Here is a 57671-nt window from a genome sequence, read left to right on the forward strand (position 1 = left end):
CAGTTTTGAGAGCTCAAACTCTCAGGACTGTCGCTTCCAAAACTTGCTTGTAGTTAAGTGAGTATGGATGTGATAAGATGATCTTCCGGCTGATAAAGCTGGCAGGTTGACAGAAATTTTGAACAGCACCTCAAGGTGATTGTCCCCAAATTTCGTCCTTGATCCTTGAAAACTGGATAACGAAACGAAATTGCGTTTTAGAAACATCTCTTTAGCTGAAACTTGTGATCGAAGAGAACAAGTGAAGTGATAGCTACAGAGCGAGGTATTTTGGAGACGATCGATCCTTTGTGAGTGGGTTTCAACCTTGATTCATTTCAATCGAGAAACCAAGGAACAACAGAGCGTGTCAGCCCAAAATCCGAGCGATTAGGTTAAGCTATTAAGAGCACACGGAGGATGCCTAGGCGCTAGGAGCCGAAGAAGGACGTGGCGAACAACGATACGGCCTCGGGGAGCTGTAAGCAAGCTTTGATCCGGGGATGTCCGAATGGGGAAACCCGGCTGGTGTAATAGCCAGTCACTCATACCTGAATACATAGGGTGTGAAGAGGCAGACCAGGGGAACTGAAACATCTAAGTACCCTGAGGAAGAGAAAACAAGAGTGATTCCGTCAGTAGCGGCGAGCGAACGCGGAACAGCCTAAACCAGAGAGCTTGCTCTCTGGGGTTGTGGGACGTCTCACATGGAGTTACAAAGGAACAGGTTAGTTGAAGAGGTCTGGAAAGGCCCGCCAGAGAAGGTAAAAGCCCTGTAGGTGAAAATGTGTTCCCTCCGAGACGGATCCCGAGTAGTGCGGGGCACGTGAAACCCCGTATGAATCCGCCAGGACCATCTGGTAAGGCTAAATACTCCCTAGCGACCGATAGCGAAGCAGTACCGTGAGGGAAAGGTGAAAAGCACCCCGGAAGGGGAGTGAAACAGAACCTGAAACCGTGTGCTTACAAGAAGTCAGAGTCCTCTATATGGATGATGGCGTGCCTTTTGTAGAATGAACCGGCGAGTTACGTTCCCGTGCAAGGTTAAGGTGAAGAGCCGAAGCCGCAGCGAAAGCGAGTCTGAATAGGGCGAGTTGAGTACGTGGGCGTAGACCCGAAACCGTGTGATCTACCCCTGTCCAGGGTGAAGGTGCGGTAACACGCACTGGAGGCCCGAACCCACGAACGTTGAAAAGTTCGGGGATGAGGTGGGGGTAGCGGAGAAATTCCAATCGAACTCGGAGATAGCTGGTTCTCCCCGAAATAGCTTTAGGGCTAGCCTCGGAAGAAAAGAGTCGTGGAGGTAGAGCACTGATTGGGTGCGGGGCCCGCCAAGGGTTACCAAGCTCAGTCAAACTCCGAATGCCATGGACTCATATCCGGGAGTCAGACAGTGAGTGCTAAGATCCATTGTCAAAAGGGAAACAGCCCAGACCATCAGCTAAGGTCCCCAAGTGTGTGTTAAGTGGGAAAGGATGTGGAGTTGCACAGACAACCAGGATGTTGGCTTAGAAGCAGCCACCATTTAAAGAGTGCGTAATAGCTCACTGGTCGAGTGACTCTGCGCCGAAAATGTAACGGGGCTAAACACACCACCGAAGCTATGGCTTGATATGAATGTATCAGGGGTAGGGGAGCGTTGTATGTAGGTTGAAGGTGTACCGTAAGGAGCGCTGGACAGCATACAAGTGAGAATGCCGGTATGAGTAACGAAAAGATCAGTGAGAATCTGATCCGCCGAAAGCCTAAGGGTTCCTGAGGAAGGTTCGTCCGCTCAGGGTAAGTCGGGACCTAAGGCGAGGCCGAAAGGCGTAGTCGAAGGACAACAGGTGGAAATTCCTGTACCACCGTAAACCGTTATGAGCGATGGGGTGACGCAGCAGGGTAGTGACGCGGACTGATGGATGTCCGTCCAAGCAGTGAGGCTGGTGTGTAGGCAAATCCGCACACTTTAAGGCTGGGCTGTGATGGGGAGTGAAAATTACAGTAGCGAAGGTCATGATCTCACACTGCCAAGAAAAGCCTCTAGCCAGGTGAAGGTGCCCGTACCGTAAACCGACACAGGTAGGCGAGAAGAGAATTCTAAGGCGCGCGGAAGAACTCTCGTTAAGGAACTCGGCAAAATGACCCCGTAACTTCGGGAGAAGGGGTGCCTCGGTAGGGTGAATAGCCCGAGGGGGCCGCAGTGAAAAGGCCCAAGCGACTGTTTAGCAAAAACACAGGTCTGTGCGAAGCCGCAAGGCGAAGTATACGGGCTGACGCCTGCCCGGTGCTGGAAGGTTAAGGAGAGCGGTTAGGAGTAATCCGAAGCTGTGAACCGAAGCCCCAGTAAACGGCGGCCGTAACTATAACGGTCCTAAGGTAGCGAAATTCCTTGTCAGGTAAATTCTGACCCGCACGAATGGCGTAACGACTTGGGCGCTGTCTCAACGAGAGATCCGGTGAAATTTTAATACCTGTGAAGATGCAGGTTACCCGCGACAAGACGGAAAGACCCCATGGAGCTTTACTGCAGCTTGATATTGGACTTTGATACGATTTGTACAGGATAGGTGGGAGCCTAGGAAGCCGGAGCGCCAGCTTCGGTAGAGGCGCCGTTGGGATACCACCCTGATCGTATCGGAGTTCTAACCTGGTACCGTAATCCGGTGCGGGGACAGTGTCAGGTGGGCAGTTTGACTGGGGCGGTCGCCTCCTAAAGAGTAACGGAGGCGCCCCAAGGTTCCCTCAGAATGGTTGGAAATCATTCGAAGAGTGCAAAGGCAAAAGGGAGCTTGACTGCGAGACTGACAAGTCGAGCAGGGACGAAAGTCGGGCTTAGTGATCCGGTGGTACCGCATGGAAGGGCCATCGCTCAACGGATAAAAGCTACCCTGGGGATAACAGGCTTATCTCCCCCAAGAGTCCACATCGACGGGGAGGTTTGGCACCTCGATGTCGGCTCATCGCATCCTGGGGCTGAAGTAGGTCCCAAGGGTTGGGCTGTTCGCCCATTAAAGCGGTACGCGAGCTGGGTTCAGAACGTCGTGAGACAGTTCGGTCCCTATCTGTCGTGGGCGTAGGAAATTTGAGAGGAGCTGTCCTTAGTACGAGAGGACCGGGATGGACGCACCGCTGGTGCACCAGTTGTTCCGCCAGGAGCACAGCTGGGTAGCTAAGTGCGGAAGGGATAAGCGCTGAAAGCATCTAAGCGTGAAGCCCCCCTCAAGATGAGATTTCCCGAGTTAGTAAGACCCCTTGAAGACGACGAGGTAGATAGGCTGGGGGTGGAAGTGCAGCAATGCATGGAGCTGACCAGTACTAATCGGTCGAGGGCTTATCCTAAAATGACCCCACAAAGTGAAGAAGAGGCTTCGAGGCTGATTCCGAATACTTTGCGGGGACCCTGAGAAGATCTAAATCACAATTTCGTTTCGTATCCAGTTTTCAGGTGATCAAACATCTGAACAATTGTGGGTTGATATCATGATTTGATATTTACTCGCAGGCTGTTTTTGAAGGTGGGTTATTTTCCTTGATGAATTTCAGGGAGTGATAGCGACCGGAAAAAACCTGTTTGGTGGCGATAGCGGAGGGGTTCCACACGTACCCATCCCGAACACGACCGTTAAGCCCTCCAGCGCCGATGGTACTTGGACCGCAGGGTCCTGGGAGAGTAGGACGCCGCCAAGCAAATATAAAGAGTACTGCTGATATAAATTTTCAGTAGTACTCTTTTTTTGTATTGTAATCCCCCTTTGCTCACTTGGACTTTTTGAATGAGCATCGAAACCAATGAACCTAAGGCTTGATTTTTAACCTTGTTTTGAAAATAATAATATCGGAGATTAAGAATCAGAGCAGAGAAAGGGGTAGATATACTGTGAGCATGAATAGCCGTGCCGTAAAGACATGTGACGTGCTCCTAAAAGAGTTTCATGTGAAGAAGGTTGAGATCCTGCGGCGGGAGAAGCTTCTGTTCTCTGGAGTCGGTGATAAGGATGTATATAATATTACTGCGCCTTTTCAAGTTGAAGGACACTGGGTGCTGGCCGGAAGGGTGGAGTCCAGGGACAGTGAACAATCCGAGATTATATTTTTCTCGAAGGAGCAAGGATCTTGGACGCCGATCCCTGAGCTGCCGACTTTTCAGCTGCAGGATCCCTTTATGACCCAGATTGGCGACCAGATCCTGATCGGTGGGGTTCAGACCTTTAAAGCCCCTGGCAGCTTCGAAGGATTGCAATGGCGGACTGTTTTCTACAAAGGAGTAAGCCTAAGAGATTTGAAACCATTTTTTGAAGGACCCGATGGAATGAAGGATATTCGGCTTGTCAAACTGAGCGACGGGGAGATCGGCATCTTTACCCGGCCACAAGGCGCCAAAGGAGGGCTAGGCAAAATCGGATTCTTCCGCGTCTCTTCTTTGGACAAACTAACCCTTGAGCAGATTGCAGAAGCCCCATTACTGGAAGGACAATTTGCGGCGGAAGAATGGGGAGGAGTCAACGAAGCACATCTTCTCTCTAACGGCTGGATAGGAGTGTTAGGTCATATTGCCCATTTTGATTCGAGAGGGCATAGACATTACTACCCTATGGTCTTTGCGCTTGATCCGGTTACTGGCCATTATTCTGATATTGAGCTGATTGCGGTTCGATCAGACTTTGAACCTGGCCCTGCTAAGCGGGCCGACCTGGAGGATGTTGTGTTTAGCGGAGGCATTATCCGGAAACCGGATGGTACGGCAGAGCTTTATGCGGGAGTTAGCGATGCGGAAGCTCAGCTAATTGTTATCCCTGACCCATTTATCAGATATGAGCAAGAAAAATTGAGAAAATAAGAGAAAAATTATGAATAAGCGCTATTCTAGCGCTTATTTTGTTTTTTTAATAATTTCCTTGTTCTTGATCGAAGAAAAAAAAGCTATTAATATTAATAGCAGCCTACTGAAGTGAGTGCTAATAACAGAGCCGGTGAAAGGGGGTTGGTACCATGCATCGTAGATGCATTACTTGCAAATGGCTGACTCATCTGTCCTGTCAGCCGCAGTCTCTGTTTAGGAAACGTTAGTAAAGCTGTTTTCATAGGAAATCTTATCCTAAAGTCGTAGACATCTGAATTTTTGACGCTCATGGTGACATGACCCGAAGAAAGTTCACCATGTGACGGCTTTTTTTGATTAACTAATACGGAGGGGAAGATCTATGAAAGCACTTTTGCTAGCTGGAGGACTTGGAACTCGATTACGGCCATTAACCGAACAACTACCCAAACCGATGGCGCTGGTAGGGAATGTACCTTGGTTGGAGCACTTGATTTTACAGCTTCGAGACCAAGGCATTCGTGAATTCGTTCTGGCGCTGAAGCATTACCCGGAGCTGATTCGCAGGCATTTGGGAAATGGGAGTAAATATGGAGTTTCTATAGAGTATGTAGTAGAGCAGGATGCGCTGGGAACTGCTGGGGCAATCAAAAATGCTGAGGCGCATCTCGGGGAAACTTTTCTGGTGTTTAACGCAGATATTATTCAGACCATGGAAATCCACCCCATGCTTGATTATCACTATTCGCGAGGTGCCCAGGTGACTATAGGGCTGACTGAGGTTGATGATCCAAGCGCCTTTGGAGTGGTGGACTGCACCGACAGCGGCCAGGTTCGTCGCTTCATCGAGAAGCCTAAGCGCGGTGAAGCTGTCTCTAATCGGATTAATGCGGGAATTTATATTATGAACAAAGCAGCGCTCCGCTACATACCGGAAGGACGTGAGGTGTCCATCGAGCGTGAGACTTTTCCTTTACTGATTCATCAAGGTATTGGAGTCTACGGATATACAATGAAGGGCTATTGGATGGATATGGGGACCCGTGAGCGTTATCGTCAAGTGCATAGAGACCTGTTAGACCGGAAGCTGGATCTTAGATTGCCGGGCACAGAGACCGAACCGGGAATTCGGATGGGGAAAGGCTGCCACATCGGGCAGGCTGTTCGGTTGATAGCCCCCGTCCTGATCGGGGATCATGTGCGGATCGAAGACCATGCCGTAATTGGTCCCTATACCATTCTTGGAGAACACTGTCATATCGCTCGAGGGGCTCAGCTTGCCGAGACCATCCTCTGGAATCGTTCTAGCGTAAAAGACAATGCAAAGCTTAACCAGTGTGTCTGTGGTTATGATTCGCTGATTGAGTCACGTCATATTCTATATGAAGCTTTTGCTCAGCGAATGAAAGAGGAGGCTGTTGTAGGATGAACATTGCATATATTGGCACCTATATTCCGCAGAAATGCGGTATAGCTACCTACACTCATCACCTTCGCCAAAGTATATGTGCAGCAAAGAGCTGGAAGGGCCATGACACGGTTTATGCGATCAAGCCATCAAGCAGCGTGCAGCAGGATCCGGCATCCTTGATTCATGAATTGGACAAAGAGGATCAAAGTGCATACAAGAAGCTGGCGCAACGATTAAATCGAAGTGAAGTGTCTGTTGTTTCCCTGCAGCATGAGTTTGGCATTTTTGGCGGAGAAGCAGGGGAATATATTATCGATTTTGTGGAACATCTCAATAAGCCGCTGGCGGTTACTTTTCACACTGTATTCGAGAATCCTGAAGAGCCTTACCGCCGGATCCAGCAGCGGATTGCAGAACAGAGCGACATGATCCTGGTGATGAATCGCCTTGCTGCAGGTTATCTGCATCGGTCACTTCATGTTCCCCAAGAGAAGATTTACATTGTTCCTCACGGAACTCCAGAGCCTTCGAAGGGCAAAAGGGAACTTACCCGCAGCAAGATGGGCTGGGAAGAGCGGAAGGTGGTCATGTCCTTTGGCTTGTTAAGCCGCGGTAAAGGGTTGGAGACGGTGCTTCAGGCGCTGCCGCGAGTTGTGGAGCAGGTTCCAGAGGTCTTATATGCTATTGTCGGTCAAACCCATCCCGAGGTTCGTAAGCGGGAGGGTGAAGCGTATCGTGAAGAGCTGATGAGGATGATTCACGAGCTCAAGTTGGACAATCATGTAACTATGATTGATCGTTATGTGGAAGAGGATGAGCTAGTCGGATTGCTCTCGGCGTGCGATCTGTATGTAACTCCCTATCCGGGCATGCAGCAGATTACAAGTGGGACGCTGGCCTATGCCGTAGGCTTGGGACGGCCGGTCCTGAGCACGCCGTACGCCTATGCCAAGGATCTGCTTGAGACTCTTCCGGAATTGCTGATTCCATATGAGGATAAGATGTTGTGGTCTCGGCAAATGGCGGATATCCTTGCTAACAGCAACAAGCTTGAGCAGCTTGAACGTAAAATGATGCAAATCGGCTCCCCGATGCATTGGTCTAAGGTAGGAGAACTTCATCTTAAGCTGTTTAGTGACTTGACCAACACTCACCGTGAAGTTCTAAGGGCGAACTAAAGGAGGGTGAAGCTGTGTACTCCTATCATATCAGCCCAAGACATCTAATGAGGCTAACCGATGATACGGGACTTCTGGAACATGCACTCGGATCGATTCCGAGGAGAAATGAAGGCTATACTACAGACGACAATGCCAGGGGATTATGGGCCTGCTCCGTTATTCATAAGATCGCTGGCAAGGACGGGGGACAGTGGCTAAGGCTGGCAGAGAATTACCTAGCTTTTTTGTTATGGGTTCAGAGGGAGGACGGATCTTTTCATAACAATATCGCCTATGACCGCTCACCGGAAACTGAGATCGCTTCTGACGATTGCTTCGGCCGGACTTGCTGGGCTGCAGCAAATGCACTAGTCTTGCTGCCGAGTGAAGGAAGCAGGTTAGCTGCTGAACAGATTCTCTTAAAGGCCGCAAATCAGACAGATCAGCTCAGATTTCCAAGAGGGATTGCCTATGCGTTGTCGGCTTATGCATTTCTTCTTACCCATGAAGAGTTCTCTTCGGTCTGGTTGGATCGGAATTCTCTTCTGTCGAAGCTTAAAGCAATAGAATGGGTGAGCCGATTTGAGCAGCAGCTGCTCAATTGGTACGGCCAAGCGTCTTCTCCTGACTGGTGCTGGTTCGAGGAGAAGTTAACCTATGGCAACGGCTTACTGCCGTGGGCCCTGTTCAATGCTTATCAAGTCACTGGAAATGCAGAAGCCTTTCGAGTTGCCCGGGAGTCTATGGATTTTCTGGCTTCAAAGATGACGGCACCTGAAGGCTGGATTCGGCCTATCGGTAACGAGAGGTGGGCAACAGCTGAGCATATGAGCCAGTGGGACCAGCAACCGTTAGAGGTCTTCAAGCTTGCGCTCGCTGCCCGCGAAGCCTATCGGCTTGAGAAGCGTGAAGAAGATGCCCAGCTCATTGGTAGGTGTCGAGATTGGTTCTACGGTGAGAACGACTGTCGTAGGGCGTTGGCAGATGCTGAAGATGGCAGCTGCTGTGACGGACTGACGCTAACAGGACCTAATCTCAATCGGGGAGCAGAGTCTACACTCTCCTATCTTTTGACTGAGTACTTATATATCGATTTAGAGCTTGGTCCCAGAGCTCAAGATTCGTAGGGTGAATAATGACGCAGCAAAATCACATAATACGACTAAACAACGTAGGATGTGAGAACAGTTGAGCTGGCAGGATGTTTGGAATGAGGTGTGGAAATCCCTGGTCGTGATAATTGCAGGTATGCTGCTTCTTAGGCTCGCCGGCAGAAAATCCATTTCACAAATGACCATTCCCACAACGGTAATCATGGTGTCTATTGGAACCGTGATCGTGCAACCCATCGCGGACCGAAGCATCTGGATGGCTTTAATCGCCGCCAGCACCTTTGTTGTCCTTCTCCTCATTATTGAAGCTGTGCAGCTTAAGTGGAATGGGTTCGAGCAGTTCATGCGCAGCAGGGCACTTGTTGTTATTCAGAACGGGCAGCTGCAGACCCAGACCCTTAAGCGGCTTAGGCTGACGGTAGATCAGCTGGAGATGAAGCTGAGGCAAGCAGGCATCCAGAAAATTGAAGATGTAAAGACCGCAACTATTGAATCCAATGGGCAGCTGGGCTATGAATTAACTGAGGAAGCCAAGCCTGTCACCTTAAAACAGCTGAGAAACATGCTGGAGCTTTATTTGAATCCTTCAAGTATGGAGAGTTCGGCCAGCAGCAGCATAGGCGGGAAGAATGAAGACCAATCGAAGACCCTATTTAATGAATTAACAAATAGAGAAAAACAGGATACCGAAGAGAAATGGCTTCAGTAAATAGTAAAGGCAGTTCGCAATCAGTGCTAAATGATGCGAACTGCCTTTTTGCTGTTCTACTACCTGTGCAATTTACGTCTTAAAGGCTTTGTTTTTTTCGTCTCTTGACCAAAAAAGAGTTTCATCATCGGCGGTGTAACAATCGTTGTGATCAAGACTACAATGACGATGACCGCGAACATCTCCTCCTGAAGCAGGTTCGCCTCTTGACCAATCGCCGCGATAATCAGCGCGACTTCTCCGCGAGAGACCTGGCAGCGCCGATGCCGAGTGCGCTCCGCCATCCGAATCCGGCAGCCTTGGCTCCGAGTGCTGATCCGAGTAGTTTGGTAGCAATCGCTAAGATACTAAGGCCAAGGATAAGCCAAACTTGGGTTGATATGCCGGCAAAATCGACCTTGACACCGATGGTGGTGAAAAAGACGGGAACGAACACCGCATAACCAATCGTTTCAACCTTCTCGGTGACCTCGTGTCTATAATGGGTGAGGCTTATGGCAACCCCAGCTATATAAGCTCCAATTATAGCGGCCACCCCTGTATATTCTGCTAAATAGGCAAAGAAGAAGCAGATGATTAAGGCTGCTGAAATGACAGTCTCCGAAACACGGAGTGGGGCAAACTTTCGGAGTACCCAAGGCACAACTTTCCATGCCAGCAGAATCGCGATCACGAAGAAGGCAACTTTTTTGATCAGCACCATTCCCAGATGTACATCGCCGCCAGTCAGGCTCATGACGAAGGCTAGAATGATGATCACCAGCACATCGTCGATCACAGCTGCCCCGAGGATTGTGGTTCCTTCGCGGGTTTTGAGTTTACCCATTTCCTTAAGCGCCTGTACCGAGATACTTACACTGGTTGCAGACAGCAGCAGACCTAGAAAGATGGATTCAAACATAGGCATATTTAAAATGATTCCTGCAAGATAGCCTAACCCAAAGGGAGCAAGGATTCCTGCGATTCCCACATAAGACGAAGCTTTCCCCGTTCTTTTGAACTCATCCATATCGGTTTCCAGACCGGCAATAAACATCAGCATAATTACACCGATTTGGCTGATTTCTTCAAGAATGTCCGTACCGGTAATAAAGCCCATAACGGCTGGGCCTAAGACGATTCCGATTAACAGTTTTCCCAGAACAGCGGGCTGCTTCAATCGTACACTTAGATCTCCTGCCAGCTTGGATGCAAGTAAAATAATGGCTAATTCAAGAATTAACACCAAAGATCGCCCTCCAATTTTATGAATAGTGTGCTGAGGATTTGCAAAAGGATGCAAAAAAGCCTGCCACCAAGGCAGCACTGTGCAATTGCGCACAGCACTCCCTTGGTGACAGGCTCCTCCGAGTCATGCAAGATATTAAAAATTTTAAATGGATAATAAACGCCATTATATAATAATTATATAGATAAGTAAACCCTAATCTTTAAATACATAGGTTTAAAGATCGTTACAGGCCATATCAAAACTTGTAATTTGAGGCTAAAATCAAAATTTGGATTTTCGATGGTAGGTAGGTTTAAGCTTTCCGGCTGGCTGGAAGGGCTCTCTTTTCTGATTCTGGTCAGATCATCCAGATGCTGTTAAGATTGTCGGGATGATTCATGGCATACTGTTCCCGTTGTATCTGCTGTGTCTTATATATATCGCCTATGCTAACAGATGGTCAACATTCCGCTGGATTGTGGGTTTTTTGGTTGGTTTTCTGCCTTTTGGCACTTTTATATTTACTGCTTATTTGAATAAAAAAGGATGGAGATAGCCATGCTTGTCCGAACCCGCCTCCTTCTAAAGGAGAGCGGGTTCTTCTGTATAGCGGGAGCCACCGCGCCATAAAAGGGCATAATTAAGTGCTGTTAGTGAATCTTAGGGCTGAAGTTTAGTAAACAGCAAAAAACATCAAGTTCAAGGATCTAACTAGATTTATAATATTTGTGAAAGGAACGGTGGCATAAATGGAAGAAAGCAGGGTTTATTTTAAAAATTTAGTAGGGACAAGTTATGAAGTAGGGACGCAATTAGGAAAATGGATTTTATCCAAGCCTGATTTATTACAGAAAGTATTACTTCCCCCCAATGCCTATCCACATGACAAATTTATTGAAATTTCCTCTTTATTGGATTGTTATTGTCAAGGTATCAATGAGGAAATCGAAGGTTTTTCAGATACGATTGGTGTTTCCAAAGAACAGATGCTTTTTTATGCAATGACCTATTTGGAACGAGGGTGTAGCTTAATGGCGGCATTACCGAAAAAAACCGAAAGCGGGCATACTTTAATGGCAAGAAATTATGACTTCAATGATAAAATGGAAGAAATGTGCTTTGCTTTTACTGAGATTAAGGGGAAATATCGCTATATTGGCTCTACCTTAAATTTATTCGGTAGATGTGATGGAATGAATGAACACGGTCTTGCGGTGTGTAAGGCGTCTAATGGTTTACCTGTCGGCAATTTTGAGGGTGGCCAAAGAGCAGGAGTCACAGGATTCAGTTTTTGGATAGTTGTTCGCAGCATACTTGAAAACTGCAAAAATGTAGATGAAGCAATTAAATGGACCATGGATGCACCCATTGGTTATAACATTAATTTGATGTTGGCTGATAGGCATAATAAAATAGCATTACTTCAATGTGTTGATGGTCATAAGGCTTACAAAATTTTGGACGAAAACCATGATGAAGCATACCTTAGTTCCACAAATCATGTGCTATTGGATGATATAAAGCCTTATGAAAAAGTGCTCATTGAAAACTCTGTAATCCGCAATGACAGGATTGTTAGTCTGTTTGAGAGAAATAAACAAATTTCAAAAAAAAATATAAAGGAACTGCTTTCAACATCGTATCCAAATGGGCTTTGTTGTCATTATTATAGAGAATTTTTTGGTACGCTACGCTCTATGATATTTGATACAACTGATAGGACTATAGAAATGACGTTTGGTTCTCCACAAGCCAATGAATGGCATACGTTTTCTGTTGGAGCATTTGACATGGAAGAGATGAAAGTGTTGCTGCCGCAAGAAAAAGCTAGACCGGATTTTTACAAAATCAACTAATTCCTATTCTTACTCATTAGGATTTAGCGCATAGTGATTCATGGCATACTGTTCCCGCTGTATCTGCTGTGTCTTATACATATCGTCTATGCTTACAGATGGTCAGTATCCTGCAGGATATCGCTTATGTGAATAAATAAGAATGGAGATAGTTCGGGCTCCTCCCTTGTCTTGGAGTATTTTTCAACCCGCCAGCCTCTAAGGGTGGTGGGTTTTTAGGTATATCGGGAGCCATCTCGCCATAAAAAGGGTATAATTAAGTGTTATTAGCAAATCTTAAGAGCTAAGATTGGAACGAAGTCAGGGCCCTAGGCAATTCAGTTGATAGATGGATCAGTGTAGTAAGAAGGGAGACTCGGCATACCGGATGAAATGGAATTTCAATAATACTTATGTTCACTTGCCTGAATCATTTTATTCCATCGTTGAACCCAAACCTGTCCGTTCACCAAAGCTGGTCAGATTAAATGAGAATTTGGCTGAAGCACTGGGATTAGATAAATCAGAGCTGAAAGGACAAGCTGCGGTGGAAGTTTTCGCGGGCAACCAAATTCCCAAAGGAGGCGTACCGCTGGCTCAAGCATACGCCGGACATCAATTCGGCTATTTCACGATGCTCGGTGACGGCCGGGCGATGCTGCTTGGTGAGCACATCACTCCAGACGGAGAACGTCTAGACATTCAGCTTAAGGGCTCAGGAAGAACCCCTTATTCCCGAGGGGGAGATGGGAGGGCGGCACTCGGCCCCATGCTGCGCGAGTATATCATCAGCGAAGCTATGCACGCCTTGGGCATTCCTACGACCCGCAGCCTTGCCGTAGTAACCACAGGAGAATCTATTGTCCGGGAGACGATGCTTCCAGGAGCGATCTTAACACGTGTGGCTGCAAGCCACTTGCGGGTGGGCACCTTCCAATATGCTGCAAGCAGAGGAAATATAGAAGAGCTTCGGAGTCTTGCGGATTATGCAATAGCAAGACACTATCCTGAATTTAAGGAGAATGCGGAGCGATATGTACAGCTGCTGCAAGCAGTTATTCAGCGCCAGGCAAGCTTGATTGCCAAGTGGCAGCTTGTGGGCTTTATCCATGGCGTGATGAATACGGATAATATGACCATTAGCGGAGAGACCATTGATTACGGTCCCTGTGCATTTATGGATACTTATGATCCGAATACCGTTTTCAGCTCCATTGATACGCAAGGGAGATACGCCTTCGGAAATCAGCCAAATATCGCTGCCTGGAATCTGGCCAGATTCGCAGAAAGCCTACTGCCCCTGCTGCATGAGGACCCGGAAGAAGCTGTTCGACTTGCGGAACAGCAGTTAGAAGGTTATGGGGAAATTTATCATCACCAGTATATGGCTGGAATGAGGTCCAAATTAGGAATATTTAACACAGAGGACGAAGACGAAAGCTTGATGGGAAAGCTTCTGGGGATGATGAAAAAGTACAAAGCGGATTATACGAACACATTCCGTTTATTAACCTTAAACCAATTGAGCGATTCTGATCTGTTCGATTCTTCTGAATTTGCTGCATGGGACAAGCGATGGAAGGATCGGCTCGGCAGACAGGCTGAATCGGAAGAGGATTCCCGCGCGCTAATGCAGCGCAGCAATCCTGCAGTCATTGCGCGTAACCACAGGGTCGAAGAAGCACTTGAGGGGGCGACGATTCAAGGGGATTTCAGCAAGCTGGATAAGCTCCTTACCGTTCTTTCGAATCCGTTTGCCTACAGCGAAGAGCAGGAGGAATTCTGCTCGCTGCCAGTACCAGGCAATCGGCCTTACCGCACCTATTGTGGAACATGATCTTATGGAATACATGAAGCAGTCTCAGGTGAGGCTGCTTCATGTATTCACTCCATAAGGTGGATTAACATCTATAATTGTCCAATGCTATGATTATCCTATTCATTATTGAAATCGCTATCAAAAAAGGGGCGTAAACAAGGAGAAGGGGGGCGGTTCGCGTTCAACTCTTATTTTACACCATCTCATTCAAGCGGTTTAAATTTCCCACAAAGCTCATAGTTTGGGAGGACTTCTATGAGATTTACGAGCAGCAGCAAGCAGAGTATAAGAAGGTGAAGTAAGTAGTGACGAATGGAGCCTGCAGTCATGCAGGCTCTCTTCGTATTTGCGGACATATGTCCTTCTCATAAGGCTGCGGGTCCCTTTTAATAAGACTAACTAGAAAATGTAGGGGGAGAACTTCATGAAAGGTTTGATATTTGCATTTATGGCGGGATTCTTTGTGACACTGCAAAGCGTGGCGAACTCCCGCATCAGCCAGAGCATTGGCACTTGGCAGGCAGCAACCATTACCCAATTTACGGGCTTTATAACTGCACTTCTCATTCTGCTGTTTGTACGCAAAGTCAAGTGGCAGGGGTTCAAGCAGGTAAAGCCTCTATATTTGGGGAGCGGCGCTCTGGCGGCAATCATCATTTCAAGCAACGTGACGGCCGTCCACCAAATTGGAGTGACCCTGACGGTGTCCGCTGCGCTGATCGCGCAGCTAAGTATTACATTTCTAATCGACAGCAAAGGATGGTTTGGCGTCATCAAGCAAAAGATGCAGCTGCCCCAGTTCATTGGGATTGGGCTTATGATTATAGGAATTGTAATTTTGAAGTTTTAGCAAAGGAGATAGGAAAACATGATATTCGGTATACTATTTGCATTACTTGCCGGTTCTTTGGTCGGCTTGCAAAATATATTCAATAGCAGGGTAAATGAACGCGTAGGCTCTTGGCCTACAACGACATTAGTGCTGCTGCTGGGCTTTCTGGCTTCGTTTGTTCTGGGTCTAATATTTGAGGGGAAAAGCCTCTTCCACTTGGAACATATGCAGCCATGGTTCTGGTTCAGCGGCATTGTCGGTGTTGGCGTCGTTGTTTGTATGGTGAACGGTATGAAACGGCTTGGTCCAACCTATACCATCTCGATCGTGATGAGCTCCCAGCTCTTTTTTGCCCTGCTGTGGGATTCTCTTGGCTGGATGGGTCTGGAGAAGGTTCCCTTTAGCTTTAAGCAGCTCGCCGGCGTTCTGGTTCTGATTAGCGGGATATTGGTTTTTAAATTTGGTGGTATGCTGAAGCCGCGCCTGAGCTCTCCCCAGGGTGAAAAAGTACCCGAGCGTATCATGGCGGAAGAGTGATCTTCGTGATGGAGCTAGCGTTGCTGTCACCGAGTGCAAACGCACGGGTTATACATGTAAATTTGTTGATAATCTCGTTATACTCGCTTTGTGCTTCGGTGATTGCGAGCTTTGAATATACCTCCAAGGACTTGCAGCTGTCTGGTTTATGTTACCGATACGCTACTGTTGGGGACTCCTACAATAGGATCAGTCCTTTTTTTTGAAAGTTTTTTTAATTGAAGAATATATTTTCACTATAATTTTATCAAAAAAATCACTTAGATATTTTTTGACAAGAAAACCTACCCAAGCAAAGAATAGTGAAATAACTATTATTAACATAAATAGTTTTAGTCCGATTCCTATAGACTCCATCTAAATACAGCGCCTCCATTTCATTTGTGATTATATACATAACATTCACTTTAATCCAGTATCAGGAAGATACCTGACTGCAGTCAGACCTGGAACAACGAAATAAGCAATTTGCTATTATAATTATTTTTTATCTGTGCTCTATCTCTTCGATCGTGTAGACTGGGAATGAATGGGTGTTTCAGATGTCTAAAAATATAAATCATCGGATAGGGTGGGGGTGGGCATTTTGCCCAAACAAGAAAAAAAGTCTATGGGCTGGCTGCTTCAGTATCTCAGGCCTGTTAAGGGCCGGCTGCTGCTGCTTCTAGCTCTACTGTTGTCTTCAACAGGCCTTCAGCTGCTGAGTCCGCAGCTGATTCAACGATTTATTGATACGGCAGCCAGCGGCGGTGTTGTGATGAGTCTGATTCAGATAGCCGGCACATATTTGGTTGTTGCTGTGGTGAATCAATTGCTTACCGTTGCAGTGAGTTATTTGGGTAACGATGTTTCCTGGCGGGCGACCAACCGACTTCGGGCTGACCTGCTGAAGCATTGTTTGCGCCTCGATATGCGTTTTCATAATAGAAAAAACCCAGGAGAGATGATTGAGCGTGTGGATGGCGATGTGACGGGGATATCGAACTTTTTTGCGATGTTTATTGTTCAGGTCATCGGCAGCTTTGTGCTGTTAGCTGGGATCCTCGGATATATGTTCACCGTGAACTTTCCGATCGCCATGGTGATGACTGCCTTTACAATTCTGTCCATCTTATTTATGGTGCTGATTCGTAATCTTGGCGTAACTTCCTCTAAGAAAGAACGGGAAGCTAGAGCGTCCCTGTTTGGGCTCATCGAAGAGCGCATTGCTGGCATAGAAGATGTTCAGGCCAATGGGCATGTCTCGTATGTGATGAACCGATTCTATCGTGTGATGCGCCAAGTGTTCCTTAAAGGCAGAAGAGCATGGATGCTTAGAGTGATTCCCTGGAATACAACGGTGGTTCTGTTTGCCATTGCTGTTACGGCTGTTCTGCTGCTTGGTGTTCGCTATTATTTGGCGGGTACTATCAGCCTGGGCACCTTGTATCTTATCTATCAGTACACGCAGATGCTGAACGACCCGATTGAGATGCTGGGTGATCAGGTTCAGGAATTTCAAAAGGCAAAATCCGGTATGCTTCGCTCCAGAGAACTGTTGTCTTTAAGCAGTGAAATTGTTAATGGTGAACAGGAACAGCTGCCCGCAGGGGCGCTTGGTCTCGAATTTGATCATGTTCATTTCAGCTATACTCCGGACAAACCGGTGCTACAGGATATCAGCTTTGCCATTAAGCCTGGCGAACGTCTAGGCATCATCGGGCGGACTGGCAGCGGTAAATCCAGCCTTAGCCGTGCACTCTTAAGATTGTACAATATTCAAAGCGGGGAGATCCGCGTTGGCGGGGTAGACATCACTCAGCTCACATTGCCTGCGCTTTACCGGCGGGTAGGGATGGTGACCCAGGATGTCCAATTGTTTGACGGGACACTAAGGGACAATCTAACCTTGTTCAATCCGGAAATCTCGGATGGTTTTATAAGAGAGACAACAGCTAGATTAGGCCTGCTCGGGTGGATTGAATCACAGCCGCATGGATTGGATACTTACCTAGCTGCAGGAGGAGCCTCATTATCTGCAGGGGAAGCACAGCTCTTCGCCCTCACCCGCGTATTTCTTACTGAACCAAGCTTGGTTATTCTGGATGAACCTTCTTCAAGGCTGGATGCAGCTACAGAACAGATGCTTCAGACAGCCGTTAACCAGCTGATGAATCAGTGTACAGGAATTATTATTGCGCACAGGCTCGCAACCCTTGACCAGGTTGATAAAATTCTGGTGCTCAGCGACGGAAAAATGGTGGAGTTTGGAGATCGAGAGGCGCTGGCTTCCGATCCGGATTCACATTATGCCAGATTACGTACTACAGGCAGAGAGGAGGAACTGGCATGACGGTAATCGGCTTTATTAAACGTATCTTTCAATTCAGAATATCTCTGTATTTAATCAATGGCTTGCTTTGGTGCATTTTCCACTCTTTGCCGCTGGCCATTGGCATAGGCATGCAGTGGTTTTTCGACCGGGTTACGGGAAGCTCCCATGACTACATGTGGCTAGCAGTGCCACTAATCTTTATAGCCCTGATCCGAATCTCCAGAGTTGGAGTCTTTTTTGGAGCATTTTACACCTGGATTACTTACATCTATCATATTGAAGCCATTCTCCGCACGAATATGCTGGCGGGGATTATGCGGTGGCCTGGCCGCAATCTTCCCGCTTCGCCGGGCGAGGCGATGAGCAGGTTCCGTGATGACATAGACGAAGTCATCGAGGTGATGGAATCCTGGACTGATTTCTGGGGACGTCTTGTATTTGCCATCGTATCTATCTCTATTATGGGAAGTATTAACTGGAAAATAACACTGGTTGCCGTCCTGCCGCTTGTAGTGGTGACATTGCTTAATAATTTTTCGGGCAATCGGGCACGGCGTTATGGACAGAAAAACCGGGAAGCCACCGGACGAATAACGAGCTTTATTGCGGAAACCTTCGGGGCTGTCCAAGCATTGAAGCTGGGACAGGCGGAAGAGCATGTGCACTCGCGCTTTGTCAAGCTTAATGAGGAGCGGCGTCTGGCGGCACTGAAGGATAACCTGTTTAAGCAGTGGATGCGATCGCTGAACCAGCATGTGCTCAGCATTTGCACCGGACTCATTCTGTTGATGTGTGCCGCCGAGATGAGAGCAGGACATTTCACGGTGGGTGATTTTGCTCTCTTTACTTCATATCTGGTGAATATCGGGTACAGTATCTCCTTGTTTGGCTATATGATATTTCAACATAAGCGGTTAAAAGTCTCCTTCGACCGGATGCGGGCGCTGTTCCGGCCTGGGGAAGAAGATCGGATCATGGATTTCAGAGAAATTTATCTGCATGAAGACCCTCCGGAACCCGAGGAGCTCCCGAGAGATCTTAAGCAGAAGCTCAGAGAACTTGAGGTTAGCGGCTTAACATATCAATATCCGAACACAGATAAAGGGATACAGGAGATCAGTTTTCAACTAAAGCGCGGTCAGTTTCTTGTCATTACCGGCCGGATCGGGTCAGGAAAGTCGACCCTGATGCGCGTTCTGCTGGGACTGCTGCCTAAGCAGGGCGGAAGCATCTGCTGGAATGGGCAGGAGATTGATCCGGCAGCCTTCTTAAAGCCGCCTTACGCGGCATACACGCCTCAAGTACCCAGACTGTTCAGTGATACGCTGCAGGAGAATATTGTCCAGGGGAAGAAGACAAATGTGAAGGAAAATCTCGACAAGTCGATACGTCTGGCGGTGATGGAGAAGGACATTCATGATCTCGAACATGGGCTGGATACCTTTGTAGGCCCAAGAGGAGTCATGCTGTCCGGCGGGCAAATCCAGCGTGCGGCGACAGCCAGAATGCTGATGACTGGGGCGGATCTGCTCCTATTTGATGACCTGTCAAGCGCTCTGGATGTAGAGACAGAGCAGCAGGTCTGGGAAGGTCTCTTCGAGGAGCAGGATGTTACTTGTATAGCGGTTTCTCATAGACGGGCTGCCCTCAGCAGAGCAGATCATATTATTGTGCTCAAAGACGGGCGGATTGAAGCAGAAGGGAGCTTGACCGAGCTGCTCGAAAGCTGTGAAGAGATGCAACTGCTGTGGCAGGGCGAGCTAACGCAGCAAAATGTCGGTTCGTCTGCATGAAATACTGGAACTTTTAGCAAGCTAAACCTGTAGTATTAAATCGCAATCCATAAGGAGGCTACTTCAAATGACTCAGCAAAAGCGGAGACGAGAAGCTGCGTGGAAATCACGCAAGCAAGAGCAGCATTCCCATGGTAAAATCAAATCGCTGAAGGAACTTTCCAGCGAATATGATGCGGGGCATACTACACTGTAAATAGGGTTCAGAATGAACAGGCTGCCGGTCAATCCCGGCGGCCTGTTCGAATTAAATTTATTTATAATGCGCCGTTAAGCCAACAATTTGAGTCCGATTTCCTTCGCTTACGGTGCCTGTATGCTGGATGCCAAAACCGCCGTAATCATTGCTCTTGATCGGTGCAGAGATGGAGGCGTGATTCGGAAGATTTGCCTGTATCTGCTCGCTGGTTTGCTTAGATGTCGTGACGGCTTCCGCAGACAGCACGTTACTTGTCACAGCTAGCTCAATGGTACATTCCGGGTTAAAGGCCGTGGTAGACTGCGCCTCGCTAATGGGATGTCCAACACCGTTCACATACTCATATAGAGTGAAATCCGTGGCGAATCCGTACTTGGTTGTACGTTCTATTCTGAGCGCATACCCGGTCTTGGAATTCGTGTCATACTTAATATAAATCTCCAGATATTGTCCGTTCGGACTGCCAAATCCCTGTGCTGCAGTCTTCTCTGGATTCAGTTTGACCTTAAGGGACATGTCCCCGAACTTACCTTCTTGTGTATACAGCAGTCTAGCGCCCCGCCCGGTGGTCAACAGTCCTTGCTGATCCGCTGCGCCGTTGATGCCCGAAGCATACTTCCAGGGGCTCTCCTTGGCAGGGATCCATTTTGTCTTTTGATCCAGAGGATAATAGGTGTCTACTGTCCAGGTTCCTTTCATGATGTTAGGCTGCCAGCTTGCAGGAAAATTAGCGAAGGTGGTGCTGATGCTGTATTTGTCCTTTTCTTTGCCCGGAAGATCATCCAGTGAAACGGCCCTTTCACTGAATACCTTGACGGGTTCTCCCGGCTTACTCCTAAGATGCTTAGGGGAAATCGCAGCCATAATATAATGTCCTTCATCACCTGATGTTAAGGTGTATGAGGTCAAGGGCTGATCCTGACGGGAGACGGCGATCTCTACCGGGTTTGTGCCTTTCTTGTCGTTAACACGATACCAGGTAATGATGGATTCATCAGCTCTGACCCCTTTTTCATAGGTTAAGCCAAGTGTATAGTCCAGCTTGAGCTTGCCGTCCTTAGCTTTCTGTATGAATGGCTGTTTGATGAAGGACGGGGGAGGAAGCTGAGGAGGATAAACCTTGACTACAGTCTGGTTCGATATTCCACTTGCTGCAGTTGCTGACACAGTAACACTGACAGGCTTCTCACCGGTATAGTTGCCTTTTACGGTAACTTTATTTCCGCGCATACTGCTCAGTACAGCATCCTTACTGCTGACAGACCAAGTGAGATCAGCGTGTGCAGTGGAAGGGAATACAGAAGCTGTTAATTCGATACCAGCCTCCCCAGTACGAACTTCAGCTGATTTGATCATGCTGATATTCAGTGGAGGGTTTTGGATAGCCGATGCATGAACAGCCTGCTCCTTCGCCGGGTTCCAGCCGTCGTTTCCTTGAAGTAAACGGAAGGCGGTATAGGCTTTGGCTTGCGTTTGCGATAGTTCCTGGCCGTACTCATTAGGCAGAATGGAAAGCCGCTTTCCATTCAGGGTGTTGTTGTAAGCGTAGGATTGAATATGGCTGGAGGGATAAGGAGCCCAATGTATGGATTTAAGATTTCCTGTGAGATCGACAAAGGTGTTGTTGATCAGATATAAGGTTGAGGCGTTCTTAGCTAAGGTTAAATCCTGTGGATCTTCAAAATCAATTTCCCATGTACAGTCAATAAAAGCCATGCCCTGGGTCCCGGCTGCAAAAATAGGCTTGCTCGTATAGCTGTGCAAAACCGTATTCTTCATCACATGGATGGAGCCACCGCCCATAAAGTCGTCCGTACCTTGTACATAGCAGTATTCAAAATAAGCCCGCTGCACCTCTCCAAGTGCTAACGTATCCAGCATGCTGATAAACCGAACATTCTTGAACGAATATTGATCCAGAACTTTATTCGGATTTGAAGCTCCAATAGCATAGGCTTGTGTAATTGTGGAGGAACGTTTTTCTTGATTTTTAGAGGGGTTTTTGGGATAGATCAAAGGTACATTCGTATAGTTTCCGATCGTCAAATTCTCTGCATGAAAGCCTGTGCCTGTCACATAAAGAGTCTCAGCCGGGGAAGAACCAGATCCCGTGGGGCTTTCTGCTCCAAGGGTATGTCCGCGATGGTCGGCAAGCACAACGTCTATAGCATCCGTGGACAACCCGATCAAGCTGACCCAGTCTTTATCAATATAGAGCCCGCGGTCTGTGAGCGTGCCATTCATAGGATATACATCCGGCTCGATATAGATGACCATAGGCCGCTGCTCTGCCCCGCTGCTTGCGGCTTTGACAGCTTCATGGATCGTTCTGAACTGAAAGTTAGCGGTATCGCTCGCAGGAAGGGTGCTGTCCACATAGTAAGCGTTTTCATTTAAGTTTAAAAGCTGTCCGTTATGAGCGGTAACATTCACTGTTTTACTTTCGGCGTGAACGGGCGATGTTAAAGTAAATACACCTAACATCGAGATGATAAGCATCAAAAGTGTACACACAGCAAGCTTGTTCATTTTACATGCCTCCTAAGAGCTGAATATCCTAAACGGAATTTCTTCTCTAGCATGCCAAGGCTTTGTCTCACTCCCTTCATCGTTGCTTATTTGCTGACTGTCCATTCCTCAGTATAAATCGTAAATCGAAAGCCTTACCGTTATTTTATGCGAGGGGACTTGCTTGATATACAATAGGCGGCCCACAATGTATTGTAGAAGGACAATTAAAATTATGCAATAGATGGTAATGACTATCGAAATGTTGCTATCGTAGTATCAATCCCTTTAAGCTCCAGTGAGTAAGGGCTATACTGTCCGTTAGGAGGCGAAGAATATGGATCAAAAGCAGTTTGACCAAATTTACTCCACGGTGATGAAGAAGGATAGCACCTATGACGGGATTTATTATACTTGTGTGAAAACAACTAAAATCTTTTGCAGGCCTTCCTGCCGTGCTCGAACGCCATATCCGCAAAACGTGATTTTTATGACCTCTGTTGAGGATGCGGTGAAGGCCGGGTTTAGGCCATGCAAGCGCTGCAGACCAGAAGTTCCCGGCAGGGGAGGGCCTGATGAACAGCTTGCCAATAAGGTGGATGAGCTTCTTCAGGAACGCTTAGACCGTTCTGTTACGCTTCGCGTATTAGCGTCCGAGCTTTCTGTCAGCCCTTATCATCTCATGCGTGTATATAAGCGCGTTAGAGGGTACAGCCCTGCTGATCATTTGCGAGAGCTACGCTTAGAGCAAACGAAATGCCTGCTTCGTTCGGGTGCTAATTCCATAGCCGAGATTGGACGGAGCGTAGGGTACACAAGCGCAGCACATTTTTCCGCCTGGTTCAAACAAGCTTGTGCAGTGACGCCCGCTGAATATCGTGACATGAAGTGGAGAGGAGCAGATGAATCATGAATCATTCAACCGACCTATATTGGACAAGGTTCGGGAGGGTTGAAGAGCAATGGACACTCTTTGCTACCAATAAGGGCATTTGCCGGGTGGTCTATCCTCACATGGATTTTGACACTGCGGTCATCGGGATTCGCCGCTATTTCCCTCATGCCGAATTCAAGCAAAGTGATGAAGTTTTCGAGACATTCGGCGTGCTGGCATTGCTAGAAAAGTATTTTGCCGGCCAGCATATTTCCTTCGATTCCATTCCTCTGGACCTGGGAAGCGGAACGGAATTCCAGCGAGAGGTATGGTCAGCTCTGCGGCGAATTCCTTATGGTGCAGTTTGCACCTACAGGGAGGTTGCGGAATTTATCGGGCGTCCGCGAGCTGTTCGGGCTGTAGGAACGGCTAACGGTGCGAACCCGGTGCCAGTGATCGTCCCGTGTCATCGGGTGGTTGGTTCAAACAGCACGCTCGTCGGATACCGCGGAGGATTGCAGATGAAGGAGAGACTGCTGCACTTGGAAGGGGTGAATCATGTTGAAGCCGCTGGACATGTCCGGTTCCAGTTTTGAGATCAAGACTCCTGAGCTGTTTCGGTTTGCTCCCTGCTTGGACTATTTTGCCCGCTCAACCCAAGAATGCCTGTATGAAATCCAAGGGGACAGCATCCAGAAGCTGCTGCATGTTGGTGGACGTCATGTACTCGTTTCTATACAAAGCCCCCAGGATCATGCACTGGAAGTCAAGGTCCTAACCGGAGGGCCGCTTACAACGGAGGAGCAGGAGGAAGCGCACACGTATATTCGGGAATGGTTCGATCTGGAGCGGGATATACTGCCGTTTTATTACCTCGCTGGCAAGGATGAGAACTTGAAAGGTGTTGTTCAGCGCTTTTACGGGCTGCGGATCATTCGGATTCCTGACTTGTTCGAAGCACTCTGTTGGGCTGTGCTGGGCCAGCAGGTCAATCTATCCTTCGCCTACACGATGAAGAGGAGAGTTACGGAGGCTTTCGGGGACAGTTTGGAGTGGGAGGGAAGGATCTTTCGCTGCTTCCCAGCTCCAGAGCAGCTTCTTACAGCAAGCTTGGAGGAGCTGGCCAGCATGAAGCTTAGTCGGATGAAGAGCGCAACCATTCTTGAAATTGCCCGGATGATGGTAGAGGGCGAACTGTCCCGCGAAGGCTTGCTCGCTATGGGTGAGATGGATCTGGTAGAGAAGCGGCTGCTGGCAATCCGTGGAATTGGTCCGTGGACGGCTCATTATGTCCGCATGAGGTGTCTTGGAGATCAGAGTGCCTTCCCGATTGGGGATGCAGGTCTGCATAATGCGGTAAGAGAGCTGCTTGGGCTCTCCCAGAAGCCATCAGCCGCCGAATTGCGCCATCTATTCTCTGCATGGAAGGGATGGGAGGCGTATGCCACGTTTTATCTTTGGCGGACTCTGTATTAATAAGGTTGCAGGAGCAGATCATTTTTGACAAATGCTTTAATGAAGTTAGAGAGGAGGTGCGCTTAAGCATGAGCCATATAGCTGAAGAGAACTTGGTTATTAAGCGGGTGTATGAGCCCTATGATCCGGAGGATGGGTACCGTGTTCTGGTTGACCGGTTGTGGCCGCGGGGCGTAGCGAAAGAGCGGGCCATGATCCATGAATGGATGAAGGACATTGCTCCGAGTCCTGGGCTTCGCAAATGGTTCGGGCACGATCCAGAGCGGTTCAACAATTTCACGGAACTTTATATTCAGGAGCTGGAACAGGGGGAGGCCGCTTCATCATTGGCAGCGAAAATTCGAGATTTAGGAGCGGACCAGAAGGTGACGCTAGTATATGCAGCTAAAGATCCTGTTAACAATCATGCGATAATATTGCGGAATTGGTTGTTGAATAAATGAAACCCATTTCATCTATGTTAGTTATCTGATATGATTAACTACAAGATTTCGGAAAGAGGTAGGTTTTATTCCATGACACCTGTCACTATTTATGATATTGCGAAAGAGGCGAATGTTTCTGTAGCTACAGTTTCGCGGGTTTTGAACGATACGGCTCCTGTCCGGGCCAGCACGCGCGAGAAGGTTATGGCGGTCATCGAGAAGCATCAGTTCCAGCCCAATGCGCTTGCTCGCAGTCTGATCAAGAAAGAGACCGGAACCATCGCGATTATCCTGCCTGATATTACGAATCCGTTCTTCCCAGAGGTGTTTTGGGGGGCGGAGAATGAAGCCAGGGACAAGGGATATACTTTTTTTCTATGCAATACTGGAGGAGATCATGAAAGGGAGTCGCAGTATCTGTCTATCCTCCGCGAGAAACGGGTTGACGGCATGATCTTTCTGGGAGGGAGGATCAATCTCCAGAATTGTCCTGAGGAGATGGCTCAGGAGTTGATTGAGCTTGGCAGGCATCTGCCGATCGTGCTAGTCAATGGGAATCTTCCAAGGAGCGGCTTGCACAGGATTTACACGGATGAGGCAAAGGGAGCTGCCTTGGCTGCAGAACATCTGCTGGAATTAGGGCATCGGGAATTTGCCTTCGTTGGCGGGCTGCAGAAAATGGCGACCACCATGGTTAAAGTAAGAGCCATTCAGAAAAAACTCAAGGAGCATGGATTGGAGCTTAAAAAAGAACGGATCTTACTAGGTGATTTCTCCATCGAGACCGGCAAGCAGCTGATGTCTCAGTTGCTTAAGCAGGACACTCCGCCTAGTGCCGTCGTTTGCGTGAATGACTACACAGCGATCGGTGCGATGAAGGCCGCCATTGAGCATGGTTTGTCCATACCGAAAGACATATCGATCGTAGGCTTTGACAATACACCGCTTGCAAGTGCAGTGATCCCCGAACTGACTACGGTTTCGCAGAATACGTACCAGCTTGGAAAGCTAGCGGTAGATGTGCTGCACGATCTGATTAATCAGAATAAGACTCCGAAGCAAGTCGTTCTTCGCCCGGAGCTCATCGTTCGTCAAAGCACAGGCCCATCAAGAATCTCCTAGCGTTATGCAATACAATAATGCTTTAATGCACTTCAGCGGCCTGTTTAATCCCAAAAGAAATCGTTGACATTTTTGTGAAGCATAACATATAATGATTGCGAATGAAACCCCTTTCATAACGTGGAGCGGGTTTTTAATTCAGCTGTTATGAAACCCGTTTCATGAAATCGGTTTCAGTGAGTTGCTTTTCGATCCTAAACTTAAATCTGAGGGGGATTATGTGTGAAAAGAAACTTTGCAGTCATCTCATTATTAGTTCTGGCAATGTTGTTTGGTTTGACGGCTTGCGGCGGAAGCGGGGGTTCCTCACCAGGAGAGTCCGGCGATGGCGGGAAGAAAGTGGACCTCTCTATGACCATCTGGGGTTCCGAGGACGAGAAGAAGATCTACGAGGAACGGCTGGCTGTGGTGAAGCAGAAATATCCTGATATTCATGTCAAGCTGAATGTTGTCGCCGGGGACTATGACCAGAAGGTCCAGACCATGATTGCTGGCGGCACGGCTCCCGATATCATGATGATTGCGGAGAACTATCAGGCCTATGCCTCCAAAAATCAAATTATCCCCTTGGATGATCTGATCAAATCAAATCATGTGAATATGTCCGAGCGTTATTCAGACGATATAGCGAATCTTATGAAATATGATGGCAAGCAGTACGGCATGCCCGACCGGGCAGGAGCTATGGTACTGTTCTATAACAAGGATTTATTCGACAAAGCCGGTGTCGCTTATCCGACCAAGGATTGGACACAGAAGGATCTGCTGGAAGCAGCCCAAAAGCTGACGGTGAAGGAGAACGGCAAAACCGTACAGTGGGGTTATTATCCCGGAACCTGGTGGCCGCAGTGGATGCAGTTGGTCTACCAAAATAAAGGGTCCATCTTTGATGAGAGTGGGAAGCCAACCTTTGACAGCGAGCCTGTCCGCAAGGCCCTCCAATTCTTGAATGATTTGACCTTTAAATATGGTTCTGGCCCTACACCGACAGAAATCGCAGATATGGGCAATATCGGTGCCGACCCGCTGTTTGCTCAAGGAAAAATCGCTATGGAGACTACCGGATTCTGGAATATCGGCTCTCTAGCCAAGGTGAAAGGTATCAATTGGGACATTGCGCCGATTTGGGGAGAGACGAATGCCTTCTTCAACGGCTTTACGATCACCAACGCCTCCAAGCACAAGGAAGAAGCTTTTAAAGTCATAGAAGCCCTGACCACACTGGAAGCTCAGCTGCCGATGATCGAGAAAGGGCAGGATGCTCCAGCTACTAAGGCGGGGTTATCCAGTGAGAAATTCCTCAATGCGGAATACGGCGGGAAGAAAATCAACATGGCCGCATTCAGTGAATCCAAGATCTACGCAGAACCCCTCAATCCGCAGTGGAATGAAATGATGAAGCTCATCAACGATAAGCTTGGCGTATATTTCAACAACAAAGCATCATTGGATGATACCGTTACCGAGATTCAGAGCGGACTTGAAAAGCTCTACAAATAGATAGAATGAACTAAAGACATGAACGTTATAGGACAGTATTAGCCGTGATAACAGAAAATTCAATGTAAAACTTTAGTTCAATCTATATAGATCGTTAGCGCAAAGACGGAGGATGGGGCTGTCCGTGGGTTAAACACAAAACCAGCTCCCATCTTTTCGTCCTTAAGGCCTAGGGAGGGTTGGCAATGAGAAGAGGGGACGGAAAATGGTTCTACTTGTTCATTTCCCCGTGGTTAATCGGCTTTGTTGGACTTACGCTTGGCCCCATCCTGTTCTCCATTTATATGAGCTTTACCGACTGGGATCTGTTCCAGTCACCGAACTTTGTCGGGTTAGCAAACTATATCAACTTATTAACGGATGACCCCTTGTTCTGGAAGTCAGTAGGGAATACCTTCTTTTATGCGCTGATCTCCATACCGCTGGGAATGTCAATTTCCCTATGGATTGCCTATTATCTCAATAAGAAAATCAAAGGCATTACGTTCTTTCGGATTTTATTCTATCTTCCTTCTGTCGTGCCAGTTGTAGCCAGCTCTCTATTGTTTGTTCATCTTCTCGCACCTACAGAAGGGCTGATCAATAAAGCGCTGCGCATCTTTGGCATTCAGGGTCCTGCCTGGCTCCTCGATCCTACTTGGGTCAAACCTGCTCTGATCATCATGTCGCTATGGGGAGTGGGGGGCGGAGTAGTCTTGCTGCTGGCCGGAATGAAAGGAATTCCTCAAGAAATGTATGAAGCGGCTTCCATCGATGGGGCCAGAAATACACAGTCCTTTTTTCATATCACCTTTCCTATGCTTACACCGGTCATCTTCTTCAATCTGGTTACCGGAATTATCGGTGCGCTTCAAACCTTTGCCCAGGTGTTTATCGTGACTTCCGGAGGTCCGGATAATTCAAGCCAGATGGTTGTGCCCTATCTCTTTCAGAATGCGTTCCAGTTCTATAAGATGGGCTATGCCTCGTCAATTGCTTGGGTGCTGTTCATCATGATTATGGCATTGACCTTGATCGTCTTCAGATCTTCAGCGCTGTGGGTGCATTATGAGGAGGGAAAAGCCAATGACTAATTCTTCTGCCCGGGATAAGGTGATTTCTTATTTCTTTCTTATTATTGTCGGCGTTCTGCTGGCTTCTCCTTTTCTGTATATGGTTTCCATTGCGCTTGCGAGTGACGCTACCACTGTAAAATCTGCCTTCACGTTTGTCCCCCGGGAATTTGAATGGACCAACTTTACTAGTATATTCACCCATAACAATCTGGGCGTTTATCTGAAGAATTCTGTGATTATTACAGTTTTCACTATTATGGGATCAGTGCTGTCCGCCTCTGTTGTGTCCTACGGCTTTGCTCGGATCAAGGCAAGAGGAAGCCGGGTTCTCTTCATTGTGCTTCTCAGCACGATGATGATTCCTGGCGAAGTTACGATGGTACCGCAGTTTATCATTTTCCGCCATCTGGAATGGGTTAACACATTCTATCCGCTGATTGTTCCAAGCTTTTTTGCAGGAGCCTTCAATGTGTTCCTAATTCGGCAGTTCGTTATGGGAATTCCCAAGTCGCTGGATGAGGCGGCCATGATTGACGGGATGGGACACCCGGGGATTTATCTGAAAATCATCATGCCGCTTACTTACCCTATTCTCGCAGCAATTGCGATCTTCTCTTTCTCCTGGAACTGGGGGAACTTCATGGGTCCCCTGATTTATATTAATGATCCGAACAAAATGCCCCTTGCGCTAGGGGTTCAGCTGATGACAACGGTCGGCGGCGGACAAATGCCCCCGTGGAATCTGGTCATGGTAGCCTCTCTTTTCCTAACAATTCCTATGGTCTTGGTGTATTTGTTCGGACAGCGGTTTGTCTATGAAGCTAATATCAACGGCGGCAGCAGCGGTATTAAGTAAGGAGTGTGGGGATGAAGATTCGGAAGAGAACCAGCTTGATCATCATAACCCTGACTCTGGTGCTGCTGGCGGGAGGAGGCATATGGATGAAGCATAATTCTACAGGGAGGCTGAACACGATCCATTTTGATCAAGAACCGGTGCAGCTGAAGCTCGAGGCCGCCTATGAAGGCTTTGAAGGCTGGGGTACCTCGCTGGCTTGGTGGGCCAATGTACTCGGGGGTTGGAAGGACCAAGCTCGGGCGGATGAGGTGATGGATTTGATCTTCGATGCGGGTCAGGGACTCGGCATCAACATTGTCCGCTATAATATTGGCGGAGGTGAGAATCCAGACCTTAAGGGACTTCGGCCGGGGGGAGATGTTCCCGGATTTCAGCCCGAGAAGGGGCAGTGGGACTGGGCGGCCGATGCGAATCAAAGAGCAGTTCTGCAAGGAGCTATAGAACGCGGAGTAACAATTACAGAAGCGTTCTCAAATTCGCCTCCGTATTGGATGACGGTGAGCGGTTCCGTAACTGGAGCCGTGGATGGGGGCAACAACTTGAGAGTGGATCAATATGAGGCTTTTGCGGATTATTTGACCGAAGTTGTAAAGCAATATAGGGATCAATGGGGCATTACCTTCAGGACGCTTGATCCGCTCAATGAGCCTTCCTCAGATTGGTGGAAAAAGGGAAATCAACAGGAAGGCAGCCATTTCTCGACCGACAAGCAGATGGAATTGATCAAGAGGGTGGAGAAATTACTGCAAAGTAAAGGTCTTGAGGGTACAACCATAAGCGCAGCGGACGATAACAGTATTGATGAGACGGTAGATAACCTGAAGACTTATGATGCAGACACCCTGCAGGCGATCACTCAGATCAACACCCATTCTTACAACGGCAGTCGCATGGAAGAGCTGCGGCAGCTGGCGAACCAGCACGGTAAGCGGCTGTGGATGTCTGAGTACGGCACTGGAGGGAGCGAGCCGCACAGCCATGAAGACATGTCCTCAGTACAGGAGCTGGCGGAGCGGATTATGTTCGATCTCAAGGTTATGAAGCCGGCGGCCTGGATTTATTGGCAGGCGGTTGAGGATGAGGGCGCGAATAACAATTGGGGGTTTATCCATGCGGATTTTAAGCAGGAGAATGGCTATGAAATCACTAAGCAGTATTATGGAATGGCCCAATTCAGCAAATTCATACGACCTGGAGCTGTAATTATTCCTACAGATAATGGAAGAACACTGGCAGCTTACGACAAGCTTGGGGATAAGCTGGTTCTCATTGTTCGCAACGAACTGTCTGAAGGGAAGACGGCCTTTGATTTGAAAGACTTTATAGTAAGTGAGGGGGCCAAAGCAGAGGTATACCAGACCTCGCCGGATCATAATATGACCCAGCTGGATGACATTTCAGTATACTCGAACGGTCTGGAGGTTCCGATCGCCGATAACTCGATAACGACTATTGTTGTACATGGAATTAGGCTTCACTAGGGATATGATACAAACAAATAATCGGGAACGAGGAGGAACGTATGACCCATAAACCAGCTGAAATGACGTATGATCATCGAAGCTTCCTGCTGAACGGGACTAGAGTATTTTTGAACAGTGCAGCTGTCCATTATTTCCGAAGTCCAAAGGAAGAATGGCGGGAGGTGCTGATGAAGGCTAAGCTTGCCGGAATGAACTGTATTGATACTTATTTTGCCTGGAATGTGCATGAGCCTAACGAGGGGGTATGGGATTTCGAAGGGGACCGGGATTGCGGAGCCTTCCTTGATCTGTGTGCAGAGCTGGTTCTATGGGTTATTGCCCGGCCGGGGCCTTTTATCTGTGCAGAATGGGACTTTGGCGGGTTCCCCTGGTGGCTTAGCGGCAAGGAGGATGTGAAATTTCGCGAATATAACGAAGCCTATCTGCATTACGTGGATATATATTTTGACAAGCTGATCCCCCTTCTTAGAGAAAGGCAAATCTCTTCAGGAGGGCCCGTTATTCTAGTACAGGTTGAGAACGAATACGGGTATTTGCAAGCTGATGAGCAGGCGAGCCGATATATGAATTATCTTCGGGACGGTCTAATAAGCCGGGGGATAACCGTTCCTCTGATCACCTGTGTAGGCGGTGCGGAAGGCACCGTGGAGGGAGCAAATTTCTGGTCGGGAGCGGATAAGCATTATGTGGAGCTAAGAGCCAAGCAGCCCGATGCGCCTAAGCTCGTAACGGAATTCTGGACAGGATGGTTTGAGCATTGGGGTGGTTCTGCCGCTAGTCAAAAAACAGCCTCGCTGTATGAAAAGCACTTTATGGAAGTCATCCGCGCCGGATTTACGGGCATCAGCCATTATATGTTCTATGGGGGTACCAATTTTAACGGCTATGGAGGTAGAACCGTAGGGGCGAGTGATATTTTTATGGTCACTTCTTATGACTACAATGCTCCGCTAAATGAATACGGCAGAATAACGGATAAATACGCAGCGGCCAAGCGGCTGTCCTATTTCCTGTCAGCTTTTCAACATTTGCTGCTGGAAGCAGAGGAGATCACTGCCGAAGAAGTGCGTGCCTCTAAGGGGATTACGGTTCGCGGACGTGGGCTGAGCCGGCAAAAAATCTGGTTTGTTGAGAGCCGAAGGGATGAACGGGCGACGGTGAACATCACCTTAGAGACAGGAAGAACGGTTCCCCTCTCGATCGCACCCGGTCAAATCGTTCCTATTCTAGATCGCGTACAAATTGCAGAAGGGGTCTATCTAACGAGCAGTGCTCTGATTACAGGCAATGAAGAGGTTGGCGGAGAACTCACTTTATTTGCTGCGGCAGATCGGGGCCAGCGGTCCTGGATCGAGCTGGAGGCAGAGGGACTGGATATCCTAAGCCATGGACTTAACATGGTCTATGAGATTGACCCAGACCGAAGTGCTCTTCGCTTGGATCTGTGCCATTTTGAGGAGCCGGCAATCATTCGAATGATGGCGAGCAAGAGAAGCTTCAGGCTGGTTGTGCTGGATCAAGCGGCCATGAACCGTCTGTGGAGAGTCAACTTCCATCATGATGGAGCGGTGCATTATGTCCTTGGACCGGATGATATGGACACGGATTCGCAGGGGAAGGTACTAGGGATGATGGATGATCCGGACCGCAGCTTAATTGTGCTGGGCGGAAGGGGGCAAGGGGGAATCCGGTATATCGGCCGGGACTTCATGAAGCAAGCACCGCTTGCGATTCTTCCTCCGGTCACACTGCATTCTTGGGAGTCTAGCCGGCCAGCTTTTGTAACGGATGGCGTCCCTGAGAGCGGGCAGCTTGTGAAACAGCCTGTAGATTTTACCCGGTATGGTCAGGATTACGGTTACCTATTATATGAATGTGATTTTGAGAACGAGGAGGGCGGAGCCACGAATTTAATGGTTCCAAACCTTCAGGATTCTGCACGAATTTATGTAAATGGGGAAGAGCAGGCGATAGTTCGCCAGCTTGGAGCAGCTGGTGTCCGTATACAATGTGCACAGGGCAGGAATAAGCTGCAAATGCTAATACAGCATATGGGCCGGCTGAACTTTTCCCCATACTTAGGTGAATCCAAGGGAATGAAGGGACCCGTGTATCTTGGCGGCGAAGTCATGGATATCCGGCGGGACTGGCAAGCAGAAAATGAAGTTATTCATTTGGATGAAGTGCGAGACCCGTCTGACGGCCCGCTTCTAAGAAGAAGCTTCTTACCCGGAAGCTATGACCGGGCCATCATCGTGGGTGCGGTGAGCAGAGGTCTGCGCGTCAACGGTCAGGAAGTACTTATGGAAGGCTATCACGATTGGTTCGCTTTCAACACGGTGGATATTTCACAGTTTGTACAGCCTGGTCAAGTGAACAAGATAGAAATGCCTTATTCTGCTGCTCCGATCCATCGACTGGAGCTGCTGCTATGGCAGAGCGCGGATGAGCTTACCGGCTGGCGTATTTCGGGGAATGAGGCTTTGCGGCCTCGAGACTGGAAGCTGCAGCAGCTTGGGCAAGGAGCTGCTCCTGCCGGGAACCCCGTCTGGTACAGGTGTAAGTTCGATAAACCAACCATTCCAAATAGCTATCATGTAAGATTGAAGCTGCGGTTAACCGGGATGAGTAAAGGCTTCATTCTGCTGAACGGCCATCACCTTGGGCGATATTGGCAAATTGGTCCACAGGAGGACTATAAAGTCCCTGTGATCTGGCTGCAGGAGGAGAACGAGCTGCTTCTGTTTGATGAGGCAGGGCATTCGCCAGAGCATATAAGGCTGCTTTATGACAAACCCTCCATATATCCATGGTTCGAGATTCCTCTTGATGGAGACGGGGAAAATGACGGAGATAACGGAGATGTTGGAGGGTCGGCTACACAGTTTTAAAATTATGAGGTCGTCGCAAAGTCATCATAGATGACTTTGCGACGACTGTTAGATGAAAATAAAGTGTTAGACTGCTGCTGGTGATTAAGCTAACGTTCCTCGTTAGCTCAACGATTAATTATTATTCAATCAATCAGATAGAGAGAATTATTCACTTTGAATGGATAAAGATAATTGCCAATCAGTACCCTTCTAAATGTCGGGCATCATTATACTTTATAAGTGACCAAGTATTATCTTCTTGTTTCAACCAGTGTGTTATGGATGTATGGTCAGTTTGAAATCCAACCTTCGGCATTTCAAATGCGTTTAACCCGAAAAAAAACTGGAACGAGCAATCGATCACACCACCGTGACACACAATTGCAATGGTCTTTCCCTCATATTGATGAAAAATTCGATTAAGGGATGACCCTATACGCAAAACAAATTGAGGCCAATTCTCGGCACCGGGAGCTATCAAAGAAAACGGATTCTGCTTAGGGTTATGCAAGGCCAGTAGTTCATCCAAACTCACTTTGTTCATGCCAAGCGCTTGACCAGGGCGCATCTCTTGGAAATCATCATCCAGAACAACAGAAACTTTTAACCCGTCCGCAATTATCTCAGCGGTCTGCTTCGCTCGGAGAAATGAGCTTGCTATCCACACATCCGCCTGGATTTCCCCTGATCTAACCAGCCGATCCCTCAGTTTCCTGGCCTGCGCCACACCTATCTCTGTTAGTCCGTAATCATTCACTATTCCGTCCTTTATAATACAAGCATCACCATGCCTTATTAGGTATAGCTGCGTCATTGATCTCATCCCTCATTTACAAATTCTTATTTCGGCAGCTAAACCTTCCGTTAGCTACAGCGCGTCATCATAATCTAAAGTTCCTCGTTAATTCAATGTTTTAATATATAAGCAAGTAAGTATGTTACGATTTCTCCTATTCATAAATCTTTTTTCAAGCATCATTCCCAGCTTTTCAGCTACTCTTCTAGAAGCTTGGTGAGTTTCCGGCATATTTGCGCATATTCGCTTTAGATGTAAATCTTCGAGCCCATACATCATTAATGCTTTTGCAGCCTCGTATCCAATACCTTGACCCCAGTAAGTGGATTTAATAATGTAACCTAAGTCGTTCTCGATTTGTCCATCTGTCTCAAGCTTTAACAGCCCCGCATCTCCAATTATTTCACCTGTTTCCTTGAGTTCAACCGCAAGTCTGCCATATCCTGCTTGGTAATTTTCGATTCCTCTTTTTTGGATCCATTCTTTACATTGAGAATAATCAAAGGGCCTTGGCCAGAAGCTCATAGTTAGGTTATCCGAAAGAATTTGATGCAATGCCGAGAGATCCTCTGTTGTATACTCCCTTATACGAAGTCTTGCTGTTTCGATTTTCTTCATAATAGAAACCCACTCCCATTCGTTGCCGCGGTTTACTTACAGACGTTAGTAGCCTTTAAATGTTTCGTTATCCTGCCCCGTTAGCTTAATGCTTGTTATTTCGAGACTAACACTTTATTTTCTCAGTTTATCAAGACCTAAATTTAAGAAAGATAGATATATTAAAGGGTTTCACATATTAGTCATGACTAGCATGTGAAACCCTTTATGTTCAACTATCATTTCCCGTTAGATCAACAAGTAATAGGGTTATCATGTATTATAATAATGGAAATTTAATGAAGGGTAGTGTTTTTTAATTGAAAACTTTTTATTGTGATCTGGAAATCACTTTAAATGTCATTGGCGGGAAGTGGAGGCCTCTTATTTTGTATTATTTAATAAAAGGTCCTAAACGGACCGGTGAATTGAAAAGGCTCATACCCACAATATCTCAGAAAATGTTAGTCCAGTCGTTGCGGGAGTTGGAGAGTGCTAATTTGATTATAAGAAAAATGTACAATCAGGTACCACCAAAAGTGGAATATTCAATATCAGAAATGGGTATGTCACTTGAACCCACTTTGCGAGCTCTTTGTGATTGGGGCCAAAATTATGCAGAGAAGAACTTGAGCAAGGATGAATATCGGAGATTAAATGTAGAATAGAGTAATTTCATTGACCCATTTATTCTGCACTTCATCACAATTATCACTTTTTAGTTACTATATAACCTAAAAGTACGTACTATTTTAAAAGTTATAGATGGAACATAATAGACTTGTGGCCATGAAGAAAATCAAAGAATTAATAAAAGGAGTCGTATGTAGGTCGATAAGTTTTTGGAGGTGCGTTATGAAATTTGGCTTTATTGGTGCTGGAACAGTTGCTCAAACGCTGGCGAAACATCTATTGCTTCACGGTCATGAAGTTATTCTCAGTAATAGTCGTGGTCCCGAAACGCTCTCAGATCTGATAAGCTCGCTCGGTGCTGGCGCAAAATCCGGAACACCGTCAGAAGCAGCTGAGCAGGACTTTGTAATATTATGCGTGACGTGGGCGCAAATGCCTGCTGCTTTGTCAATGGTTCCTGACTGGACAGGCCGCGTTCTTATTGATGCTACCAACCGTTTTGAAAATACGGAACCTCTACTTGGTGAATGGTCAGGAAAGAATTCAAGTGAAATCGTAGCCCAATATGCTCCGGGTGCTCATGTAATTAAAGCTTTTAACAGTGTTCCGATGGAATGGATTAAGGATTACACGGAGGAGAAGCCGAAGACTGTCCTGTTCATGTCCGGTGATGACATCCAGGTAAAACAAGTCTTGAAAGAAATTTGGGAGAAGATTGGCTTTGCCTGTATTGATCTTGGATCCTTGAGCCAGGGCGGTCTGCTGCAGCAAATAGGAGGACCTCTCGCCGGATTGAATTTAAATCTGCTGGATCAATACACTGTACGATAACGTTATTCAATACTGCAACTGGTTTATCAATAAAAGTTCAAAGGGGTTACTAATATGGGTAAAATACTTATTACTGGAGCAACGGGTAATCTTGGCAGCAGGACGCTAAACCTTCTTCTTAAAAAGGTTCCGGCAAATCAGGTCGCTGTATTGGTACGTGATCCGCAATCCGAAAAAATTGAAAGGTTTGTTAAAGAAGGTGTGGAGGCCCATCAGGGCGACTATTTTGATTATAACTCCCTTCTGCGAGCTTTTAATGGTGTTGACAAAGTCATGCTTATCTCCGCGCAAGCATTTACCGACCGTAATACGCAACATTTCAATGTCATCGCAGCTGCAAAGCAGGCTGGTGTTAAACAAGTGATCTTCACGTCGATCATACGAAGAGAAAATTCAAATCTTATTGTGCCCGAAGTGTCGATGTCAGACTTATTTGCTGAACAAACGCTTAAAGCATCCGGATTAGCTTATACCATTCTGCGGAATCCACCGTATCTTGAAGTCATGCATATGTATTTCGGAGATGCGCTTAAAGCCGGCGTGCGAGTGCCAGAGGGTTCCGGCAAAGTTGCCGCTGCATCTCTGGATGATTTGGCGGCAGCTAACGTAGCCGTTCTCACCCAACACGGGCACGAAAATAAGTCATACACGCTAAGTGGCAGCGAGGGAAGCTCTTTTGCAGACATCGCTGAAGCCCTCTCGGAGATTAGTGAGATAAATGTCCCTTATGAGGCAGTTAGCGAAAAAGAATATATAGACTCTATGGTAGCGAATGGCTTGCCTGTTTTCATGACTGATTTTTTATTAGGCTGGGTGCGAGGAGTCAACACTGGAGAATTTTCGGAGACATCCGGGGATCTTGAACGTCTGATTGGCCGAAAACCAATGACATATAAGGAATTCTTTAAATATCAGTTTTCTAAAGTTGAAGATTGAAAAAAAACAGCGACAGCCAAGGACGAAAAATTGACTGTCGCTATTTTATTGAGCTAACGTTTCCCGCCCGGAATGACTTATAATTCGCTTTACTACTCGTTAAGGTCTACCTCTAAACCGTTTAATTGCATCCTCAGTCACTGGCCTAAGAACGAAATTCATATTCAATCTACCTCAAAAATGATAGAAGTTGCGGAGATTAGCTCATATAGTGAACTAACACCATCCTCTATTTAAGTTACTACAAGATTACATATGAGAGACTACACGCTCGAAAATATGAAGCAAATCAATCGGAGCGAGCTGGGCAATTTCGTACCAGCTGTTCGAATTGTTCCGTGACCTCAAGATTGGACTGCCGTTGATTGTAGGCCAGTACGAGCGCACCCTTCATGTTGCTGTAGAAGATTGCTTTTGTAAGGGGCTCTCAAGAAAATACTTAACAGGACGGTAAGCGTAAGGAGAAGTGAAATGCAATGTACACGGTGATGAGCACTGCGAGTATGAGGTATGCCTGCAGTAATCCTGCACCCGCGGGAAGCATAAAGAGGGATTCCCCTAATTGGGAGAATCGCAAAGACTCCCTTAGAATATACATATTCGGCTATGAAATTTAGAAGAAGGGAGGACGTCAGATGTCAAGGTATATTCCCAAGCAGCATGGGGCTTGGGCGATGCTTGTTCTTCCTTTTTTGATGGGACTGTCAATATCCGGAGGAAGAGTAATTCATATTCCGCTATTTCTCTGCTGGTTCTTCATTTATTTGTTCAGCTTCCCGGTTCTGCAGTGGATCAAAACAGGAAAGAAAGAGCGGTACCGCGGACCGGCGCTGCTGTACGGAGCGATTCTGCTGCCTTTGGTGTTAGCTCTGATATGGTATGATCCCATCCTGATTGGATATGGTGTGCTGCTGCTCATTTTTTTCATCCCCAATATTTATTTCGCCAGAACTAAGAATGAGCGTGCCCTCTTAAATGATATTGTTGCTGTAATTATGTTCTGCTCCTTCATCTTCCCAGTAGTGTATGTAGGCGGCAGCAGAGATTTTGAAGCCGCTACGCAATTATTTATCCTATTAACCGCCTACTTTATCGGAACAGCATTATACGTGAAGACGGTGATTCGGGAGAAAAACAATCCGAGGTACTATTACACCTCAGTAGTCTATCATTTGTTACTCATTGGAATTGCGTTGGGAGTTCACCTCTATTTGGTCATCCCATCCGTGATTCTACTGCTCCGTGCTGCGTGGCTGCCTAAGCTGCGATGGAGTGTGAAGCAGACAGGAATTGGAGAATTTGTTTTTGCCTTGCTGCTGTATGTTTCTGTACTGCTCATATATTTCTGATTGAAGCCATCCACGAGATGTGGATGGCTTTTGTGTGACTTAAAACACAGGGATTTCCTCAGGAGCCAATAGGACATTCCCTAATGGGAACAATCATTAGTTCCTTTCATAATTAGAGTATAAATTTGCGGCTCTTTTAAGTTACGTGAATTATTTATGCAAAGGAGCGTCCTGCCTCAATGAAAAGAAAAAGAAGCCTGAATTTTTTTAAACCTATTGAAAGTTACTCCGGAAATTGGTCCATTCTTGAGGAGAAAAATAGAGAGTGGGAGAACGTATACCGGCAGCGCTGGTCACATGACAAAATTGTGCGGACAACACATGGAGTGAATTGTACCGGCTCATGCAGCTGGAAGGTGTTTGTCAAGAACGGCATCATTACCTGGGAGAATCAGCAAATCGACTATCCTTCCTGCGGGCCGGACATGCCGGAGTTTGAACCGCGCGGCTGTCCGCGTGGTGCCAGCTTCTCCTGGTATGAATACAGCCCGCTTCGTGTGAAATATCCATATATGCGCGGAAAACTCTGGCGGCTGTGGGAAGCTGCTCTGGCAGAACACAGCAATCCAGTAGATGCCTGGGCAAGCATTGTTGAGAATCCTGAGAAGGCCAAGATTTATAAATCTGCACGGGGAAAGGGCGGCCACTTACGCGTCGGATGGGATGATGCTCTGAGATTGATCTCGGCGCAGCTGATCTACACCATCCGCAAGTATGGTCCTGACCGGATTGCAGGCTTTACACCTATTCCTGCGATGTCCATGATCAGCTATGCATCGGGTGCACGCTTTATCTCTCTGCTGGGCGGTCAAATGCTTAGCTTCTATGACTGGTATGCGGATCTTCCGCCGGCCTCCCCGCAAATTTGGGGCGAGCAAACCGATGTACCGGAATCCTCGGATTGGTACAACGCCGGCTATTTGATCATGTGGGGCTCAAATGTGCCTCTTACCCGTACTCCAGATGCTCATTTCATGACAGAGGTGCGCTATAAAGGGACAAAAGTCGTGTCTGTAGCTCCGGATCTGGCGGAGAACGTGAAGTTTGCCGACAACTGGCTTGCTCCGAACCCTGGCACGGATGCAGCTCTGGCGCAAGCAATGACCCATGTCATTCTGGATGAATTTTATAAAGACCGCAAAGAACCTATGTTTTTGAATTACGCTAAGCAGTATACAGATATGCCGTTCCTTATTCTATTAGATTCTCATGAGGATGCGTGGAAGGGCGGCCGTTTCCTTAGAGCAAGTGATCTGGGAGATACTTCGCCAAATGCTGATTGGAAGCCGGTCATCTATGACGAGGCTGCCAGTGAACTGATGGTTCCTAACGGCACACTGGGTCAGAGATGGGAGCAGGGCAAGAAGTGGAACCTGATCCTTGAGCGGGAGGATGGAACCAAGGTCGAGCCTGCACTTTCCGTTGAAGGCCATGGAGAACAGTGGGAGACCATTGTATTCCCGTACTTTGATAATGCGAAGAACGGAACGTTCAAGCGGGTTATTCCGGTTAAGAAAATACGTCTAGCGGATGGTACAGAGCGCCTAGCAGCAACCGTCTACGACCTCATGATGAGCCAGTACGGTGTAGCACGGACGGAGAGTCCGTACAACGCCAAGGGCTATGATGACGCATCAGCTCATTATACGCCGGCTTGGCAGGAGAAGATTACAGGCGTTAAACCGTCCGTAGTTGTACAAATCGCCAGAGAATTTGCCCAGAACGCTCTGGATACAGGTGGACGCTCCATGATCATCATGGGTGCCGGCATCAACCACTGGTTCAACAGCGATACGATCTATCGGGCTATCCTGAACCTTGTCGTGCTAACCGCTTCTCAAGGGGTTAATGGCGGCGGCTGGGCCCATTATGTGGGACAGGAGAAGTGCCGTCCGATCGAGGGTTGGTCTACCATTGCCTTCGCGAAGGATTGGCAGGGCCCGGCGCGGCTGCAAAATGCCACCTCCTTCTTCTACTTTGCAACAGAGCAGTGGAGATATGAGGAGAGCGGAACGGATTCGCTGAAGTCTCCAACCGCCGGGGATGTTCACTACCAGCATCCAGCGGATTACAATGTGCTGGCAGCTCGTCTGGGCTGGCTGCCATCTTATCCGCAGTTCAATAAGAACAGCCTGCTGTTCGCAGAAGAAGCGGCCCAGGCAGGCAAGAAATCGAATGAAGAGATTATCCGCCATTCGGTGGAGGAGATTAAATCGCGCAAGACCCGCTTTGCAGTAGAAGACCCGGGCGCGCCTGAGAACTTCCCGCGGTCACTGTTTATTTGGCGGTCGAACCTGATTTCGAGCTCGGCCAAGGGGCAAGAGTATTTCATGAAGCATCTCCTCGGGGCATCTGATGCCTTGCTGGCCAGTCCAAATGAAGAGCAGAAGCCTGAAGAGATCATTTGGCGGGAGGATACCGAAGGCAAGCTAGACCTGATGGTCACCCTCGATTTCCGGATGACGGCAACCCCGCTGTATGCGGATATTGTGCTGCCAGCGGCAACCTGGTATGAGAAGACGGACTTGTCCTCAACGGATATGCATCCTTTCGTGCATCCGTTCAATCCGGCGATTAACCCGCTGTGGGAATCCCGGTCGGACTGGGATATTTACCGCCGTCTGTCCGAAGTGTTCTCCGAGATGGCAAAAGAGCATTTGCCTGGCATCTATAAAGACTTAGTTACTGCTCCTCTCGGTCATGACTCCGTCGGAGAAATTGCCCAGCCTATGGGTCTGATCAAGGACTGGACCAAGGGAGAGATTGAGGCAGTACCCGGCAAGACCATGCCGAACTTCAGCATTGTAGAACGTGACTATACAAAGATCCATGACAAATTTATCTCGCTCGGACCCAACTTAGCCATCGGCAAGACAGGCGCTCACGGGGTCAGCTTCTCGGTCGCGGAAGAATATGAGGAACTTAAGAAGCTGAACGGTGTGTACTATGATAATTCGATCAAGGATGGCCTGCCGAAGATCCTAAGTGCGCGTCAGGCTGCAGACGCAGTTCTGCACTTATCATCCGCAACGAACGGACGTGTATCGCAGAAAGCCTATGAAGAGGCAGAGAAAGAGCATGGCGTTCCGCTGAAGGATATCTCGGCAGACCGCGCAGCAGAGAAGATCACGTTCCAGAGCATCACTGCCCAGCCGAGAGAGGTTATCCCAACGCCGGTATTCAGCGGTTCGAACAAGCAAGGGCGGCGCTATTCACCATTTACAACGAATATCGAACGTCTGGTTCCATTCCGCACCCTGACTGGCAGACAGCATTTTTATCTGGATCATGAAATCTTCCTTCAGTTTGGAGAGGCACTTCCGGTCTATAAACCAACCCTGCCTCCAATGGTGTTCGGGCCAAGAGACAAAGAGGTCAAAGGCGGTATGGATACGCTGGTGCTCCGCTATCTGACACCGCACGGCAAGTGGAATATTCACTCCACTTATCAGGATAATCAGCACATGCTGACCTTGTTCCGCGGAGGTCCAACCGTGTGGATCAACAATGAGGATGCAGAGGCACACGGGCTTGCCGATAACGACTGGGTAGAAGTTTACAACCGCAACGGAGTGGTTACAGCTAGAGCCGTTGTCAGCCACCGGATGCCTAGAGGCACGATGTTCATGTATCATGCCCAGGACAAACACATCAACGTGCCCGGCTCTGAAATCACAGACACGCGCGGCGGCAGCCATAACGCTCCGACACGGATTCATCTGAAACCGACTCAGATGGTGGGCGGATATGCGCAGCTCAGCTACGGATTCAACTATTATGGGCCAATCGGCAATCAGCGTGACGTATATGTAGCGGTCCGTAAAATGAAGGAGGTCAACTGGCTTGAAGATTAAAGCACAAATCGGAATGGTCATGAACTTAGATAAATGTATCGGCTGCCACACCTGCAGCGTAACTTGTAAAACAACCTGGACAAACCGCAAAGGCGCTGAATATATCTGGTTTAACAACGTAGAGACCAAGCCTGGGATCGGTTACCCGAAGCGCTGGGAAGACCAGGAACAGTATAAAGGCGGCTGGGAGCTGCGCAAGGGCAAGCTGGAGCTGAAGGCAGGGAATAAGCTCTCCAAGGTTGCGCTCGGTAAGATTTTCTATAACCCTGATATGCCTGAAATGAAAGATTACTATGAGCCATGGACCTATAACTATGACCATCTGACTCAAGCCAAGGAACAGAAGCATTCCCCGGTAGCTAAGCCGCATTCCGCGGTAACCGGGGAGAAAATGAATCTGGAATGGGGACCGAACTGGGAGGATGATCTCGCTGGAGCCCATGTCACTGGACCGCTTGACCCTAACATTAAGAAGATTGAGGAAGAGATCAAGTTCAATTTTGAAAAGTCGTTCATGATGTATCTTCCCCGGCTCTGTGAGCATTGCTTGAATCCAAGCTGCGTGGCTTCTTGTCCATCGGGAGCCATGTATAAGCGGGACGAGGACGGTATCGTCCTCGTAGATCAGGAAGCGTGCCGGGGCTGGAGATACTGCATGACAGGCTGCCCTTATAAGAAGGTTTACTTCAACTGGCAGACGAATAAGGCAGAGAAGTGCACCTTCTGCTTCCCTCGGGTAGAAGCAGGCCTGCCAACCGTGTGCTCTGAAACCTGCACCGGACGAATTCGTTATTTAGGTGTTCTGCTCTATGATGCCGATCGCGTGCTCGAAGCCGCATCTGCACCAGATGAGAAGGACCTTTATAAAGAGCAATGCGACCTATTCCTGGATCCGAACGATCCAGAGGTGATTGCCCAGGCAAGACGGGATGGAATCTCGGAAGATTGGATTGAAGCTGCTCAGAATTCTCCGGTTTATAAGCTGGCGATCGAATATAAGCTTGCTTTCCCGCTTCACCCGGAATACCGTACGCTTCCGATGGTCTGGTATGTTCCGCCGCTTAGCCCGATTATGAACTATTTCGAAGGTAAAGACTCTATCAAGAATCCAGACGCGATCTTCTCAGCTATTGAAGAAATGCGGACTCCGATCGAGTATCTGGCTAATCTTCTTACTGCGGGAGATACGGTCACCGTCAAGGAGTCTCTGCAGCGCATGGCTATGATGCGTTCCTATATGCGCTCTAAATCCAGCGGAATGGAATTTGACAACAGCCGGCTTGAGCGGGTTGGATTGACGGCGCAACAGACGGAGGAAATGTACAGACTGCTGGCGATTGCGAAGTATGAAGACCGCTTCGTGATTCCTTCTTCCCATAAAGAGGAGCACATGAATCCTTACCGTGCTCAAGGTTCCGCCGGATTCAATCATGTGATGGGCGATGTTGGTGTGGGGCAGGGCTGCAGCGGTTGTGGCGCGGTTCAGAGCATGAACCAAAGCCCGGTCAAGACGGAGGAATCCGGCAAAGAATTCGGAGAGAATTTCTACGGGGGGATTTGGCGTGATTGATGCGATTGACGTGGCACAGCTGTACGAGTATAAGAACTCACTCGGTTTCTTCTCGCGTCAGCTGATGTATCCTGAGAAGCTGGATTTTCACCCTTCCATGCTGGAAGAGGCTTTTGACGCACAGCATCCGGCCTACTCCCATGTCCATACTTACTGGTCAGAAATGCAGAATCTCAGTATGGATGAAATTCGAGAGCTGTATACAGAGACCTATGATTTCGATAAAAATTGTGCACTTTATATGACTTATTTTAAGTTTGAAGACGCTAAAGAGCGCGGGCAAATGCTGGCAAAGCTCAAGATGCTGTATGAGCTTTACGGGCTTAATATGCCGGAAGGGGAACTCCCGGATTATCTTCCCTTGATGTGTGAATTCTTCTATGCGGCAGAGTGGAGGAAGGACCCGCGCACCCCTGAGAACTTCAAAATGCCGATCATGATTCTGGAGGACGGCACTTATCATCTGCTCAAATCACTTGAGAAGAAGAACAGTCCTTACGTTCATTTGATCAAGGGGCTGCGTCAAACATTAAAGGCCTGTGTAAGACAGGGGGTCCATGAATCATGAATATGTTAAATCAGTTCTTATGGGTTATTTTTCCTTACCTATGCTTAGTTATATTTGTTGTAGGTCATATCTTCCGGTATCGGACAGATCAGTTCAACTGGACGGCTAAATCCAGTGAATTTATTGAGAAAAAGCGGCTTATGGCCGGAAGCCTTCTGTTCCACCTTGGCGTGATTCCGGTATTTTTTGGCCATGTATCCGGTCTTGGCATCCCTAAATCATGGATGCATGCCCTTGGGGTGAGCGACCATCTTTATCATATCGGTGCGGTTTATATTGGCGGTATCTTCGGAGCGATGACACTGATCGGTATGTTAATTCTAACCGCACGGCGTTTTACGCTGAAGAATGTGCGCCGTTTAAGCTCGGCCTCTGATTTGGCTGTCAATGCTCTGCTGCTGATTATCGTCTGCATGGGCATGTATGCTACGCTCGTTACGAATGCGGTTCAACCAGAGTTCGATTACCGGGAGACGATTTCAGTCTGGTTCCGCGGTCTGTTCACGCTTAGACCCGATCCATCGCTGATGGCAGATGTTCCTTTGTCCTTTAAGCTGCATGCGCTGATGGGATTTGCTATTTTTGCTTTCTGGCCATTCAGTCGTCTCGTGCATGTATGGAGTGTTCCATTGAATTATATTGGCAGAAGTTATATTCTGTATAGAAGACATAAATCAAACTAGAAGAGAAGGCTAAGCCTTCTTTTCTAGTTTCCATAGGAGATTGAACGATGAAGAATACGGTGGCATTCCAGAGGGAACTCGACTTGGCTCGGGAAACCTTCGGTTTTGATTTCATGGCACTGGCCCTTGTTGAATCGGCAGAACACAACTATGTCATCAAATGGAAGTATGCTTCCGGCAATAAGAATGATCGCTATAAACGGATTGTGCTCCAATCCGGGAAAGGGATTGCCGGAATGGTATTTAAGATCGGGAAGCCGCTCTTAATTCCTTCTATTGAACAGGTTATAGGTTCAAGCAGCCTGTTTAACTATCCGATCGCTCAATCCGAGAGCTTGAAGAGTATGGGTGCAGTACCGCTGTGGAATGATCAAAGGGTTGAAGGGGTTCTGCTCGGGGCATTCAGAGGCGAGAACCAGGTAACGAATGAACAGCTTCAGGCCATGGTAGAATTGACCCGAACGGGATTCAGAGATTTGAACGGGAAGGAAATGACGACTTCTTGATGACACAGACCCAATTAGATTATCTTATCCCGCTGCTGATGAAGTTGTTTGAGAACAGTACGGAAGCGATATTCTTCTTCGACCGTAATGGAAAGACGATAGCTATGAATCCAGCTGCAGAAGAAATTGTAGGTGAGGATGTGCTTATCCAGCTTTATCAGGGGAAGCATCGCGCCCTATGCGCCACCTGCCGCGGCTATACTAGCGATACAGAGGCTATAACCTGCCTGGAATGCTATTTTCAAATTCCGGAGACGGAGAATCTTAGCTCCTTCCAAGTCTATCTTGAGACAAAAGGGAAGGGGGTTGTTCCCTATACGGCCTCTTTCCATACGATAGATCCTGATTACGGGATCCGTGTGTTTATGCTGCGGGATCTAACGATGCAGTTTCAGACTCAGGAGAATTTGTATCAGAACAAGATGATGAAGCATGTTATCGAGGCACAGGAGAACGAACGCAAACGTATCTCCCGCGAGCTGCACGACAGTGTTGCCCAAGAGCTGATGAGCGCAGTTGTCGATCTTCGGGTGCTAAAGTATATGACCCAGGATGAGCAGCTGCTGAAGAAGATGAAGCAGACCGAGGCTTCTATGACCCGCCTGCTTGACGATATCCGGAACCTGTCTGTTGAACTGCGTCCTCCTGCCCTTGATGATCTCGGATTGGAAGCAGCATTCCGCTCGCATTTCAAGAGACTTGAACGGAATTATGGGTTCTTAATCGAATTTACCTCAGATCTGTCACAGAAGCGGTATAGGAGCGAAGTGGAGACGGTGATTTATCGGGTCTGCCAGGAAGCATTATTAAACGCGCTCAAATATGCACAGGTTGATACGGTTCATGTCTCGTTAACAGATACGGGTGAAATGCTGTATTTGCGGGTTGAAGACGAAGGTGTGGGCTTTGAGCCTGGAGACAAGCCGCTTGGAACGGGTATGGGGCTATATGGAATGCAGGAACGGGCAGAATTGGCTGGCGGAAGCTTCAGCGTTCAGTCCAGGGCTGGCTCCGGAACCAAGATCCTTTTGCAGATTCCAGTCGGAAATGAAAAAGGAGAGGACTAAAGCATGATACAAATTGTAATTGCAGATGACCACGCAATCGTACGCAGCGGATTTTCGATGATCCTGAACTTTCAAGAGGATATGGAGGTCATCGGGACGGCTGCAGACGGCATGGAGGCTTATACAGTGACGGCCAAATGTCGTCCGGATATTCTGATTATGGACCTCAGCATGCCGCCGGGAGAAAGCGGGCTGATTGCTACCGGCAAGATTAAGGAGGATTTCCCGGATACCAAGATTCTGATCTTGACGATGCATGATGACGAAGACTACTTGTTCCATGTCTTGAAGAGTGGCGCATCCGGTTATGTGCTGAAGAATGCTCCGGACGAGGAGCTTCTGCTTGCGATCCGAACCATTTACAGCGGCGGAACCTATATTCACCCGAAAATGGCGACCTCACTGGTCCGCGAATTTATCAATAAGGATAAGGATAAACCCTCCCACTCGGATGACCCATTCGAGCTCTTATCTAAGCGGGAGCTGGAGATTCTTCCGTTGATCGCTAAGGGGTATGGGAATAAGGAGATTGCGGAGATGTTGTTTGTTTCTGTGAAAACTGTTGAAGCTCATAAGGCTAAAATTATGGAGAAGCTGCAATTTAAGAACCGGCCGGAGCTGGTGGAATATGCGCTTAAGAAAAAATTGCTTGATTTTTGATCAATATCAACGAATGTGCAAACTAAAACACCTTCAAGGAAATACATGCCATCCCGCAAGAGATGGGCATTACCTTGAAGGTGTTTTGTTACTTCAGACGACTCTTACTAAGTTCTTCGCGGCCAAGCATACTCTTGAGAGCAAGAACAAAGCTGATAAAAATAACTATGCTGGCCGTGATATAAGGGAAGGTAATATTAATATCGAATAACACACCCGCAATTAGGGGCCCTAGGATGTTCCCCATGCTTGTGAATGACGAATTTAATCCGGCAATGTACCCTTGCTGCTGGCCGGCGAGCTTGGACATATATGTTCCAATAGCCGGACGAAGAATATCAATTGATAAGAACAGGACAAAGGTTACAGCTAATACGGTCCAGTAACTATTTGCAAACAGTACAAGTAATGTGAATACGGCTGCCGTAAGCAAAGTTAACTTGATGATCTTGCCTTCTCCAAACGTGTTAAGCAGCCAGCCGAAAGCTGTTAACTGTACAACTGCCCCTGCAATCGAGGTGAAGGTGATGATAAAGGCAATATCTTTAGGTGTATAAGAGAACTTATGATCCATGAAGAGACTAAATACCGTTTCAAAGTTAGCCAGTCCAAAAGAGGCTACCAGGACAATAATCAGGCTTATAAAATAGGGCTCCCGGTAGACTAACATCAGTTGATTGAAGATTCCTGGTTTCTTCTCATTCGCTGCAGCAAGGGAATCCTCCGGAGCATGCTGTTCGGGCTTGGAATCAGGCAGCACAAACAAGGTGATGATTGCCGCGAAGGCACCAGCTATTCCAGCGGTATAGAAGGGGACTCGGATTCCGTATTCTGCTAGGTAACCACCAATACCGGGACCAATCACGAAGCCTGTAGTAATTGCTGCATTAATAAGGCCCATACCTTTAGCACGCTCTTCATTGTTTGTCATATCGGCCACATAAGCCATGACTGACGGCATAACCAGCGCAGAGCCAATTCCACCTACGATTCGGGCAAGGAAGAGAAGGACCGGATGACTAGCAACTCCGAAGAGCCATTCAGATAGAGCAAAGAGAACAATACCTGCTATGATATTCTTCTTGCGTCCAATGGAGTCTGAAAGCTTACCTGCTAAGGGAGAAAATAACAGCTGGCTTAAAGAAAAAGCGGCGACCATAAAACCGAGGAAGCTGCCGTTCAGATGCAGTTCATTCATGAAGGTGGGCATTACTGGAATGACAAGCCCAATACCTGTAAACACAAGCAGGATATTAAACATAAGAATTGGAATTGCGAAGCGATTACGAGCTAATAATGACATTTTTGCTTTACCTCTCTATATTTATGTATAAGTTAGGATTGCCTTGAATCCTCATTAAAAATACCATCCAAGATCACTCGGATTGCTGTTCTATACATAGCCAACGCCTCACTGAGCTCAATCGTGCGCTTGGCGATCTGGGTGAGACCAAGCCATAATCCTTCTAATAGAATGGCGAGATGGCTCACATCATACCCACTCTTAATTTCACCTTGGTTGATTCCTTCCTGGAGGAGTTTCTTATAGAACTCAACATGGCTCATTAGCATTTCTGTATAGCGTTTATCAACATCCCCGGTTTTATCTTCAATATAAAGAAACTCGTCGGCAGCTTTGGTTAGAGGATGGTTAAAGTCGTCTTCTATCAGCAGCTCGGCTAGGGCGAATAGCTTATCCCGAGTGGACGCGTATTTGGCTTCCTTCTCATACCATTGTTGTTCCCACTCTATGTCCCATTCCTCAAGCAGGTGCAGGAAGAGACCTTCTTTGCTTTTGAAATGATAGTAGATATTTCCCTTACTGCAGTTCGTAGCCGCAACAATATCCTCAATAGAGGTCCCTTTGTAGCCCTTTTGAGCAAAAAGAGTCTTGGCCGCAGCTGCAATTTTATTTTTGGTTTGGTTGGCAAGAAGCTGTTTTTTATTCATAGGGCGATAACCTTTCCTTTTATTATACTGAACGTTCGTTCAATGAAATGATATCAGATAGGGAATTAAAACACAATCTTCGCTGAAGAATCCGGACTTATATCGGGGATTCCCTTGCCCGGGAGAGGGGACTCCCCTATATCTGCAATTTCAGAGTAGGAATACAATAGGATAAGAAACTGTAACTCTGGGATTTTCCAGTTAAATTGTAGAAAAGGTGAGTAGAATGATTAGAAAAATGCAGCTGCCTCTGCAAACTTTGAATCTGATCGTCGGATTTGCGATCTGGGTGATTATCTCATCCTTGATGCCCTTTATTACGGATGACATTCAGATTCCTGCAAGCAAATTATCCATGGTGACGGCCATACCTGTGGTCCTTGGCTCTGTTTTACGAATTCCGTTAGGTTATTACGCTAACATTTTTGGAGCAAGAATCATATTTTTGGTCAGCTTTGTCCTCCTGCTGTTCCCCGTTTATTACATAAGTGAGGCTTCAAGCTTGACTGATCTCATCATCGGGGGGTTGTTCCTCGGGATCGGCGGGGCGGTGTTCTCCGTTGGTGTTACCTCGCTTCCCAAATACTATCCTAAAGAGAAGCATGGTTTGGTTAACGGTGTGTACGGTATGGGGAATATCGGAACTGCGGTTACAACCTTCTCAGCACCGATCATAGCTAAACAAATTGGATGGGCTCCTACAGTCAAGCTGTATCTGATTCTCCTGCTGGTCTTCATCGTGCTGAACCTCTTCTTGGGAGACCGTAAAGAGGTCAAGGTCAAAACGCCGATTATCGAACAGATGAAGGGTGTATATAAGAATCAAAAGCTGTGGTTCTTCTCGCTCTTCTATTTCATTACTTTTGGTTCCTTTGTAGCGTTTACGGTATATCTGCCAAACTTCCTCGTTTCGAATTTTGAACTGGATAAAGTGGATGCTGGTATGCGGACGGCAGGCTTTATCGCGGTCGCCACTTTCCTTAGACCAGTAGGCGGATGGCTGGCAGACCGCTTTCAGCCTTTGTTTCTTCTTATGGGGACATTTGCCACTTATACTTTGGCGGCTATTCTCCTGGCCTTCTCGCCATCCATTGGTCTATATTCGGTAGGAAGCCTGGCTATTGCTGTGTGTGCAGGTATCGGAAACGGGGTTATCTTCAAGCTCGTTCCATTCTATTTCAACAAGCAAGCCGGCGTGGTGAACGGGATTGTCTCTATGATGGGCGGTCTTGGCGGCTTCTTCCCGCCTATTATGTTATCGGCGATTCATAGTGCAACCGGTCAATATGCCATCGGATTTATGCTCTTGTCCCAGGTAGCGCTCGCCAGCCTGGTGCTGGTGGTCTGGATGTACTATCAAGACCGCTTATCCCTGCAATCCGAGGTCTTTAACTCGACAGGACAGGGAGTTCTCGTTACAGACATTTCCGGCACGATTATGGCGGTGAACCCTGCGTTCTGTCAGCTTACAGGCTATTCGGAGGAAGAAGTGGTAGGAGAGAAGCCAAGCGTACTCAAATCCGGACGCCAGCCTAAAGAGTTCTATAATCAGATGTGGGCGGAAATTAAGGAGAAGGGCATTTGGCAGGGAGAGATCTGGAACAAACGTAAGAATGGTCAGCAGTATTTACAGTGGCTAACTATTAGTGCGGTGAAGGATGAGACGGGAGAAGACGTCCGCTATGTAGGCACGTTCAATGATATTACAGGGGAGAAGTCTAAGAAAACTGTACAGGGAAGAAGCTCTTGATTTATAAATGAGATACGAGTGAACCATTCGGTGGAAGGGCGGAATCGGCAGCTCACATCATGAACGACAAAAAAGGGGAGGGGCCATTATGACTAGAGATATCATAGAGGATCAGCATCATCGGCCTGTTCGGGATTTAAGAATATCTGTGACGGATCGCTGTAATTTTCGCTGCACTTATTGCATGCCGAAGGAGCTGTTTGGTGATGACTATGCGTTTCTCCCCAAGGACAAGCTGCTGACATTCGAAGAGATTCACCGGCTCACCAGGCTCTTCGTATCTCTGGGCGCGAAGAAAGTTCGCTTAACCGGCGGTGAACCGCTGCTAAGGCGCGGCCTCCCAGATTTGGTTGTGTCCCTGCTAGCCATTGAGGGTGTCGAGGATATAGGCTTAACAACCAATGGACTGCTTCTTGGACAGCAGGCACGCTCGTTATATGATGCAGGGCTTCGCCGGCTCAATGTCAGCTTGGATGCCCTGGACCCTGAGTTGTTCGGAAGAATAAACGGCCGCGGCATTAAGCCTGACGTGATCTTGAAGAACATTGAGCATGCCCAGGCCATTGGCTTTGATATAAAAGTGAATATGGTTGTGCAAAAGAACGTGAACGATTGCGAAATGCTGCCGATGGCTGTTTATTTCAAGAAGAGAGGCATTTCCCTAAGATTTATTGAATTCATGGACGTCGGCAATGACAATGGCTGGAGCTTTAAGAAAGTAGTAACCAAGCAAGAAATGATTGAGCGCTTGCGTAAGGTATACGAGTTGGAGCCTGTGGAACAAGGCTATTTCGGTGAGGTTGCGAAACGGTATCGGTATTTGGATGGAGGAGCCGAGGTAGGGTTCATCAGCTCGGTCTCCGAGTCGTTCTGTTCATCCTGCACCCGGGCTAGATTGTCTTCAGAAGGGAAAATGTATACTTGCTTGTTCGCGTCCACAGGCTATGACTTACGCGATATGCTTCGCAGTGGAGCCGACGATGAAGCGTTACGTACTGCCATTAGGCAGGTTTGGGAGCGAAGAAGCGACCGTTATTCTGATGAGCGTACAGAGCAATCGGCTCAGAGAAAGAAGATCGGCATGTCTTATATAGGCGGATAGTTGCTATGATAAAAAAGAGTTTTATTACCTCAACTGGTAATAAAGCTCTCTTTTATTTAAATGCTGCATACTTTTGAATCCTTCAGCTGTTAATGGAGGTGCTTTGTTTGTCATTCTTGGCTGATTCGAAGTTCCCGGTACCCACACGGCGGCGTATTTCTTCTTCGCTAAGCGGGCTTCCCACTTGTCCGGTTGGAATCTCGACTGTACCAGGCTCAACTTCAGCGCGTTCTACTCGTGCAAAACCCTCGTTCGTCAAACGGCCGACTCGCTCCCGTTCCTGTCTAGTTAAAGACAGGGTATCTTGAGCTTGTGAATAAATAAGTTTCCTAAAGTAGGTTGAAATCATTAAATAAGTATATATCCTTCAAGGACGATGTTGAATGAAGAAGCCGTTTATTTACGTGATTGTTCTGTTATGGGCCATGGTCCTGGCTCTCAGCGGATGCGGTGGAAATAGTGGAAATCAAGGTGTTTCCCCTAATCCGTCCAGCCCATCGGATAACAATGTGGCAATTTGAACAAAACGGCTCCAGCATTCTAGTGAAATTCACGTCAGTGAATACAGACCGTTATAAATGGGAGAATGCCGAGCTATTCTAGCCAGCAGGAGCGGCATACGAGGTGGATCTCTGGATACAAAAAGGTGCTGGCACCGTAGTTTCGGTGCCAGCTCTCTCACACCCTATTCTGGTCGAGCTGCCTTACTCAGCTTCAGCAGGATCGGAGTCTACAATCGGTGTTAACAGATGGAACAAGTCGCAATCCTCTTCAGTGGGAATATGTAGGAGGGACCTTAGATTCCAAACCCAAGAAGGTTAGTGTTCTGCTGAATACGTTTGGCACAATATGCCGCAATTTCATAGGACAAAGTGTTCCGGGATGTCCCTTCATCGCATTGGACATATGGTGAAATTCGTTCACTTTCATCTAAACATTTGGTCATTGAACACTCTCTGTAATGTGTTCTTCGGGCAAAGCCTCGAGAATAAAGAAATGTAAATTACATTCTGTTTACAGTTCCCCCTCTTGAAAGTAAAATGAATAAATGCTTGATATTTTTGACCAAGGCATCAAGAGGGGGAACTTTGTTTGAGTGTACAGTTTGGCACTTATGTAACTCTAGGAATTTACTTCATAGGAATGCTGCTGATCGGCTGGTACGCCTACCGTAAGTCGACCGGCGATCTGGAAGGGTATATGCTTGGGGGCAGAGGAGTAGGACCAGTAGTAACGGCGTTATCGGCCGGGGCTGCCGATATGAGCGGCTGGATGCTCATGGGCCTGCCGGGTTCGGTGCTTATTGCCGGTATATCGGGAATGTGGATTGTCGTAGGCCTTAGTATTGGAGCTTATCTAAACTATGTTTATGTCGCCCCGCGTCTCAGAATCTATACCAAGGTAGCCCGCGACTCAATAACGATTCCAGATTTTTTTGAGAATCGCTTTAGAGATCGGTCTCGTCTTCTGAAGCTGATCTCAGCTGCTGTTATTTTTGTTTTCTTTACATTCTATACGTCTTCAGGCATGGTATCTGGCGGGCGGTTCTTTGAATCGGCATTTGGGATGGATTACAGATTCGGGCTGTTTTTGGTTACCTTCATTGTCATTGCTTATACGCTATTTGGCGGTTATTTGGCAGTGAGCTTAACAGATTCTGTACAGGGTCTAATTATGTTTGCTGCACTCGTTACCATTCCAGCAGTTGCGATCTACAACCTGGGCGGCTTTAAACACACTTTCGATATCATTCATAGTGTGGACCCGGCCCATTTTAATATTCTGAAAGGTGTAAAAGTGCTGGGTATTATTTCTCTGCTGGCATGGGGCCTCGGTTACTTTGGACAGCCGCATATTCTGGTGCGCTTTATGTCTATCACATCAGCTCGGGAACTCAAGACGGCCCGGCGGATTGGGATCAGCTGGATGGTGATCGGATTGATCGGAGCTTCCATGATTGGCTTAGTAGGGTTTGCCTATATCCATGCGAACCATCTGAAGCTGGATGATCCGGAGACGATCTTTGTATTGTTCTCAAATATCCTCTTCAATCCTTATGTAACGGGTATTCTGCTCGCTGCGCTGCTCGCGGCCATTATGAGCACCATTTCCTCCCAGCTGCTCGTGACAGCAAGCGCCGTGACAGAGGACTTCTACCGTGCCTTCTTGCGCCGTGAGGCTTCCGACAAAGAGCTGGTGCGGGTCGGCCGTCTATCCGTGCTCGGTATTGCCTTGATTGCTCTTGCCATGTCTTATTCCCCGAATGACACCATACTTAATCTGGTCGGATATGCCTGGGCGGGGTTTGGATCTTCATTTGGACCTGCAATTCTGCTTAGTCTGTTCTGGAAACGGATGAATGGTTGGGGGGCAATTGCCGGTATTGTGATCGGTGCAGTGACCGTCATTTTGTGGGTTCTACTTGGGCTATCCGGTACGCTGTATGAGATGATTCCGGCATTTGCGGCCAGCTTGATTGCCATCGTGGTCGTCAGCTTGCTCACCTCTAAACCCAACGCGGAAATCATCAGCGAATTTGAACAAACAAAGCGGGAACATCTTGAGATGGTATAAATGAATGAGCCGCTAATTTCATTTGATCCTATAACTTTTAATTGGATCTGTATGTTTACGGGAAATGTCCATGACGTTGGTACTGCTCCAAGCAACAAAAAAGATGAGCTTCTCCTTACGAGAGAAGTTCATCTTTTTGTTTATGTGCTAAAGATACTTAAGGCTTATTTAGAATTCTGGGAGGCTGCCGAGCCTCTCCAGATTTTGCGTTCAATTCTTTCGTATAGGGCGATAGCCCCTTCGACAGCTCTATTTGCAGTTCGATTATGCGCAAGCAGGCTGTGTACAATAACAGCGCAGCCGGTACCCAGCAAGGCTCCCGCCAATATATCGGAAGGATAGTGAACGCCCGTATAGACTCTAGAAATGGAGATCAGTGCTGCAAGCAGCAGCCATAAACTACGAAACTTAAGTCTATTTAAGGCAAAGGTAACTGCTAGAGCAAATGTAAAGTTGGCATGGTCACTAGGAAAAGATGCGTTAGCAGCGTGGCTAATCAGCTGGATAACCTCGTGCGCAACAAAAGGACGATCACGGGACACGAGGTGTCCGATGACGAAGCTAATGCCGAGCCCGATACAGACAGCGATCACGGACTGCACAACCGCCCGCCGATAGTTAGGGCGCCGGGTGAACCAGTAGAGAACCAGGCCGAGTGCGAGAAGATACTGCGCATCCTCGGCCAGAAAACGCATGATGCTGTTCCACATAGGATGTAGTCCTGCCTGTTCGTTAATGAAGTGGAAAATCTGATAGTCTAAATCGGTTAAAGTCATAGATGTGTCTCCTTGTTGTTGGGATCAATGTTGACGATAAGCCCGATTATATACCTAACAAGTAGAAAAATGATTAAGAAAATATTAAATTTTATAATTTAGAGTTATTCATAGCGCAGGCCATTTGACAATTGGTCCAGCTTCTCCCAATCTTGCAGACTGCATAAGAAGCACCGGAACTGATTATTAAAATTAGTTCCGGTGCTTCTTTTTTAGGGCTTATTACCCATATATTTTCATTTATTGATAAAATGTGTAAAAATACTATAGAAGATATCCTATCAACGGAAGCTTCTGCAAGGTATTAGCCTAAATGGAGGTGCATGAAATTGATAAGGTGATTGGATAAGGGAAAGAATTACATACGGGCGTAGTTGAACTCAGACTTATTAAGCGGCTCTATAACTTAATTATACAAGGAGAAAAACCATGGCGAAAAATCATGAATTCATTCCACAGCCGAAGACATACGGAATGCTTGGTAACATTCCTTTGATAGATAAGGATTCACCTTCATTATCCCTAGGGGAGCTTGCTAGAGAGTATGGTCCCATCTTCCGGTTTGAAAGGGTCGGAGGCGAATCCACGATTATCATTACCGGTCACAAACTGATGGCAGAGGTGGCGGATGAAACGCGGTTTGACAAGAGTATTGAGGGACCGCTGAGCAAGGTGCGCGCTTTTACCGGTGACGGGCTATTCACGAGCAGAACGGATGAGCCCAACTGGAGAAGGGCTCATAATCTTCTGCTCCCTGCATTTAGCCAGCAGGCCATGAAAGGCTACCATTCCATGATGGTTGATATTGCCCTGCAGCTGGTACAGAAATGGGCGAGATTGAATTCGGACGATGTAATCAACGTGCCGGAAGATATGACTAGGCTAACCTTGGATACCATTGGCTTATGCGCATTTAACTACAGGTTTAACAGCTTTTACCGGGAACAGGCAAACCCCTTCATACAGAGTATGGTCAGAGCGTTGGATGAAGCCATGCACCAAGGAAGCCGTCTGCCTATTCAAAACAAGCTGATGGTCTCCAAACGCCGTCAATTCCAGCATGATATCAAGTCGATGTTTGCCTTGGCGGATAAACTGATTTCGGACCGGAGAGAGAAGGGGGATCAGGGGGAGACCGACCTGCTCGCCAGGATGCTGAGCGTCAAGAATCCGGAAACGGGTGAAACACTGGACAGCGAGAATATCAGGTATCAGATGATCACTTTCCTGATCGCCGGTCATGAAACAACAAGCGGCTTGTTATCCTTTGCTATATACTTCTTGCTAAAGCATCCGGAGGTGTTGGCCAAGGCGGTTCAGGAGGCTGATGAAGTCATAACAGGTGATGCTCCTACTTATAAAGAGGTAACCCAGCTTAAATATATACGTACAGTGCTTAATGAATCGCTTCGTTTATGGCCGACAGCTCCAGGCTTCTCCCTATATGCGAAAGAGGATACGGTGATAGGCGGCAAATACGAGATCAAGAAAGGGGAGCAGATCAGCATCGTTCTGCCTGAGCTTCATCGGGATAAGGAAGCTTGGGGAGAGGATGCTGAGGAGTTCAAGCCTGAGCGTT

Annotated in this window: 45 protein-coding genes, 2 rRNA genes and 1 pseudogene (1 of these 48 cut by a window edge); 40 read left to right on the top strand and 8 right to left on the bottom strand. The window is 47.5% G+C overall.

Features of this window, described 5'->3' with window-relative positions; translation table 11 throughout:
• Window positions 1-372: 372 nt before the first annotated feature.
• The 7 genes from DCC85_RS10360 (at window position 373) to DCC85_RS10390 (ending at window position 9175) form a co-directional block, all read left to right on the top strand.
• Window positions 373-3303, top strand: a 23S ribosomal RNA gene (locus DCC85_RS10360).
• Window positions 3304-3534: 231 nt separating this feature from the next.
• Window positions 3535-3651, top strand: a 5S ribosomal RNA gene (gene rrf / locus DCC85_RS10365).
• Window positions 3652-3847: 196 nt separating this feature from the next.
• Window positions 3848-4801, top strand: coding sequence for an MTP-1 family protein (locus DCC85_RS10370; protein ID WP_108467806.1), 954 nt, complete (start codon window positions 3848-3850; stop codon window positions 4799-4801).
• 364 nt (window positions 4802-5165) lie between these two features.
• Entirely contained in the window at window positions 5166-6212 is a 1047-nt protein-coding gene (locus tag DCC85_RS10375) for a nucleotidyltransferase family protein (RefSeq protein ID WP_108465524.1), read from the top strand.
• Window positions 6209-7372 carry a glycosyltransferase gene (locus DCC85_RS10380; protein ID WP_108465525.1) on the top strand — a complete coding sequence of 388 codons (1164 nt, stop codon included), beginning with the start codon at window positions 6209-6211 and terminating at the stop codon, window positions 7370-7372. The genes DCC85_RS10375 and DCC85_RS10380 overlap by 4 nt, the downstream gene beginning before the upstream one ends.
• 14 nt (window positions 7373-7386) lie before the next feature.
• Complete coding sequence (locus DCC85_RS10385; protein ID WP_234414416.1) at window positions 7387-8481, top strand: glycosyl transferase; 1095 nt, start codon at window positions 7387-7389, stop codon at window positions 8479-8481.
• 61 nt (window positions 8482-8542) lie between these two features.
• Window positions 8543-9175 (top strand): DUF421 domain-containing protein, encoded by a 633-nt coding sequence (locus tag DCC85_RS10390; protein ID WP_234414417.1) that lies wholly within the window; start codon window positions 8543-8545, stop codon window positions 9173-9175.
• A 59-nt stretch (window positions 9176-9234) separates the two neighbouring features.
• On the opposite strand, the pseudogene DCC85_RS10395 reads toward DCC85_RS10390, so the two are convergent.
• Window positions 9235-10400: pseudogene (locus DCC85_RS10395) on the bottom strand (cation:proton antiporter).
• Window positions 10401-10776: 376 nt separating this feature from the next.
• Between DCC85_RS10395 and DCC85_RS23710 the strand changes: the two are divergent.
• From DCC85_RS23710 to DCC85_RS23370, 8 genes are all read left to right on the top strand, one after another.
• A complete protein-coding gene (locus tag DCC85_RS23710; RefSeq protein WP_108465526.1) occupies window positions 10777-10941 on the top strand; it encodes a DUF3817 domain-containing protein in 165 nt (54 codons plus the stop codon).
• A gap of 193 nt (window positions 10942-11134) precedes the next feature.
• Window positions 11135-12241, top strand: a complete 1107-nt coding sequence (locus DCC85_RS10405) for a C45 family autoproteolytic acyltransferase/hydrolase (RefSeq protein ID WP_108465527.1) — start codon at window positions 11135-11137, stop codon at window positions 12239-12241.
• A 367-nt stretch (window positions 12242-12608) separates the two neighbouring features.
• Entirely contained in the window at window positions 12609-14057 is a 1449-nt protein-coding gene (locus DCC85_RS10410) for a protein adenylyltransferase SelO (RefSeq protein WP_108465528.1), read from the top strand.
• 406 nt (window positions 14058-14463) lie between these two features.
• A complete protein-coding gene (locus DCC85_RS10415) occupies window positions 14464-14889 on the top strand; it encodes a DMT family transporter (RefSeq protein WP_108465529.1) in 426 nt (141 codons plus the stop codon).
• Window positions 14890-14907: 18 nt separating this feature from the next.
• The gene (locus DCC85_RS10420; RefSeq protein WP_108465530.1) at window positions 14908-15408 is read left to right on the top strand and encodes a DMT family transporter; all 501 of its coding nucleotides are present in this window, start codon (window positions 14908-14910) and stop codon (window positions 15406-15408) included.
• A 577-nt stretch (window positions 15409-15985) separates the two neighbouring features.
• Entirely contained in the window at window positions 15986-17740 is a 1755-nt protein-coding gene (locus DCC85_RS10430; RefSeq protein WP_234414462.1) for an ABC transporter ATP-binding protein, read from the top strand.
• Entirely contained in the window at window positions 17737-19515 is a 1779-nt protein-coding gene (locus tag DCC85_RS10435; RefSeq protein WP_108465532.1) for an ABC transporter ATP-binding protein, read from the top strand. Before DCC85_RS10430 ends, DCC85_RS10435 begins: the two co-directional genes overlap by 4 nt.
• Before the next feature lie 67 nt (window positions 19516-19582).
• Entirely contained in the window at window positions 19583-19711 is a 129-nt protein-coding gene (locus DCC85_RS23370; protein ID WP_234414418.1) for a DUF6254 family protein, read from the top strand.
• A 57-nt stretch (window positions 19712-19768) separates the two neighbouring features.
• Here the strand turns inward: DCC85_RS23370 and DCC85_RS10440 are convergent, their stop codons facing one another.
• A complete protein-coding gene (locus DCC85_RS10440) occupies window positions 19769-22243 on the bottom strand; it encodes a pectinesterase (RefSeq protein ID WP_108465533.1) in 2475 nt (824 codons plus the stop codon).
• A 316-nt stretch (window positions 22244-22559) separates the two neighbouring features.
• Here DCC85_RS10440 and DCC85_RS10445 point away from each other — a divergent pair, with 316 nt between their 5' ends.
• The 10 genes from DCC85_RS10445 to DCC85_RS10490 all read left to right on the top strand — a co-directional run bounded on the left by DCC85_RS10445 (window position 22560) and on the right by DCC85_RS10490 (window position 33908).
• Entirely contained in the window at window positions 22560-23135 is a 576-nt protein-coding gene (locus DCC85_RS10445) for an Ada metal-binding domain-containing protein (protein WP_108465534.1), read from the top strand.
• Complete coding sequence (locus DCC85_RS10450; RefSeq protein WP_108465535.1) at window positions 23132-23692, top strand: methylated-DNA--[protein]-cysteine S-methyltransferase; 561 nt, start codon at window positions 23132-23134, stop codon at window positions 23690-23692. The genes DCC85_RS10445 and DCC85_RS10450 overlap by 4 nt, the downstream gene beginning before the upstream one ends.
• Window positions 23655-24572, top strand: a complete 918-nt coding sequence (locus DCC85_RS10455; protein ID WP_234414419.1) for a DNA-3-methyladenine glycosylase family protein — start codon at window positions 23655-23657, stop codon at window positions 24570-24572. Before DCC85_RS10450 ends, DCC85_RS10455 begins: the two co-directional genes overlap by 38 nt.
• Window positions 24573-24640: 68 nt before the next feature.
• Window positions 24641-25015 carry a DUF488 domain-containing protein gene (locus DCC85_RS10460; protein WP_108465536.1) on the top strand — a complete coding sequence of 125 codons (375 nt, stop codon included), beginning with the start codon at window positions 24641-24643 and terminating at the stop codon, window positions 25013-25015.
• 72 nt (window positions 25016-25087) lie between these two features.
• Window positions 25088-26119 carry a LacI family DNA-binding transcriptional regulator gene (locus DCC85_RS10465; protein WP_108465537.1) on the top strand — a complete coding sequence of 344 codons (1032 nt, stop codon included), beginning with the start codon at window positions 25088-25090 and terminating at the stop codon, window positions 26117-26119.
• Window positions 26120-26341: 222 nt separating this feature from the next.
• Window positions 26342-27619 carry an ABC transporter substrate-binding protein gene (locus DCC85_RS10470; protein ID WP_108465538.1) on the top strand — a complete coding sequence of 426 codons (1278 nt, stop codon included), beginning with the start codon at window positions 26342-26344 and terminating at the stop codon, window positions 27617-27619.
• 185 nt (window positions 27620-27804) lie between these two features.
• Complete coding sequence (locus DCC85_RS10475; RefSeq protein WP_108465539.1) at window positions 27805-28692, top strand: carbohydrate ABC transporter permease; 888 nt, start codon at window positions 27805-27807, stop codon at window positions 28690-28692.
• Entirely contained in the window at window positions 28685-29530 is an 846-nt protein-coding gene (locus tag DCC85_RS10480; protein WP_108465540.1) for a carbohydrate ABC transporter permease, read from the top strand. Before DCC85_RS10475 ends, DCC85_RS10480 begins: the two co-directional genes overlap by 8 nt.
• Before the next feature lie 11 nt (window positions 29531-29541).
• Window positions 29542-31014 carry a glycoside hydrolase family 30 protein gene (locus DCC85_RS10485; RefSeq protein WP_108465541.1) on the top strand — a complete coding sequence of 491 codons (1473 nt, stop codon included), beginning with the start codon at window positions 29542-29544 and terminating at the stop codon, window positions 31012-31014.
• Window positions 31015-31055: 41 nt separating this feature from the next.
• Complete coding sequence (locus DCC85_RS10490; RefSeq protein WP_108465542.1) at window positions 31056-33908, top strand: beta-galactosidase; 2853 nt, start codon at window positions 31056-31058, stop codon at window positions 33906-33908.
• Between the two features lie 181 nt (window positions 33909-34089).
• Here DCC85_RS10490 and DCC85_RS10495 read toward each other — a convergent pair whose 3' ends face one another.
• Together DCC85_RS10495 and DCC85_RS10500 are read right to left on the bottom strand one after the other, a co-directional pair.
• The gene (locus DCC85_RS10495; protein WP_234414420.1) at window positions 34090-34704 is read right to left on the bottom strand and encodes a histidine phosphatase family protein; all 615 of its coding nucleotides are present in this window, start codon (window positions 34702-34704) and stop codon (window positions 34090-34092) included.
• A gap of 87 nt (window positions 34705-34791) precedes the next feature.
• Window positions 34792-35304 carry a GNAT family N-acetyltransferase gene (locus DCC85_RS10500; RefSeq protein ID WP_108465544.1) on the bottom strand — a complete coding sequence of 171 codons (513 nt, stop codon included), beginning with the start codon at window positions 35302-35304 and terminating at the stop codon, window positions 34792-34794.
• Window positions 35305-35603: 299 nt separating this feature from the next.
• Here DCC85_RS10500 and DCC85_RS10505 point away from each other — a divergent pair, with 299 nt between their 5' ends.
• The 11 genes from DCC85_RS10505 to DCC85_RS10555 all read left to right on the top strand — a co-directional run bounded on the left by DCC85_RS10505 (window position 35604) and on the right by DCC85_RS10555 (window position 47940).
• On the top strand, window positions 35604-35951 hold the full coding sequence (locus DCC85_RS10505; protein ID WP_108465545.1) for a winged helix-turn-helix transcriptional regulator: 348 nt from the start codon (window positions 35604-35606) through the stop codon (window positions 35949-35951).
• Between the two features lie 187 nt (window positions 35952-36138).
• Window positions 36139-36747: an NADPH-dependent F420 reductase gene (locus tag DCC85_RS10510; protein ID WP_159081843.1), complete on the top strand. Its 609-nt coding sequence runs from the start codon at window positions 36139-36141 to the stop codon at window positions 36745-36747.
• 54 nt (window positions 36748-36801) lie between these two features.
• Window positions 36802-37683, top strand: coding sequence for an SDR family oxidoreductase (locus DCC85_RS10515; RefSeq protein WP_108465547.1), 882 nt, complete (start codon window positions 36802-36804; stop codon window positions 37681-37683).
• A 635-nt stretch (window positions 37684-38318) separates the two neighbouring features.
• Complete coding sequence (locus tag DCC85_RS10520) at window positions 38319-39032, top strand: YwiC-like family protein (protein WP_108465548.1); 714 nt, start codon at window positions 38319-38321, stop codon at window positions 39030-39032.
• A gap of 179 nt (window positions 39033-39211) precedes the next feature.
• Window positions 39212-42886 (top strand): nitrate reductase subunit alpha, encoded by a 3675-nt coding sequence (locus DCC85_RS10525; RefSeq protein ID WP_108465549.1) that lies wholly within the window; start codon window positions 39212-39214, stop codon window positions 42884-42886.
• Complete coding sequence (narH, locus tag DCC85_RS10530) at window positions 42876-44456, top strand: nitrate reductase subunit beta (protein ID WP_108465550.1); 1581 nt, start codon at window positions 42876-42878, stop codon at window positions 44454-44456. Before DCC85_RS10525 ends, narH begins: the two co-directional genes overlap by 11 nt.
• Complete coding sequence (narJ, locus tag DCC85_RS10535; protein WP_234414421.1) at window positions 44449-45024, top strand: nitrate reductase molybdenum cofactor assembly chaperone; 576 nt, start codon at window positions 44449-44451, stop codon at window positions 45022-45024. Before narH ends, narJ begins: the two co-directional genes overlap by 8 nt.
• Complete coding sequence (gene narI / locus DCC85_RS10540) at window positions 45021-45707, top strand: respiratory nitrate reductase subunit gamma (RefSeq protein WP_108465551.1); 687 nt, start codon at window positions 45021-45023, stop codon at window positions 45705-45707. Before narJ ends, narI begins: the two co-directional genes overlap by 4 nt.
• A gap of 47 nt (window positions 45708-45754) precedes the next feature.
• A complete protein-coding gene (locus DCC85_RS10545; RefSeq protein WP_108465552.1) occupies window positions 45755-46213 on the top strand; it encodes a GAF domain-containing protein in 459 nt (152 codons plus the stop codon).
• Complete coding sequence (locus DCC85_RS10550; protein ID WP_108465553.1) at window positions 46213-47280, top strand: sensor histidine kinase; 1068 nt, start codon at window positions 46213-46215, stop codon at window positions 47278-47280. Before DCC85_RS10545 ends, DCC85_RS10550 begins: the two co-directional genes overlap by 1 nt.
• A 6-nt stretch (window positions 47281-47286) precedes the next feature.
• Entirely contained in the window at window positions 47287-47940 is a 654-nt protein-coding gene (locus DCC85_RS10555) for a response regulator (RefSeq protein ID WP_108467811.1), read from the top strand.
• Window positions 47941-48028: 88 nt separating this feature from the next.
• On the opposite strand, the gene DCC85_RS10560 is transcribed toward DCC85_RS10555, so the two are convergent.
• Both DCC85_RS10560 and DCC85_RS10565 read right to left on the bottom strand, forming a co-directional pair.
• A complete protein-coding gene (locus DCC85_RS10560) occupies window positions 48029-49243 on the bottom strand; it encodes an MFS transporter (RefSeq protein ID WP_108465554.1) in 1215 nt (404 codons plus the stop codon).
• A gap of 32 nt (window positions 49244-49275) precedes the next feature.
• On the bottom strand, window positions 49276-49890 hold the full coding sequence (locus DCC85_RS10565; RefSeq protein ID WP_108465555.1) for a TetR/AcrR family transcriptional regulator: 615 nt from the start codon (window positions 49888-49890) through the stop codon (window positions 49276-49278).
• Between the two features lie 226 nt (window positions 49891-50116).
• Between DCC85_RS10565 and DCC85_RS10570 the strand changes: the two genes are divergently transcribed.
• Window positions 50117-51640, top strand: coding sequence for a nitrate/nitrite transporter (locus DCC85_RS10570; protein WP_108465556.1), 1524 nt, complete (start codon window positions 50117-50119; stop codon window positions 51638-51640).
• Window positions 51641-51728: 88 nt separating this feature from the next.
• Complete coding sequence (gene moaA, locus DCC85_RS10575; protein WP_108465557.1) at window positions 51729-52742, top strand: GTP 3',8-cyclase MoaA; 1014 nt, start codon at window positions 51729-51731, stop codon at window positions 52740-52742.
• 82 nt (window positions 52743-52824) lie between these two features.
• On the opposite strand, the gene DCC85_RS10580 is transcribed toward moaA, so the two are convergent.
• On the bottom strand, window positions 52825-53001 hold the full coding sequence (locus DCC85_RS10580) for a hypothetical protein (protein WP_234414422.1): 177 nt from the start codon (window positions 52999-53001) through the stop codon (window positions 52825-52827).
• Window positions 53002-53834: 833 nt separating this feature from the next.
• Between DCC85_RS10580 and putP the strand changes: the two genes are divergently transcribed.
• A complete protein-coding gene (putP, locus tag DCC85_RS10585) occupies window positions 53835-55316 on the top strand; it encodes a sodium/proline symporter PutP (RefSeq protein WP_108465559.1) in 1482 nt (493 codons plus the stop codon).
• Window positions 55317-55480: 164 nt separating this feature from the next.
• Here the strand turns inward: putP and DCC85_RS10590 are convergent, their stop codons facing one another.
• Window positions 55481-56092, bottom strand: coding sequence for an undecaprenyl-diphosphatase (locus DCC85_RS10590; protein ID WP_108465560.1), 612 nt, complete (start codon window positions 56090-56092; stop codon window positions 55481-55483).
• A 429-nt stretch (window positions 56093-56521) separates the two neighbouring features.
• Between DCC85_RS10590 and DCC85_RS10595 the strand changes: the two genes are divergently transcribed.
• Window positions 56522-57671 carry the start of a bifunctional cytochrome P450/NADPH--P450 reductase gene (locus DCC85_RS10595; RefSeq protein ID WP_108465561.1) on the top strand. It continues 2051 nt past the right edge of the window, so 1150 of the gene's 3201 nt are visible here — the first part of the coding sequence; its start codon is at window positions 56522-56524; its stop codon lies beyond the right edge, outside the window.

It is taken from the genome of Paenibacillus sp. CAA11 (assembly GCF_003060825.1).
Classification (GTDB): Bacteria; Bacillota; Bacilli; order Paenibacillales; family Paenibacillaceae; genus Fontibacillus.

Bases quoted from the DNA above. Each gene is read 5' to 3' on its own strand.
- DCC85_RS10370 (WP_108467806.1), top strand. From the start codon at position 3,848: ATGAATAGCCGTGCCGTAAAGACATGTGACGTGCTCCTAAAAGAGTTT.
- DCC85_RS10375 (WP_108465524.1), top strand. From the start codon at position 5,166: ATGAAAGCACTTTTGCTAGCTGGAGGACTTGGAACTCGATTACGGCCA.
- DCC85_RS10380 (WP_108465525.1), top strand. From the start codon at position 6,209: ATGAACATTGCATATATTGGCACCTATATTCCGCAGAAATGCGGTATA.
- DCC85_RS23710 (WP_108465526.1), top strand. From the start codon at position 10,777: ATGATTCATGGCATACTGTTCCCGTTGTATCTGCTGTGTCTTATATAT.
- DCC85_RS10405 (WP_108465527.1), top strand. From the start codon at position 11,135: ATGGAAGAAAGCAGGGTTTATTTTAAAAATTTAGTAGGGACAAGTTAT.
- DCC85_RS10410 (WP_108465528.1), top strand. From the start codon at position 12,609: ATGAAATGGAATTTCAATAATACTTATGTTCACTTGCCTGAATCATTT.
- DCC85_RS10415 (WP_108465529.1), top strand. From the start codon at position 14,464: ATGAAAGGTTTGATATTTGCATTTATGGCGGGATTCTTTGTGACACTG.
- DCC85_RS10420 (WP_108465530.1), top strand. From the start codon at position 14,908: ATGATATTCGGTATACTATTTGCATTACTTGCCGGTTCTTTGGTCGGC.
- DCC85_RS10435 (WP_108465532.1), top strand. From the start codon at position 17,737: ATGACGGTAATCGGCTTTATTAAACGTATCTTTCAATTCAGAATATCT.
- DCC85_RS23370 (WP_234414418.1), top strand. From the start codon at position 19,583: ATGACTCAGCAAAAGCGGAGACGAGAAGCTGCGTGGAAATCACGCAAG.
- DCC85_RS10440 (WP_108465533.1), bottom strand. From the start codon at position 22,243: ATGAACAAGCTTGCTGTGTGTACACTTTTGATGCTTATCATCTCGATG.
- DCC85_RS10445 (WP_108465534.1), top strand. From the start codon at position 22,560: ATGGATCAAAAGCAGTTTGACCAAATTTACTCCACGGTGATGAAGAAG.
- DCC85_RS10450 (WP_108465535.1), top strand. From the start codon at position 23,132: ATGAATCATTCAACCGACCTATATTGGACAAGGTTCGGGAGGGTTGAA.
- DCC85_RS10455 (WP_234414419.1), top strand. From the start codon at position 23,655: ATGTTGAAGCCGCTGGACATGTCCGGTTCCAGTTTTGAGATCAAGACT.
- DCC85_RS10460 (WP_108465536.1), top strand. From the start codon at position 24,641: ATGAGCCATATAGCTGAAGAGAACTTGGTTATTAAGCGGGTGTATGAG.
- DCC85_RS10465 (WP_108465537.1), top strand. From the start codon at position 25,088: ATGACACCTGTCACTATTTATGATATTGCGAAAGAGGCGAATGTTTCT.
- DCC85_RS10475 (WP_108465539.1), top strand. From the start codon at position 27,805: ATGAGAAGAGGGGACGGAAAATGGTTCTACTTGTTCATTTCCCCGTGG.
- DCC85_RS10480 (WP_108465540.1), top strand. From the start codon at position 28,685: ATGACTAATTCTTCTGCCCGGGATAAGGTGATTTCTTATTTCTTTCTT.
- DCC85_RS10485 (WP_108465541.1), top strand. From the start codon at position 29,542: ATGAAGATTCGGAAGAGAACCAGCTTGATCATCATAACCCTGACTCTG.
- DCC85_RS10490 (WP_108465542.1), top strand. From the start codon at position 31,056: ATGACCCATAAACCAGCTGAAATGACGTATGATCATCGAAGCTTCCTG.
- DCC85_RS10495 (WP_234414420.1), bottom strand. From the start codon at position 34,704: ATGACGCAGCTATACCTAATAAGGCATGGTGATGCTTGTATTATAAAG.
- DCC85_RS10500 (WP_108465544.1), bottom strand. From the start codon at position 35,304: ATGAAGAAAATCGAAACAGCAAGACTTCGTATAAGGGAGTATACAACA.
- DCC85_RS10510 (WP_159081843.1), top strand. From the start codon at position 36,139: ATGAAATTTGGCTTTATTGGTGCTGGAACAGTTGCTCAAACGCTGGCG.
- DCC85_RS10515 (WP_108465547.1), top strand. From the start codon at position 36,802: ATGGGTAAAATACTTATTACTGGAGCAACGGGTAATCTTGGCAGCAGG.
- DCC85_RS10520 (WP_108465548.1), top strand. From the start codon at position 38,319: ATGTCAAGGTATATTCCCAAGCAGCATGGGGCTTGGGCGATGCTTGTT.
- DCC85_RS10525 (WP_108465549.1), top strand. From the start codon at position 39,212: ATGAAAAGAAAAAGAAGCCTGAATTTTTTTAAACCTATTGAAAGTTAC.
- narI (WP_108465551.1), top strand. From the start codon at position 45,021: ATGAATATGTTAAATCAGTTCTTATGGGTTATTTTTCCTTACCTATGC.
- DCC85_RS10545 (WP_108465552.1), top strand. From the start codon at position 45,755: ATGAAGAATACGGTGGCATTCCAGAGGGAACTCGACTTGGCTCGGGAA.
- DCC85_RS10550 (WP_108465553.1), top strand. From the start codon at position 46,213: ATGACACAGACCCAATTAGATTATCTTATCCCGCTGCTGATGAAGTTG.
- DCC85_RS10560 (WP_108465554.1), bottom strand. From the start codon at position 49,243: ATGTCATTATTAGCTCGTAATCGCTTCGCAATTCCAATTCTTATGTTT.
- DCC85_RS10565 (WP_108465555.1), bottom strand. From the start codon at position 49,890: ATGAATAAAAAACAGCTTCTTGCCAACCAAACCAAAAATAAAATTGCA.
- DCC85_RS10570 (WP_108465556.1), top strand. From the start codon at position 50,117: ATGATTAGAAAAATGCAGCTGCCTCTGCAAACTTTGAATCTGATCGTC.
- moaA (WP_108465557.1), top strand. From the start codon at position 51,729: ATGACTAGAGATATCATAGAGGATCAGCATCATCGGCCTGTTCGGGAT.
- DCC85_RS10590 (WP_108465560.1), bottom strand. From the start codon at position 56,092: ATGACTTTAACCGATTTAGACTATCAGATTTTCCACTTCATTAACGAA.